A 49,997-nucleotide genomic window follows, 5' to 3' on the forward strand; every position below is an offset into this window, starting at 1 on the left:
TGGTTGCTTTCATTTAAATAACCATGATGACAGCCCACTATCTGTAAATCAGGGTACTGCTGTTTAAGGTTGGTTGCCGCCTCTTCAGTGGTGCCAGCAGTTGCCCCCAGGAAAAACAGTTTTATCCCTTGCTCACTGGCGCGTTGACACAGTAACGGCAGCATATCAGTACCATTCACATTGTCTTTAAGGCCGATACCGTGTAGCTGGCAAGCAATACGAATACCGCTACCATCAGCAAAAACTTGCTGGCATTGATTGAGAATATTTTTATAAGAGCTGTCTGTTGAGGCAATGTTCAAGCAGTCTGCATTTACAAAGGCAAAATGTTGGGTTTCATCGCCCACACAGTGCTGCGCTGCTTTAACCAGTTTTTCAACACTGTCAGCCATTTTATTATTATCAATATTGACCCCAAGTAAGTTGAATTGCTCAGGGTAATTCAGCTCAGTAGAGACAACAATTAAACGGCAAATTAGGCACTTACTTAGGTTAATTAGGTAATGAAATAAGCTGCTAAATTCAGGGGCTGCATTATTGATATGTTCAATCCCCATATTGCGCTGCATTTTTTCAATGGAAAAAACACCAGGGCGGCTATTGGTTGAACTTGGCTCAAACACGCAATACTCAAAGGCACTGCCTAAAAAACCAATATCGCCTTTAATGATCCCCAATAAAAACGGCAGTCTTGAAAAGCGCCCTTGGCTAAATTGATACAGCGCAACTTGGCGATCGTTTACATGAATGTAGATAGCATCAAAAATAGCTTGCTTTGAGCAGGCAAGTATTAAGGTTTTAAACACCATTATTGGTAGCATTAAAACCAGTAATATTATCGCCATAAAGCAATCAAAAGCGCGGACTGACAATAAGGTTGAGTCTGATGCCTGCGACTGGGTTTGAGTGTTTACTGATTGATGAGCGTCCATACCGTACCTCATAAAATGCAATGATTAATCGTTCGATACCTTGTTAAAGCACGAACTATTCCATATTTGTTAAGCATCTAATTAATAGTGTGTTATTGTGTTTTTAACTGTTTTTTTCGGTGGTTTTTTAGCAAGGGGCTTGCAATAAAAAGCTGACTTTGCAGAATGCGAATCGCACTGCAAAGCCAGAACTGGGAAGATGAGATAAGAGCTGCGGGTTACAATTTACTTTGTTGCATAAATTCACTTGAAACGCCGTCACGTGAAATACGTAGTTTTTGTAAAATGCCGATAAATTTTTGCCCAACAGCTTCGATAGCGATATAACCCCAAGCAGGTATTATCCACTGCGCATATGCGGCAATCATGGTGGTGACGGTTTTAAAGGTTTCACTTCTTATAATGCTAGGTGATGCTTTCATCGCGCGGTTAAACAGCTTTACAGCAGCGCTGCCATCACCAATGCGAATAGCTTGTCTCGATAAATAACGTAATTGGAACCCGCGAGCAGACTCTTCATGTTGCTTTAATAATTTAGGAGCAAAACCACGGGCTTTTTCAATCATTTTCTCCCATGAGGCATATTGCTTCTCAAGGTTTGCTGATAAGCCACCATGATTAAGGCGGTAGTAAGTTAATGGCTCTGGTAGCCCTTCAATTTCCCAAGAGGTGGTTGCAGCAATACGTAACCAACATTCAATATCTTCTGATTGGCGGAAGTTCTCATCAAAGTAGCAGCTGTGGCGATTTTTACTGCTTGCTGGCTGAAAGCGTATGTCGTTTAAGGTGCTGCGGCGAATAACCGGCGCTGAGCCATTTCCTACAGGGTTACGGCATAATAAATGGGCAGCATCAATGTCAAAAAGTTTTGGCATTTGATAAAAATCGATAAACTTACCTTGATAATCAATAAAGCTTGAGCGTGAAAAACTTAATCCAACGTTGGGGTTCTTATCTAAATGCACCACATGGCGCTGTAGTTTTTCAGGGTGCCATAAATCATCAGAATCAATAAAGGCCACAAACTCACCTAATGAATGACGGATGCCGGTATTTCTTGCCGCTGCTAAACCTTTGTTGGTTTGATGACGGATGATATGTACTCTTGGATCGCCGATAAATTGTTTACATATTTGCATGCTATTATCATCACCGCGATCATCAACAATCAATAGCTCGAAGTTGTCATAGGTTTGCTTTAATACTGATTCAATAGCCGATTTAACAAACTGTTCAACGTTATAAACTGGCATTACTACTGAGATTCTAGGAGACATAATGTTTTCCTTAACTGTTTGTAACAGTTGGTTGATTAAATGAGATACGGCTGCTGTACCAGCAAAGCCAAGGCATAATAATTAAGTAAGTCACCATCACACTCAGTGCGACTGTGCTTAAGCTGAACTGACTTGCAACACTGATCACCAGGGTTAACAAAGCGGTGATAGCTAAATTGAGTTTGAAATTTAAACGGCTATGGCCGTGGGCAAGTAATAACTGACTGGCGGCTTCTGCCATTGGGCGAACAAGGCCGCTTAAACATAAGAAGATGAACACTGAAATGGCATCGGTTGTTAACCATTGCTCACCGTATACAAATGGCACGTAAAGGGGCGCAAGTGTTGTTTGTAAGATGATGATAGGGGCGGTAATCGCGCTAATGGCCATCACACTGTGACGAAACTTCTGCTTAGCAACTTGTTGGCTATTTGCTACATTGCTCGCGATTTTATCGTCGCTACAAAGGTGCGAGTAAAACGCGGTACCAAAGCTTTGAACTAGCCCTAAACTGATCCCCAAGCTGACGTTGTAAGCAAAGAAGTAAACCCCCAGAGCCTCAACCCCCATGAAGTAACCAATGACCAGATAATCAATGCTTTGTCTTAGGGTGTTAATCAAATCGCTTGAGCTCACCGGAATGCTAAAGCTAAGGATTGATTTAACATTTTTAACGGATGCTTTTTGGGTAAAAGTCGGTAACGGATTGCCATTTTTATGCAGGTAAATCCAGACCAATACCATCACCACTTTAGGGATAATAATGGCCCACAAGCCAAAGCCGCTCAGTGCAAGTATTGCAGTTAAGATGCCATCGCCCACGGTTTGCCAAAGGTTGGCGCTAGCCACTTTACGCATATTGTTGTTACGTAAGTTCACCGTGGCGTACAACATGCCAAATGGCAGTAATAAATAACTACTGGCAACAAACAAGATAGGCAGAACAAGTTGGCTGTCTTGGTAGTAATAAGCCAGTGGTAAGCTGATTAAACTCATTAGTGCAAAGGCAATAAGGCAGGCGCCGAAGTTAATCACATTGGCGCTGGCTAAGTTGTCTTTAAACTCGGTATCATTCATGCGAATAAGTGCTGCTGAAGTAATGCGGCGAGTTGGAGTACAAATTAATTCAAATAGGGTTAAGGTAATGGCCACTTGACCGAAGATTTCTGGTGTCAGTAATCTCGCGGTTATCACGCTAGCTGCTAATCTCACAATACGGCCACTAAACTGAGCACTCGCCAACCACATTAGGTTTTTACCCAATGTACGAATGCCTTGATTCAGCATTTGATTGACGGTCGTTTTAGGACCTAGTGAGTTAGTGGTTGTTTGCATTATTTGTACCCTTGATCTTGTTAGCTAATTTGATCTTGTTTGCACATTCAAATTAGGACTAGCTGACTGCTTACAAGGGGAGTTACACTTATCGTGCCAACTTTTATATGCATGTTTTAATTGGGTTTTATTATTTTATGGGGTAAGTGCTGCTGAGGTGTTTTAGCAAATTGAGATAGGGCCGTTGCAGTTTGCAATACTTTAACTGAGAGCATCAAAGCGCTTTCATTGGTTTGCTTTGATGTATGGCGTTAACCCGTTTAGGATTGATTTAGCTATTCACTTTAGCTATTTACTTTAGCTATTCACTCTAGCTAATAGTGGTGCCAGCGTGTATTGGCAAGTGAGTGAAAGGCAAAACTAACAGGATGGACAAATGAACAAATCGACCTCTTTATTGATGAGCATGGGTTTGCTGCCAGCGAGCTTAACCTTGTTAGCTGGATTAACTTTATCAGGCTGTAGCCAAGATGTGCCAAAGCAGCAAACTGAGCAATCGACTATGCAATCAAGTGCGCAATCAACTGCGCAATCAAGTGCGCAATCAACTGCAGCAGTTGAAAGTAGCTTGTGTACTCAAGCTTGGTTTAAGCAAGTAGATCAACAACTGATTTCAGGCGATGGTCAAGGTCATGGGCCTGACTTAGGCTCAGATGAATGGCAGTCGGTGATTGAATTTAAGTTAGGTGTAAGGGGCGACACTGATGTGCCAAATCGACACTCTAAGGCTTGGTGCGCGTATGTGCAGCAGAAGTTATCTCAGTAACCAGCTGCCATTATCTATGTGAGTGTTATCCATTTTTATCAGCTCTTATCAAGGGCTGACTTCTGCGTCACTTTAGCGGTTAGCGCTTAAAGAGGGGTGATAGCTGTGCATGCTATGGGGTTTAATCATCTATTACCAAAAAATTGTTGATAATGTAACAACTATTAGCCCCTTTAAGCATAGGGACCTAGCGACTATAATCAACGTTCTTATGTCGTTAGGAAGTTATTTTAATTCTGTTTGCTATGGCGGGGTTAAATAAGCTTATAATCATATAAAGTGCTTAATTAATAAAAGTTTTTTACATAAAAAGTTAAAAGTAACTTATTAAATAAGCATTTGTTTTGAGTTTATTTAGCTTAGCTAAGCAAAGTAATGATTTTATTGAATACTTTATAACTTATGGCATTCGGCAGTTGCATTTCCCGTGGATGAAAGCCGGGAATATTAATGAAAGTGGAGACAGTAAATATGACACATCCAATTATTGAAGACTTAAACAATCGCTATACAGCAAAGCGATATGATCCTTCAAAGCGTGTTTCACAAGAAGATTTAGCGGTGATCTGCGAAGCGATGCGACTTTCAGCATCTTCGATTAATTCACAGCCGTGGAAATTTATTGTGCTTGAAAGTGATGCGGCAAAACAAAGAATGCATGACACCTTCGCTAATAAGTTTCAGTTTAATCAGCCCCATGCAAAAGCATGTTCTCATATTATTTTATTTGCCCATAACCCTCACTATACCCGTGACGATTATGCCAAAGTGGTTGATAAGGGCATTGAAGATGGTCGCACAAAACCTGAAAATCGCGAGCAAGCTTTTGGTGGTTACTCTTTTGCTGAATTAAATACCGATGCACAGGGCAATAACGAGGCGTGGACACGCTCTCAAGCTTATCTTGCACTGGGTAACACCTTGCATACTTTAGCCCGTTTAGGTATCGACTCGACCACAATGGAAGGGGTTGATAGTAAACTTATCGGTGATATTTTTGCCGAAGAATTAGATGGTTATGAATGCTATGTTGGTTTAGCTATCGGTTACCATCATAGTGATGAAGATTACAATGCCAGCTTACCTAAGTCGCGTCTTGCATTTGATCAAGTGATAAAAATTATTTAATGGCGTAAGCCATAGCCGCTGTGATGACAGTGTTTTGTTACCACTTAGGTAACAAAACACAATGATTAGTCCTTCAAGGCAGCGGCTTTTTTGAGTACGGCTTCTGGCTCTTCAGCTCGCAGCGTCATACCTAATACAATTAATCCCGGCCAAAATAAATAGGCTAGAATTTCTAAATTCTCGCCGAAGGTATATAAACTTAACATAAGTAAAATTGCCATGCCGACTCTGGCCATAGGCTGACTAAATAATCGGATCAATAATATCAAGAAGGTGACTAACATCGGAATTGCTAACGCTACAGCGCCGACAACGCCTTTAACAAACAATAATCCATACCAAGTATGATGCGAGCCTATGGGCATGTATTCCACCATGTGCGGCCCTCGCTCAACGATACCATGGCCAAAGATCACCGCTTCATTCATCCACCTTTCAACGGCAATATCAGCCAAAGCTTGACGAACGCGAGTTGAATCGGCGCGGGCAGCTTTTATGGCGGCAATACTGATTTGTATTTTGTTGATAGTGGCTTCACCGACAACCCCAATAAGTAACATTAACGGGCTAAGTAAAAAGTACAGTAAAGGTGAGCGCACAAGTTTAAATAGGGTGAAAAAGCCGATTAAGGCGAAATAACACACCAAGCCAAGACGGGATTGCGACATTAATACCATCAGTAAGCTGCCTGCAATGCCCCACTTTTTCCAACGTGAATCCTTTTCTTGTACGGCAAAAATAAAATATAAGTTACCTAGCATGCCTAATGCCGGTGCCCATGGGGTAAACAGACGCCAGCGGGGAACGCCGCTGCCAGGGTCGATTTCATATAAACTGACGCTGAAAAACTCAGGCCCTGGGCCACCAATAATGCTCAGTGGCGACACATATAAGGTGCTGGGCAAGCCAACTTTCCAAGCAATTAAAAACAGCGGGAACAGCAAAATAGTATGTTTGCAGACTCTGCAGCAGGCGCGATAAATAATTTCAGGCCGAATAGATAAGCAGCCAATAAGCGGAAATATTGCCAGTAAGGCCCAGCCTTTGGCCCAGCCAATAGATGATTTAATTAATTTGCCAATACCTAAGCCAAAATCGAGGTGGCCGACCACTAAGGCAATAAGCATGAACAACATGCCAAACACCCATACATAATGGCTGATGCTAATTCTATATGTTTGCTGACCTGAAATTTTTTTATAAAGTAAGCGTGCAAATAGCACCCATGCAATCACAGGTGCAATGACATATAAAGCACCAAACAGCCAAAATAAATAACTATAAACAATGCTGTTGTATATTATTTTTTCGTCAACATTTTGCGCAACAATGGTTTGCGGATCCATAAAATGCTCAACCCTAGCAGTAACATGAAAGAAGCGCTTAACCCACCAAAGATAATTAGTATGCTGGCTAATTTATTGGGAGAATGAGCTAAACTCGGCGGCGAAAATAATTGCAACATGGGGTAAGCCGAGTAGATATCTGATTTACCCACATCCAATTTTGCCATCGCAGAGGTTAATACCGTAGTGGCTAACTGGTGTTCACGTTGTAAATCTGCAAGCTTGGCGGCATCATCGTTACTGTGCTGCAAGCGTAGCTCCCACTGATCAATTTGCGCGATCAGTGAATCTACTTCTGATTGCGTCGCTTGTCGTTTTGAGGCTATGGTAATGAACTCTTGCATCATCACTGCGCGGCCATCAACATCATCCACCGTTAGCATCATTAAAATTTTCTCATCTTGAAATCCAATAATGGTATTAAAGCGCTGCTTCATACTATCGAAGATACTGTCTAACTCTGCTTTTAGGGTGACTAATGTCGGGTGACGACGACCCAAGCGCCCAGCATTTTCAATGTAAGTGGTATTGGCGGTGTTGTGTTTTTCAAGTAACTGCTGAAACAGCTTATCATTGTTGAGTTTGAGTAAAATCGCAGCTTGTGAGTCATTAATGCCAAGGTGTTTTTCATAGAGTTCATAGCTGGCATTTAAACCTTGCAGTGACGCTGAAAGGGTCACTTTACTATGGCGTAAGCGCTCAATGGTGATGGCTAACTCTTTAAACTGATCAAGGGTTATTAGGCCTCGCTTAGATTGAAAATCCAGTAATTGCTTTTGTGTTTGCTTTACTCGGGCGTTATAGCTTTTCAGGCTACGTTGAATACCTCGCTCGCGCAGGCTATTTTCATCAAAACGCAGATCATCAAGAATGTCTTGTAAAGAACGATACATAGCCCAGCCACGTTTTTGAGCTTGTTCTGGCGATGCGCCATTAATACTAAACTCCATTAAGCCCGTTTGACTGGGGAGTTTAAGTTTGGGTTTTGGTATTTCATTGCTAGGCACTTTTAAATAAAACGCAGCGGTTTGCATCAGCAAGCTGCTCATGGAAATCGCTTTAAAATTCTCTCTTGGATCAATGGCCGAGCTCATATAAGGCGAGCTATTGGAGCTACTTGCTTGACCAAGGCTGTCAAGGCTTAGGGAAGACCCCGCTGCGACCCCAGGTAATATGACCACCCATTTACTTTCGTATTTGGTGGGGGTTAGCGCGATAAAAACAGCCACCAACAGCCAGACAATGAGCAGTGATATCAAGGCTGTTTTGATGTACAGGCGTTTACGGGCTTTAGGGGTTAAGTGGCTGCCTTCTAATGTGGCGCGTTTAATCCAATATAAATAGGCAAGTTCTGAAAAGCTGGCGTAATCTTGCTCTGTTTCGATGTCAGTGTTTTGTGCGCTTTGGGTTTCATTTTCAAGCTTAACGTCAGTATCAGCACTGGAGCTTGTGTGCGCCCCTGCCCCAGAGTCTGCTTGTTTCTGGCTCTGTTCGCCTTTGCCGCTTTTGCAGTTTCCTTGGCTCATTATTGTCTCCTTACAACCATCCGATAAGGGTTGTTGGCACGACCAATTCAGTTACTGTTCTGGCTATTTCACGGATATTAGTTACGCGAGAGTCATAACAGGCAAGTCCATCACCGGGGAGTAATACTGGGTTTGATTCATTATTCCAGGCCGTTTGAATTAAGCCATCAATTGAGCGTTCGACAATATCTATTTGATTAGATAATGGATTTTTAGTCACTAGGATAACGTAACGACTGGCATTGGTGGTTTGGGCACCACCGACACAGTTGGCCGCAATGGCGCCATTTAGCAAGCGGGTGCCGTAAGGAAAGCGTGTTGCTTCACGGTCTACTGCTGACTGACTATTTGAACTTGCAGGTTGCGTTAAGTTTGACATAAATACCCTGATCCCTGGTGTTGTCAACTGAGAAGGTCTGGCTAATTGATCATTAAATGAATGCGTCGAAGGAACATGTACATGATCGCCAGCCATTAAAGTCATGTTTGGTACTTTCTCTCCCGTTAGCATACCACGTAAATCCATATTGAAAACCTGACCATTACGGATGACCTTAATTGCTGAAATATCAGCATCTGGGCGCACCCCACCAGAAGACTTCACCGCGGCGGCTACATTACGCTGAATGGCTTGGTCACCAGCAAAGTTACTGCCATCATCTTTAAGTTCAATGGGGAGTTTTTTGTTGATCATGTGCTGACCTGGCTCAAATACTGCGCCAGAGGTGGTGATTTCAATAGGTGCCCAGCTAATAGGTAATATACTGATACGCACCGCATGGGCCAACATCAGATTTTCATCGATTAATATGTTTCTGATTTGATTGTTTAATTGATTAAGAGTCAGTCCTGTAACTGAAATTGGCGGTAAATAAGGCAGATAGATATTGCCGTCGGCATCTACTTCCACATCTTTACTAAATTCATCACCATTGAGTATTTTTACCGAAATTTTATCCCCTACAGATAATGACAACGCTTGCTGGGTATCAACCACCATCGACTTATTACCGAAAATTGGCGCAGTAGGGAAAGTCGTATGGTTTGAGGTCACAGCGCTGACCTTTCTGTTATAAGGCGTTTTTTGGCCAAAGTAATGGCAGCTAGTGAGTTGCTGCTCTAAATCACAAACATCTTGCTCAGCTGGTTGCATAGGGGTCACGCAAGCGGTTAAGCCTGCGATAATAGCGATAGAAAGTAGTGATTTGAATATGTTCATTTCTGTTCCCCTTTACGTCCGTGATTTAGTGGTTCCTGCTTAGCTTGCTAACTCTGAGATGATTTGTTCATCAAAGTCAGAGGGTTCAACAATGCTGCTATGACGCAAAAAATCTAACGCTAACGCCTCAGTTTCAAAAATCTCAAAAATATGGTGTAGGCGCGTTAATTCAATTAATGAACGTACCGCAGGACTAGGTGACAGTAATACGATGTTGCCTTGATAATTAAGCGCTTGATTACGGGCGGAGATAAGCACAGATAAGCCACTTGAATCGATGTACTCTAAATGCTGCATGTCGATAACTAAGCGGGTATGGCCTCTATCAATATAATCAACCAGTGCCGCTCGGTAAGTTGGGGTATGAGCCATAAACATTCTGATAGGTAATGTTACTACACTTGCATGTTGGGCTACTTTGATTTCAAATTTCATAACCTGCTCCTAAACATCTATTGATGCGCTAACTTTGATTAACTAAATCGTGATGAGATAAATGACGTCTAAAATTGAATGGGTGGATTAATCATTTATCCTCTGCTTAATCTATAGTTAGCAGGATGCGTGCCAATTATTTAGTTGTTATTAATCAGTGGTTTGAGGTTTTGTTTTGCTGTCGTCTGGCTGTGTGTTGCTTATTGCTAAGCTTTAATTGCGGTTTAAAACTATGTCGTTGCAGAATGCAAAAGCACTGATTACAACTTCACGACCTAGTATTTGCAATTCGCAGTATTGATTTAGTTTATATTGCAGGGAAGGGTCAGCCTAAGTACAGATAATATGAATTTTCGATAAAACGGCTTTGGTTTGATATAGATTGTTTGATATGGATTGTTTGATATAGAGTGTTTGCTAACTTGTATTTGGGCAAAGACGTATTTCAAGTTGGTTTATGAATGTCTGGACATAACTTTAGCAACTAAATATCTACTAGGTTCTTTCCTAGTAGTGATAAAATATCCGCATTAGAATAACCGAGAAAATCTATGTTTATCCATCATGTTAACGGCATCGACTGGCTGGTGATTACAGCTTTTGAAGAACTTAAAACTTTATTTATTGAAGAAGCTGGTGCGATCCCCTTTTGCTTCTCAACCGCCAGCGAATTGAACCTGATTGATCAAGCCAAGCGCACTTATGGATATTTGCCTGCACTCAGCGGCGTAATCACAGATACTGGCACTTTTCAACGTCAGGATAACGAAGAAGATTTGAACCCACAACTTGCCTGCATAGTTGAGGGGCGTGGTCGGGTATTTATCTATCACGGCGGCTTTGTGGCTTTTGTGGATGACGAGCAAACCTTTATTACCCGAATGGACTGAACATTATTCAGTAAGTTGAAATCGGCGAATTGGCATCCTTAGCCATGCAAAGCTGGATTAACTATGTTGTTATCGCTAATGCTTATCAAAGGTGTGTCGCTATTGGTTTACATTCCGCCCAAAGCATTAGCCCAAGTTTATACTTAATCTCAAGTGAGTGCCTAATACCGTTGCCTGTTGCTGCACCTGATCCATCCATTGATGCATTATCCATAAGCCGCGGCCGTTGGCTTTGTGTTTGTTAGGACAAGTGCTAGGGGGGGCTAGTGGGGTAAAGTTTGAGTTATCTAATATATCAATAATCAACTTGTTATCGTTTTTCTGTAATAACAGCTTAATATCTTCAGCGTCATCAGCGCTGTGCTGTTGCACATTATTGGTGGCTTCGAGTGCACAACTGATGAGTTTGAAGCGTTGTAATGGCTCAACCTTATTGCTGATCAAAAACTGTTCTAGTTCGTCATAAACTTGATCTGCTGTCATTGAATTGATGCTTATGTTCAATTGAGTGTTATTCATATTAACTCCTTAAGCTGTGGGTCACTGTGGGTTAATTCAAAAATATAAGCTGTTAATTTAAGTGCTTATCTTCGTTCTAAATCTAACTCTATAATCAGCAATAATTGGCATACAGTTATCATCACAATGATTGCTATAACTTTTTAATCGGGTGCGGTAAATAGTAGCAGTGACATATCATCTTGGGGTTGCGACTGCTGCCAAAGGTTGAGTAAGTAACTTAAGTGACTCAATAAATTCGCCGCTGGCATGGCTTTAGCTGATAAGCAGCGCTGTTTTAAGCGCTCTAAGCCAAACATGCCAAACTTTGGATGATTAACTTCATACACGCCATCTGAAAACAGCAGTAGTTGCTCACCCGGGTAAAGTTGGTATTGACCACTTTGGTATTGGCAGTGTTTATCAATACCAATTGGCATACCTGTGGGCACATCGATGCTTTGCACATCGAGTTTAGAAATGATTAATGGTAATGGGTGACCTGCATTACACAGTTGTAATTCATGGGTGTTTATATTGATTTTACCTATCATTACAGTGGCAAACTGGCCCAAATTACCAGGATCATCAAAGAGATTGTTTAAGGCATTCATGACCTTTTCTGGCGATTGCTGCCAGTTCATCCTTTGGGGTGATAAGCCTTGGGCGAGGGTAAAACTGAGCATAGCAGCACTGGCACCGTGACCCGATACATCGATAACATAGAAGCCTATCCACTGTTCATCAATTTCAAAGCATTGCAAAATATCGCCTGCAAGTTCCTCTGCGGGTTCAAAATAATGTCGGATAGTCCAATTATTGAAGGCTAAATTATTTTTTGGCAGTAAGGATTGCTGCAAAATCGCAGCTTGGGTCAGTTCAGACTGTTTTTGAGAAAGTAAACTTTGCAGCTGTTGCTTACTTTCAAGTACCGACTTTTTTGCTTGAATGAGCCTTACTGCAGCTTGAATTTTGACTTTTAATACTGAGGCCAAAAAAGGTTTGGTAATGTAATCATCAGCACCTGAGTCCATAGCATAAATCATGTCTTGAGTTTGATCGTTACCGGTTAAAAGCAAGAAGTAACCGGGATCTGTTTTGGTCTTTAGTCTTTTACACAGCTCAACACCGTTCATCCTAGGCATGCGCCAGTCGCTGACAATTAAGTCAAACTGCTGGGTACGGCACTTCTCCAGTGCCGTTAAGCCATCTTCACATTGCACCATCTCAAACTGTACATTTTCCGGCTGAAAACTTTGAATTAAACTGGCAATGTAATAGCGTTCACTGAATGTGTCTTCCACTAACAGGATGGAGATAGTCGACGTTGACGCATTAGCATTTTGCATGGCGATTCTCTATTAAGTTTGTTTAATAACTTATTAAAGCAAAAGCTGTTCCATAATTTTTAAATAATAAAATCAGGTGGTTAAGAAGCTTTCTAGTAAGATTTACTATTTGCATTTTCAGATTGGGAATAATTTTTTGCAAAATGCGAACAGGTAATTCATAGTGAGTAATAATGTAGTAAACATTTGCTTTGGAATAGATTTTTGACAGGGTTAAACAGCGCTGTTTGCAAAATGCATCAGGAGAAGGAATTTGTCATTTAGATTAAAAGCGATAATTGCCATTGGATTAATGCAAGTCGTACTATTACTGATGCTAATTGTTAATAGTTTAGCTGTTATCAAAGAGACCAATCAGCAAGAAGCAAGGCAGCAAGCTCAACTTGCAGCGCAGCTGGTGGCTAATAGTATTAACCCTGATAAGGCCCGCGAGTCCATCTTACTGCTTAAACAATCTTTAGAAGCCCACCACATTAGCCATATTGATTCAATTGAAGTATCCATAGCAGATAAGCTATTGTATTCGGCTCAGCGTAATGGCCAAGGCATGTTTGAGATCATTAAAGCTGTGACCCCAAAAGAGCATACGGTTGAGGTGGTGGCAGTATCTAATAATGGCACTGGCATTCAAATAAGCGTACTTGTTAATACCGATGAATTTGATAATAGCGTTGAAGCAGTGGCGTTGAAATATAGCGCATTAATGATTTTAGTGATCATTTTGATTTCATTTTTATCTTGGTATCAGGGCCTTAAGCTCATCAGACATATTTTTAATATTCAGCATGCCTCAAAGCGGGTGCTTGAAGGGGAATTAGGGGTGCAAGTGCATGAGCCCGGCACCCAAGATATCACCGATACGACTAACGCCTTTAATGCCATGCTTAAAAACTTGGATGAAAAACGCAGTGATTTACAAGGTGCCAATGTTCGCTTAAATACCATATTAGATTCAGCGGCTGATGGCTTTGTCATTATTGATGTTAACGGCGTGATTAATGAAGTGAATAATGCCGTCAGTAAGTTATTTGGCTATGAAAAAGCACAGCTTATTGATGAAAATGTGTCTATTTTAATGCCGATGGCAGATCGCTTTATGCATGATGGCTATATCAAGCATTATCTTACAACGGGTGATGCAAAAATTATTGGTAACAGTCGTGAGTTAAAAGCGCAGCATAAAGATGGCAGCTTATTTCCTATCGAGCTAACCATTTCAAAAATGCAAATTGATGGTGAGATTCTATTTTTAGGCTTTATCAAAGATTTAACCGAACTTAAAAAAGAGCAACAAACCGCTGCCAGAACTCAATCTATTTTGGTGGCAACCATTGAAGCCACCCATGATGCGTTAATCTCTATTGATATTAGCGGCAGAGTGGTTGAGTTTAATGCTGCGGCGGTCAAACTGTTTGGCTATGAGCGCGAAGAGGCATTAGGTGAAAGGCTGGAAGATTTAATTATTCCCGCAGGTTTCCATAGTGCCCATAAAAATGGCATGGAGCATCACCGCCGCACTGGTGAAGGGCCTGTGCTGAATAATCGCATCGAAGTTCCTGCCCATAATAAAGCTGGCGAGGAGTTTCCGGTTGAATTGCGGGTGATCCCCATTCAATTAGGTGATGAAATGTTCTTCACCGCTTTTTTACGCAATATTTCAGAGCAAAAATCCAGAGAAGAAGAATTAAGATTAGCCAAAGAGCAAGCAGAGGCGGGCAGTGAAGCTAAGTCACGATTTTTAGCCACTATGAGCCATGAAATTCGCTCACCACTGAATGCCGTACTTGGCAGTGTTGATTTGCTTTTAGACTCTCAACTTGAAAAGGGCCAGCGCATGTATGCTCGCGCGGCTAAAGAAGCGGGCTCAGTCTTGTTAAGTACCATTAATGATATTTTGGACTTCTCGAAGATTGAAGCTGGGCAAATGCAACTGGAAGCTAAAGAGTTTCAACCTGATAAGTTAGTCGCGCAAGTGTTACAGATTTTGTCCCATAAAGCCCATGATAAAGGAGTGCATCTTGGCAGTGTTATTGACCGAGATGTACCGCAAATTTTAATCGGAGATGCGCAGCGTATTAGGCAAGTGCTGCAAAACCTGGTGGATAATGCGATTAAGTTTTCAACCGATGGGTGTATTGCTGTTGAGATTGAGATTATCAACCGCGATAACGGCAAGGTGCAACTGAGCTGTAAGGTAAAAGATCAAGGCATTGGGATCAGTGAAATATCACAACAGAAGTTATTTAGAGAGTTTTCTCAGGTTCATGACACGCATACCACCAGTTATGCAGGTACAGGCTTAGGCTTAGCCATATGTTCTGAACTGGCTAAAATGATGGGGGGCAACCTCAGCGTTCAAAGCCAACTAGGCCAAGGAAGTGAGTTTACATTAACTGTGGTACTTGATGAACCTGCTGAAATAACAACTGTTGATATTGCTTTATCAACAGCGCCTCGGGTGTTAGTGATTCACCCCGATATGACCCTTTGTGAGTTAATTGAAAAGCAATACCGCCAATATGGCGTCGAGACATGCTTTGCGCATCAGCTCAGCGAGCTTGATAGTCAATCAAGCAACAACGGCCAATTTGATGTCATCATGCTCGATGAAAGCTGTATTTTAGACTGTGAACATCAAAGCGTAGAGGGCTTATCAAATCGCTATTTGACTAAGACAGGCTATATCACGGCTTTGTTATCTGGGGTGAATACACAAGTGCAGGCGCGCAGTACTGACTTAGGCATAGTCGAGTCTGTCAGCAAGCCGTTAAGCCGAGAGATATTACTAAGCTTAATCAGTAATGCCAGTAATGTAGAAAAGAGTGATAAGCAGATCATTGAAAGTAAATTAACCCTGCCTGATGGCTGTAAATTATTACTCGCAGAAGATAGCCCAGTAAACCAAATGGTCGCAGGTACGATATTGACCAATAGCGGCGCAGTCATGACCTATGCTAATAACGGTGTAGAAGCGGTAGAGATAGGGTTAAAGCAAGAGTTTGATTTAATTTTGATGGATATTCGTATGCCTGAAATGGATGGCCTTGAAGCGTGCCGTAAAATTTTAGCCAGTAAGCCTGATCAAATTATCTTGGCCATGTCAGCCAACGTATTCAGTGAAGAGGTTGCAGCATGTAAAGACGCCGGCATGCTTGGGTTTATTGGTAAGCCGGTTAAAAAGCAGGATTTGATCTCTGGGATAAATTACTGGTTAACTCAGGTGAAGGGCAATGCTAATGACGCGATGGAAATAACTCATGAGGTTAGTGACGAGGTTAGTGATATTGCTGCAGAGAAAGAAACTCACATTAAGCCAACAGCTGAGGTAAATGAAATCCTATTAGCTGACACCTCAAATGGCTTAATAGCTGAAACCACACATGAAACTATAACTGATGATGTGTTGTTGGATCAGCAGGTGTTTGATGAGTTACTAAAAGCGGTAGGTGAAGCAAGCTTAGTTAAAATGATGAAGGTATTTCATAATGAAACTAAGATGCGTATCGATATTTTAAAAACCATCACTGCCAATGGAAGCCGAGCAGAGATTGAAGATCAAGTTCATACCATTAAAAGTAGTGCAGGCAGTTTTGGGGCGCAAAAGTTATCTGAAGTAGCCATTTTACTTGAGGCCGCAGCCAGAACCGAAGATGAACCTTTAGCCGCATTATTTGAGCAGATATTTGTGGTTGCTGAGCAAAGCTTGACGTTAATTGAGCAACGATTTGATATCGGTCATAAATAATTAAATAAGGAAGTTACCCATGGGATTTAGTGCCGTTCTTGTAGAAGATAGTATGTCATTAGGCGCATTGTACAGCGAATACCTTTGTGCCGAAGGCGCCGAAGTCACCCTGGTTAATTTTGGTGAAGATGCATTAAAAGAACTTGCCCGTAAACAACCAGACTTATTAGTGTTAGATATTAAATTGCCGGATATGTCGGGAATGGATATTTTGACCAAAGTGCAGCAAGACTACCCGCAGATCACCGTCATTATGATCACTGCTTATGGCACCATTGATTTAGCCGTAGATGCCATGCGCGCCGGTGCGTTTGATTTTCTAGTTAAGCCTTTTGATAGTAAAAGGTTGGCGATTACTGTGCGTAATGCTCTGAAGCAAAAAGACTTATTGGCACTTGTGACCAATTATGAAAATAGCCTCCCAAAAACCAATTTTCATGGCTTTATTGGTGACTCCTTAGCCATGCAAACCGTATATAACACCATTGATTGCGTGGCCAACAGTAAAGCGTCAGTGTTTGTGATGGGCGAAAGTGGCACAGGTAAAGAGGTTTGCGCCCAAGCGATCCATCAAGCAGGAACACGAGCACAAGAAGCTTTTATTGCTTTAAACTGCGCCTCAATTCCGAAAGATTTAATTGAAAGCGAAATTTTTGGTCACACCAAAGGTGCGTTTACTGGCGCTGTGAGTAATCGTGATGGCGCAGCAACTCGTGCTGATGGTGGCACTTTGTTTCTTGATGAACTTTGTGAAATGGATTTAGAGTTGCAAAGTAAATTGCTACGCTTTATTCAAACTGGGGTATTTCAGCGTGTAGGCGGCACTAAAGAAGAAAAAGTTGATGTGCGTTTTATTAGTGCCACCAACCGAGACCCATGGAAAGAAGTGCAAGAAGGACGCTTTCGGGAAGATTTATATTATCGCTTACATGTTATCCCTATAGAACTGCCACCTTTAAGACAAAGGGGCAAAGACGTGATGTCTATTGCTAAAAAGCTGTTGAAGCAATACAGCAAAGAAGAGGGCAAATCTTTTAAACGTTTCTCTACCGAAGTTGAACGTTGCTTTGTCAATTACCCATGGCCAGGTAACGTGCGTCAACTGCAGAATGTGATCAGGCAAATTGTAGTGCTTAACACAGCCGAAGAAGTGTCTTTGGCCATGTTACCTGCGCAAATGACTGCGCAAATGAGCACCGCAGTGTCATTGTCGATGACAGATTTAAACACCTCAGCCGCACCAGTAGAGGCAAAGGCGCATTATGCAAGCGAGTCAGGCTTTGAAAATGCGGCTCAACAGGCCCTACAAAAAACAACAGAAACAGCTCCTAATCAACAAACTCAGGTCGTTGATGATGATATACAGCCATTGTGGTTAATCGAAAAAATGACCATTGAAACCGCTATTGAGCAATGTGACGGTAATATTCCAAAAGCCGCGGGTTTATTAGATGTAAGCCCTTCGACTATCTATCGTAAAAAGCAGCAATGGGAAGATAAAGGTTTGTAGTTTAAAGAGTCTGGTTTAGCTTTAGTTACATAGGAAATACAGAAAAGCCCATCAAATGATGGGCTTTATTATATTTCAGTGTGTTAATTTGCTATTGTGGTTAGCAATTAAAAATCACGTTCCCAGCCAGCGTAAACGGTGGTTTCCCAATCGCTGCTGGTATCAACTTCAGGATACTCACTGTAGCCAACAGTGCCGCCAAGTTTTAACTTACCTTCATAAAATGGTCGGTGGTAACTGGCATCAAGCTGCAACAAACGCTCATAACGGCTAGGGGATACCGGATTTCCACCAGTTGGGTTACCAGTGTCTACCCCATCAAAGTTAAGTTTGGCATAACGAAACTTAGTCGATAAGCTTTGGCCATGTTGTAGTTGAGTAATACCACCTAACACCACAACGCGAGAATCATTATCATAGGTGCTGCCTAAGCTGCGGCCATAGTAACGATAACCACTTTTATAAAAGCCGTGTTCATACATGCAGTTGTAGACGTTAGAGTCTTCGCCACAGGCAGCTGCAGTATCTGAGTATTCAGCAAAAAAACGGGTGTTAAGTGAGGCAATAAAAACATCAACCCCACCCATGTTTGAGGCGTTAATCAGCTTATGTTTCTCATTGTGATAGTCTTCGTGGATGCGCTCGTAGTAAATACCATAAGGTACGCCCCAAGCGGTATCAGACCATCTAAAATCGTAACCTGCGAGCATGTTTTCTTGACCGTTTTCAAGCTCACTTTCAGACATCCCGCCATTAAATAAGCCATCCCACCAATCAGACAAGCTGTTGCCGTAGCCTTCACCGCCCCATTGCATGGTCCAAGAAAAGCCAATTTCTAATTTTGAAATGGGTCTTAGGGTACCACGAGCGCCCCAATGCTGGGTGTCAGGCACATAGCGATCACTTTCCATTTGGCTAAAGCTGGTGGTAAAGGTCCACGGACCAACCCAGTTTAACCAAGGGGTTTCAAAGGCATTACTGTCATTACGAGAAAAGGTAATGCCTGGCATAGGTCTGGCATTGGTGGTTTGGATTAAACCTGAGTCCCAACTTGGGCCCCAATATTTTTGCACTGCGCCGCCAGTGACAATCCAGTTACCCAGTTTGACTGCTGCAAAGCTATTATCTAGGCGAGTTTCATTGCCATCTGCTGAGTCGTAATGGTAACTCGCTGCTAAGCGGCCACTAAACCAGTCTTGGGTGACTTCTGCTGTAAATTCAACTTCAGCTTTGTCGCGATAGTCATTACCGTAACCAATAAAGCGAGCTTTTTCATTGGCGCCACTTAAGCTTGCACCTAAAGTCACAGCTTGGTGATCTTTATTGTAAGCGCGCATCACACGATGATAAGCATCTTTTTGATGCACCGACATTGGGCTGTCAGCAGCATTATCTAAATCTTTTTTTATCCCAGACCACATCAAAGGAAAGGTAGTCACAGGCTGAATAATAACGCCAGTATCAGAAAGTAATTGTATATCTGCTCTAAGCGGCAAGTCTGTAGGTTCCACCCACCAAGCGGCTTGGGTAGAAAAGCTAGTAAATAGTGCTATCCCTGCTAGTATTTTTAACTTCATTGAATGCTCTTTGGGGTGAAATGACTCACCAAATGATAAAAATTAGTTGTTAGCGCTATGATAACAGCCAATTGTGTAATTAACGTATTGAGAAAAGCAATTTTTACTGAATGTTACAAAACACTCAAGCCTCGCGGCACAAAGGTAGCCAGTTAGTTACAAAAATTATTGATGCAGCCTGAGGATTAATTTTTTGTATTAATTGATAATTAGTCAATGATTAGCGCAAGCAGCGAATGGCTGCAGAGCAGTAGGCCTGCAATATGCAATCCTGTAAGCTAGTAAAATTAAGCTGCCAGAACAGTTTGGCAGAGATTCGATATTTTGAAAACTGTGAAACCTTATATATGAAAATAGTGTTATTAACCCATGAGCGAGAGCTAACCAGAGCAACCAATACTGGCCAGTGGGTTACGCAAGTCTTGGCTGATGCTGCGCCGGTGATCACTTGGCAACGTAAATCCCCAAGTGATGAGTTATTGCAAATGATCGCCTCAGGAAAAGTGGCTTTAGTGTTCCCATCTGAAGAGGAGACAAACCCGTTAAAGGTTGATGATGAGGCTTTTTCAGAAAAGTCGTCTAAGGCTGCAGTTATCCCTTCATCTACTACTTCTAAACCGTCAGCTTTAGCTCAGTTTGATGCGCTAGTGATCATCGATGCCACCTGGCAAGAAGCGCGCAAAATGTATAACCGCAGCCCTTATTTACAGGCGCTTGAAAAAGTCAGCTTAACGCCGAAACATGCATCTTTATATCAATTAAGGCGCAATCAAGTAGAAGGGGGGTTATGCACTGCAGAGTGCGCGATTGAAATACTCAATGAGATTGGAGAAAACGAGCTGGCCGCTGAAATTACCGCGCTATTATTGCAGCAGTTGAATCTCAAGGCGTAAACTCAACAATATAATAAAAGGGTGAGCTATTTGCTCACCCTTTATATCTATCAGTTGTCGTTATTTAATTCAGCTTGCTACTGCGTGTAGGTAAACTTTTTACGCAACTTTATATCAGCGACAGACGCGCCAATCATCACTTCAAATTCACCGGTTTCAGCGAGCCAATCATTGGATTTTACATCCCAAAAAGATAAGTCTCGTGTGGTTAAGTTGAAACTCACTTGTTTGCTTTCACCGGCTTTGAGCCACACTTTATTAAAGCCTTTTAACTCTTTGGCAGGTCGCGGGAGACTGGCGTTAAGATCATGCAAATATAACTGAGTCACTTCAGCGCCAGCGATGTTACTGCTATTGGTTATTGTTGCAGTAACAGTAATCGTGTCATCAGCTTTGATATGATCAGTTGAAAGTTGAATGTCTGAGTAGGTGAAATCGCTATAGGATAGACCGTGGCCAAAAGGAAATTGTGGGGTGATATTTTGTTGCTCGAACCAGCGATAACCAATAAATACACCTTCGCTATAACGTGATTCCTTTTCGTTATAATCATTTAGGGCAATTGGCGCGGTATCAGCGAGTTTTTTCGGTAATGTTATCGGCATCTTTCCGCTGGGGTTTTCATCACCAAATAGGATGTCAGCGTAAGCATGTCCAGCTTCCATACCGCCATACCAGCCCCATAACACAGCATTGGCATCATCTGCCCATGGCATTTCTACCGCTGAGCCTCCAATCATAAATACCACGGTATTTGGGTTAGCTGTTAATAGCTTAGCGATAATTTCATCTTGTTGACCTGGCAACTTCATATCAGGGCGATCAATAGATTCACGATCATCAGCATGGCTCAAACCACCAAAATAAACTACTGCATCAGCGTTTTTCGCTGCGGCGAGATATTCTTTTTCTGTGTTATATAAGTTGTTAGGTGTTTCCCAGCCTAAAGTGACGGTTTCATCACCTTGATAAGTTAGGCTAAATGCATAGGTTTCATCTGCGGTTAGCTTGATATCTTGGCTTAACACTTTTGCATCAGTGACCTGAGTACTGCTGACTAAGCGGTTATCATTAATGGTTAACGATACTGTGCCGCTACCTTTAATCTTTAAGGTATGGTTGCCCGTTTCCATTGGCTTAATGTTAGCTTTGATTTCGATGATTTGCGCTTTGCCCTTGGAATCAAACTGTGGGTCTGCAATCCATGATTCACTGCTTAATTGCTCCATCTTGGTATCGGTAAAGTAATTAATCTGCCATGACGGCGTGCCAGTCCAATGTCGTGTGGTGAGGTAATCATTGGGAATGGGCATAAATTGACTACTGGCAGGGCGCATATGTTCAATCTTTACCTTGCTTCCTGCTTGCTCAAACTTAGCTTTAAGACCATCAAGTGGGCTTATTTCATATAGGGCTTTGACTTCTGATGAGCCGCCACCGAAACCATGACGCTTATCGGCATTAGGGCCTAAAACCAGAATGTTTGTTACCTTGTTGCTATCCAGTGGCAATACGCGATTATCATTCTTTAATAGGACAACACCGTTGGTGGCAATGGTTCTTGCATCATCACGATGGGCCTGGGTATTGCGCTCGCCTGATAAACGTTGTTTATCCATCATACCGATACTGAGCTGAACTCTTAGAATACGGCGAACCTTATCGTCTAATTCAGCCTCAGGCACTTTGCCCGCTTTGATCATCTCTAATAGCGGCTTTGCTAAAAAGTATTCATCGTAACTGGCTACGTCAGTACCCATTTCGATATCAAGGCCATTCATGGCGGCGTCATAGGTATTGATATCAACATTCCAATCTGTGAGAAGCACGCCTTCGTAGCCCCATTCACCTTTTAAAATGGTTTTAATGAGATGCTTACTTTGATTAGCATTAGTACCACGAAATTCATTATAAGCGCCCATAATCGCGTGCACATTAGCGAGCTTTACTGCGGCTTCAAATGCCGGTAAATACACTTCTCGTAAGGTACGCTCATCGGGTATGGCGTTAACGCCTGTGCGGTTTAACTCTTGCGTGTTAAGGGCATAATGCTTGGCAGTGGCGCCTACATCATTGGCTTGTATGGCTTTAATTGTCGGTACTACCAGTGCAGCCGCCAAAAATGGGTCTTCACCCATGTATTCAAAGTTACGACCATACAAAGGTAAGCGGGCTAAATTTACCCCAGGGCCGAGGATTAAATCCTTATTACGATGACGGGCTTCAGCGCCTAAAACATTGCCGTGTAAGGTCGCCATTTGCGGGTCCCAGCTGGCAGCAACCGCGGTTAATGGCGGCAAGTAAGTGGAGTAGTCATTGGTCCAGCCAGCAGGCGCCCATGAGTTTCTGTCAATTTCATAACGTACGCCATGGGGGCCATCAGACATCCACATTTCATGAATGTTTAATCGCTCAATTGCTGGGATGTTAAATTTACCGCCAGCATGCACTAGAGAGACTTTTTCTTCTAAAGTCAGTTGCGGCAAAAGGCGCTCAATTTCAGCTTCTACATTGGACAAACGATGTTGTAAGCGTTGTTGTTCACTTATTGATAAAACCGATAAGGCATGAGTTTGTGATGAAGCTTGAGACTGTGATGAGGCATTCACCGAAGACGCAACAACATTTGTTGAAACACTGATAAGGCTTGTTGCAGCCGCAGTAAGTGTTAACGCTAGCTGAACCTTTTTTGTAAGCCCTTTCATAGCTGTTGGTGTTTTCGGTGTCATCACAGGCTCCTTGCTGGATTGGCTTTTGCTATTAATGTTTTAGTCATGTACTCGTTTGTACAATGTTAGTTTGTTAGGTATTAAGGCATACGGCTTGTTCAATCACTGACTTGGCGGATAATTACTGTAGATATTATTCAATATTGATAAAAATATTGGCGGTTAGCCGACCAGTATCAGGATTACTGTCAATGTCAGTATCAAGGTTTACCAAGGTCGAGTGTAATAGGTTACCGGGGTAAATCACCAAACGGTGTTGCTTGTATTCAATTTGATGATGTTGCTGATAATAGGCGTTACTTTCAACAAAATACTTGGCAGGTTTAGGGGCTATTTGCTGTAAATAGGGCTCGGCAGCATTAAAATATTGCTGCATGTTTTGTTGAGTAATACGTTCAAAACCACTGGGTTTATGTTTAAAAAACGCCGTGGCGCCGTGGGGCTGGTCGTTCAAATATTGTAAAATGGCAAAATAGTAGGGCGCAGGGGTATCAAAGTGGGGGATCCGCTGCAAGGTGGTTAAGCTTTCTGGTTGACGGTTAATTAACGAAAAATAGGTCGCTTGAGGCTTAATTCGTAAATTGGTTGGCACCTTGTACACATCATAAATTAGCTGGAATATATGATTAAGCAATTCAATAACATAGTCTTTAGGTAATTTTGCCCGCACACCAGGGTAGTAAGACCCCATATCGAGATTGAAATCGATTTGACTGGCACAGGCCTGAAGCTCAGATACATCAGCAGTAAAGTCATCAATCACAATCACCGGTGTTTTTAACTCACCGATATAAACCACTTGCGGCTTGATGGGCTTTTTGACCAGCACCATAGCATTTAAGTTATTGCTGCCAGCCGGCTTATGTTTATCTGGCATATGTTTATCTGGCATATGTTTATCTGACTTAGGTGCTGCTGATGTTACATCGACCATAATATGCGGATCCGTTATCTATACCTATCAAGCGATTAGAATGAGTTAAAGCATTTTTGATTTGCAGTAATGCTGCACAAACTCATAATGATCAGGCAAATTAGCCACTTTGTGTTTCACTTTTGCTTTGATATTGCCTAAGAAGCTTTCAAGTTCTGCATCTTCCATCATATCCACAATCGGGTGATATTGTTTCGGCGCTAGACCTTGGCCCATCATTACTTGTATCCAAGAGCTTTCACCAAATAACTCATTACCGTGTTTGTAGACTTTACCTGAAGCATCAAACATATCGATACGATGTTGCAATGAGGCAGGTACGTCCATGCTCTTACAATGACGCCAAAAACGTGTATCGACTCTGTCAGTGACTTTATAATGCAAGATAATGAAGTCACGAATATTCTCGGTTTCTGTGCGAGTCTGTTGGTTAAACTCATTGATATCTTCTTCAACAATGCCTTGTGAAGGGAACATTTGCAGTAAACGTACAATACCGCGCTGAATTAAATGAATGCTGGTGGACTCTAGAGGCTCTAAAAAGCCAGAAGAAAGACCAATAGCGACACAGTTTTTATCCCAGGTTTTACGGCGACTACCGGTGCGGAACTTTATCACTCGTGGTTCAGTTAATGGTTCACCTTCAATGTTTTCCATTAAGGTGGCTTTAGCTTCATCATCACTGATGTATTTACTGCAAAACACAATACCGTTGCCAGTGCGGCTTTGTAGCGGGATGCGCCACTGCCAGCCGGATTCTCGGGCAATTGAACGAGTATAGGGAATGGGCTTGCTGGTGGTTTTTGTTTGCACCGCAATGGCGCTATCACAAGGTAACCAATGGCTCCAGTCATCAAAACCTGCATTAAGGGTTTGCTCGATTAATAAGGCCTTAAAGCCGGTACAATCAATAAATAAGTCACCTTCAATCACTTCACCTGACATCAGTGTTAACGCGCTGATATGGCCATTATCATGGTGCTGCTGTACCGCTGATATTTTGCCTTCAATACGCTTAATACCGTGCTGCTCTGCAATAACCCGCAAGAACTTGGCGTATAAGCTGGCATCCATATGATAGGCATGGTTGTAATCTTGATTAGGTAACACGGCAAATCGACCTTCGCGGGCGGCCAAATGTTCGGTGCAATAATCACCAATTTCACTGACTAGCCCACGTTGCTGACCCTTAAGCCAAAAATGTTGAAAGCCACAAGCCCAGCAATCTTTGCCTAAAAAACCAAATGAGTGAATATAATCTTTGCCGACGTCATGCCAGTTTTCAAAAGAAATGCCCAGTTTAAAGGTAGCATTGGTGGCCGCCATGACATCTTGTTCTTTAATGCCTAATAAGCGATGAAAAATATGCAGTGTTGGGATGGTTGCTTCACCGACACCCACAGTACCGATTTCATCAGACTCAACTAATACTACTTCAAGGTTTTTACCTAATAACTTAGTTAATGCCGCAGCTGTCATCCAACCTGCGGTGCCGCCACCGGCGATGACGACCTTTTTAATGGGTTTATTTGGTATGTTCATTGGCATTCCTTAAACTGTATTTGCTTGTAATATCATGATATTAAAGACGTATTTGCTAAAATAAGTTGCTTGGCAAAAGCGGTTAGCGTTTTAATTTATTGATTAAATCAGCTCTTAATTTACGTGCATTGAGCTCATCTAGCGGTTTGGTTTGCATCCCTTGAGCCTCTTTAGGGATGTGCGCTACATCGTCGTCATCATGGTCAAAAACATAATGCTCAAACATGGCTTTCCATGCTTGGCGCTGCGCTTTTGGTAATGAGCGTAAACTCAGCATCGCCAAGGCTAGGGCATTATTGGGTCTACCTAAATAACCTGGACTGTCACGCCACCAGTGGGTAATAAGCACATTAAAGGCTTGATTACCCGCCACATGGTGCCACCACATACTTGGAACATAGAGTACGTCACCAGCTTCTAATTCAGCGGTTTGTGAGGCCGCTAATGCGTGGGTAAATTTAGGGAAACGCTCAAAGTCAGGATTATCGAAGTCCACCATGCTAATTTCTTGTCCGCCGGGGGCAAACTCCATCGGGCCAACATATAAATTGGCCACCTGTTCAGGTGGGAAAAGAGTAAAGGTGCGTTTTCCGACAACATTACAAGCGAGGTTTTGTGGAAAATCAAAGTGGGCAGCGATGCGAGATTGATTACCAAGCCAGACACTGGTGAGTGGTTTTATGGGGTTGATATTAACGCTATTTTCAGCCGCAAGTCCGGGCAAAAAATGGTTTATCTCGGTGGAGCCCATATAAATACTTGGCGGCAATTGATCATCTTGGTGGGCAAATAACTTATCAATCACTTGTCTTAAGTTGAGTTGGCTGGCTTGGTAATTAAAGCCATTGACCTGCTCATTATAAAAAACTCTGCCTTTATGTTCAGGCGCAACATAATAGGCAGTAACCGGCGTTTCTTGATAAAAAGACAACAGGTAGTCAGCGGCTGATTTAGCAGAATCTAAACCTGCCTGAACCAGCGGCCAATGGCGGCAAGCACCTTTAAAGATAACGGGCTGAACGGTGTTTTCAATATTCATTGCCTCAATCACAGCTTGAATATCTTCTAATGGACAATCATCTATGACTTTTACCGTCTGCTTTGCTGTCTGATTTAGTGCCATGCTCATTACCTTACATCCTATCAAGAACTTAATTTTTGTTGTAAATCCAATTTAATGAGATTTAGCTGTTTTGGGCATTTTTGAAATTAAGTAATTGTCTGATATTAGATTGTGATGCCAGCGCCATATAGATGGCATTGAGATAGCCATGTTGATGCAACTCGCCAAGCACTTCTGCTGATAACCCCGCTAAGGTGTCTTCATTAATGGTATAAAAACCAATCATTTGATGTTTTTCACCATTATCTAATTGCACATCTAGGGTGAAAGACTCCAGTAATTCTAATTTGATTAAGGTATCGATGAACTGTTTACTGTCACTTAAACCATGGTGAATCGCCTCAAGCATATCGCCTACTTCATCTAAATAGGGGGTATTACCACCATAAGGGAAAAATAAGGCTTCGCCTTCAGTTTCATTGATCCGAGGGTGGTTAGGGTCGAGGTGGATCACTCGTTGCACCTGCTCAACGCCATCTTCAGTCACTTTTTGTTGACCAATTAGAAATGGCTGACGACGCACGGTTAGTGGGATATATGATGCATTCCATTTACCATCTTGTAAGAACAGGTTTTCTTTGTGTTGGAAGCCAAATAACGCCACCGAATAGAATTGACCCGTTTGGCTGTCTTTTTGAAAAAAGATCGGATAATTAGCCTGCACACTGCGAAATTCTAACGGGAAAGTCACCGTGTACCATAAATTATCACCGTACTTTGCTGAGCGCTCAGTGATGATTTTCAAATCTTTGTGGTCGACGCTATTGAGTAATACTGGTTTGTTCATGCTGACATCCTAATCAAGTACAGTCATTGCTGTTTATGTTGTCGTTATAATTTATCAATGGGTTGGGTGCTAAATACGAGATAACCCATATTGTTGGATTTTATTAAGTAATTCTCGATTACTCGGTAATACTTGCTTTAAACCTTGGGTACGTTTGATATTGTCGGCAAATAATTGCTGAGCTCTATTTTGTAAAGAAGGTTTTAATTGGTTTGGCATTTGTGTTTCAAAGCCCATTCCGTAAAGCACAAATTGAAAGCTCGCAGCCGGAAACAGCACATCAGTATGTTGAATGTCATGACGGCTTGGAGGCTGGGTCTGCCATAGTTGTAACTGCTCTTGCAAGCTATCAGGAATGGTGGATGATTCACGATGATCATGCCAATAGTCACTGTCACTGCGTTTACTCAGCACATAATGCAATTTCAAAAACTCGATAATTTGTTGCCAATGTTGCTGAAAACGCTTATTCACTCTAGCCGATACAATATCCATCACCTGACGGTTAGCAGGGAGTTGCTGCGCAAGGGTATTAGCGCTCCATTCAACTAAGGCTAATGCCGATGCCTCTAAGGGCTCAATAAAGCCTGAAGCCATACCAATAGCCATACAGTTGTTTTTCCAGCACACCTGCCTATGACCTGGGGCGATGGAAAGCGCTCTAATGTTGAGATTATCAACATCTAACCCCGCGGTCGGTTTTAGATAATCGATCAGTTGTTGCTCCGCCTCAGCTTGCGTTGTATGACTCGACGAGTACACATGTCCAACACCGCGGCGTGTGGGTAAGCCGATATCCCAAATCCAGCCATTAGTTTGCGCGGTTGAATGGGTACATGAAGCGATATCTGTTTCAGGCTCAGGGTAGGGGACTTGTACCGCTAGGGCTGAGTCATTAAATAACACTGCCTTTTGGCAAATGAATGGCACTTCAAGTTGCTCGCCCAAAAGTAATGATTTCACCCCAGTGCAATCAACAAATAAGTCAGCTGCAATTTCACCTGAGTGTTTAGTGGCTAAATAGCCAATGTCGCCGTTGTCTTTTTTATGAATAGCCGTGACGTGATCGCGTATATGGCTGACGCCGAGTTTTTCAGTGCAATGCTTTTGTAGCAGTTGACTAAATTTACCGGCGTTTAAATGGTAACCGTAATTATTTTGAAATTGATACTCAGCAGTGGTGATTTGCTTAGGCGCTAAAAATAGCTGACTCAGTTGGTTTTGCTGACCGACAGCATCAGCAAAGCTGACTTGGTCACGGTGGGGTAACCAATAGGGGCATAAATCAATTTCGTTAGTGCCCATCGGCAGGCTAAACGGGTGTAGATAATGATCGCTGCTTTTATTGCTTGGACTATTGCTTGGACTATTGCTTGGGTTATTGCTGTGGTTTTCAGTCAGCGAATGGGTCCAATTAATAAACCGTGAACCTTGCTTGAAGCTGGCATCGCAACTGATTAAAAATTCTGTTTCACTGATACCGATTTTTTTTAAGGTGGTGCGCATTGAAGGCCAAGTGCCTTCGCCAACGCCAATCGTGGCAACATCAGGGGATTCTATCAGGGTAATGTTGAGCTTGGGAGAGGGCGATAGTTTGCCATTATCAGCATTATGTTCAGCAGCCAGAATACCTGCTGTAATCCAACCTGCAGTGCCGCCACCGACAATGACTATATGATTTATCGCTTGTTCCATAAAAGGGCCTATTGTTTTTATTAATATCTTTAAGGCTTAGTTGTTAACTTAAACAGCATCGAATAATTTTCAGTCACTTACAAGGGATAGTTAGTGAAATCTGTATTCAGTAGTTTGATAAAAAAGTGCAACGTCCTTGTTGCTAATGGATGTAGCTTAAAAAAAGAGGTGACCATGGGGTCACCTCAAACGACCTTACTTTTTGATAGATTTACATACACATTAGAATGTGTAACGCGCACCTAAGCTATAACGTGCCCCAGTTTGGGTGTAGTTAAGTACTTCTGTGTACGAACGACCATGGGTACGGGTGTTTTCGTTGGTAATATTAAGACCTTCGAAGAACACGGTTAAGCCTTCTACTGCCGCAATGTCATAACCGATATTAAAATCAAGTTGTGAGTATTCTTCAGTATAAGTGGGGTTAGCACCAGTATCATTGCCGGTAGAGTTTAAGAACTCATCACGCCAGTTCCACGCTAAACGTGCTGAGAAACCATAGTCTTCATACATAGCAACAATGTTGGCAGTATCACTGATATTAGTTAATACTTTTTGTGGCGCATCAGCTGCACGAGAGACACTGTCAGGGCGACCTAAGTTAGTATTATCATAATCATCACCGGCATTAACTAAGGTGTAGTTAGCTTGTAAACCAAAGCCTGACTCACCAAAGAAGTGCTGTACTGCAAATTCCCAACCATCAATTACAGAGCTTTCACTGCTGTTAGTTGGTGATGTCAGAACGAAGTTCACACTTGGGTCACCAGGGTTACCGGTGATTTCAATATTGCCGTTATCAGGATTTATCGTAACGTTTGGATCTGTTGCGCCATAGTTGTCATAAATCCATTGACGTTGTTCAATTGCTGTTGTTGCCCCTGCAGCAATCGCTTCTTGAACGTATACCCCATTTGATGGATCAGGAATATTGTAAATATCAGAGTTAATCGCGTTGTTATCGATGAAGTTAGTCACATCTTTTCTGAAGTAACCAACCGAGACATAACTGGCATTGTCGTAGTACCATTCTGCAGAAAAATCGATATTTTCAGACTCTAACGGTAATAAGCTTGGGTTACCTGTAGAGCCGCTACCACCGCCACGGTTTGCAAGTGTACCAACTGTGGTACCACCTTGAATCGAGGTATAATCAGGGCGACCAATTGTTTCACTGTACGCCGCACGTAACATGACATCTTCTACCACTTCAATATTGAAGTTAAAGCTGGGTAAGAAGTAATCATATTCACCCGTTTGGGTTTGGAATACGCGGCTATCTGCAGCAGTACTTTGTAAAGCAATTTCAGTTTCTGCTATCCAAGTTGCTTCATCATATGATGAAACAGCAGATTTTGATTCAACATCTGTTTGCTCATAACGTACACCCACGTGCACATCAAATGGCATGTCACCGATATCGCCTTCGTAGTTATATTGGATATAAGCTGATTGAGACTCTTCTTGAGTAAAGCGGTCGGTATCGCTGGCGTAATCTGTTGATGGGCAGAAACCATTACCACAATCACCTACAGCAGTAGAACCATATAATTCAGCAGCGCGGGCACGAACTGCTTCAAAGTCCCATAAGAAAATCACATCTTGTGGGTCAATAGATGCTGAACCTTGATAATCTGAGAAGTCACCTTGTGAACCGTCAAATTTATCTTGCACGCTGCCTGCTGGGAACCAAGCTGGGTCAAAGTCACCTTCAGCGCCAACGCCACCCCAGTCATTACGTTGTACGTTTACGGATTGCGAATGGTTGTTTACGTCAGTTGCTGCAATACCAAAGTCAATGCTACCGGCTTCTTCAAAGATGTAAGTACCATTAATTTGTAGTTGCTCGATTTCAGACTTGTTACGAGCATTACCAAATACCGAACCAGTTACGCGCATGTCTTCTGGGCGAACTTGATTACCACCACCAACAGCAAGCACAGGCACATCACCAGTAAAGTCAGTTGCCGCACTAGTACGAATAAATGCTGCTGTACTTAAGTTACTACTACTACCGTTTTTATTGTTCGGTGAACGCTCAGCTTCAGAGCTATGGTAATCAAGTGATAAGAATAAGTTATCAGTTGCATCCCACTCTAAGTTAAAGCCAATTGAACCACTTTCATCACGGGTGCCATAATCGCCCGCCGCCATAGATAAATCAGCGCCGCCATCAGGATAGATTTCAGAATAAACCAGTGGTGAAGATACTGGCCCATCAGACCAAGTACTTTCTTGCGTTGGAACAAAGTTAAACCATGCCGAAACATCATGTGATTGAGTATCGATATCGTTTTGCATGTAAGTGTAATCTAACGTAGCACGAAGAGAATCGATTGGTTCGTACTGCAATACTAACTGACCGTTGGTACGAGCGCGTTGTTGCTCTTCAAAACGGTACACAGTTGTTTGTGGTACCGAGTAAACATCGCCTTCACCAGGTCGGTTTATTTGATTATCATCTTTTGGTACGCCGCCCCACTCAGCATTACTGCCACCCCAATCTTGGTCAACAATACCAGGGAAACTGCGCCAGCCGGTACCCACTTGGGCTTGCTGGTTACCACTTTCACGTTCTTGATAACTGGCTGAAATTGAAATACCAAATTTGCCATCAGCAAAGGTATTTGAGTAAATACCAGAAAGTTCAGGCGTAATAGAGCCTTCATCAGTTGAAGTATCATCTACGGCTTTCACGCCGAAACTGGCTTTTAAACCAGGAGAACTTAAAGGGCGATGAGTTAGAACATTAATTGTTGCGCCAATACCACCAGTTGAGTTTTTAGCTTGGCTAGTTTTTTCAACTTCAACAGCGCTAATGGCTTCTGAGGCAATGTTGGCAAAATCAAATGAACGAGAACCGGTTGTCACAGGCATTTGACGGCCATTGAGCATCACTAAGTTTTGGTCGGCGCCAAAACCACGCACAGAAACACGGCTACCTTCACCGTTTTGTCTGTCAATTGATACACCAGTAATACGTTGTAAAGACTCTGCTAAGTTACTGTCCGGGAACTTACCAATATCTTCTGCGTTAATTGCATCAACAACACCGTTAGAGCTGCGTTTTAAATCCATCGATTTAATTAAGCTACCACGGATACCAGTGACCTTAAGTACTTCGATGTTTTCATCGGCAACAACTTCATCTGCTGCAAATGCTGGCATCATGGTACTTGCGCTCAGTACTACCGACAAGCTAGTGGCAATTCTGGTTTTTCTAAATGTTCTAGGTTTCATCTAAGTCTCCCCTCGACTTCGAATTCAGGCTACTACTCTCTGATTTTTTATTCGGGTTACGATTAATTCGTAACGTTCTTTATTCATCATTTTGTTAGCGCTTGGTTAAGGCTTTGTGTAAAACACTATGTAAGCGCTTACATAAAACTAGATTAATTTGTTAACAGCGTCAACATTATTTAGCATAAAGATTACAACTCATTAACCGTGTTTTTTTGTGAAAATGTTAGGGGTTTCCAGTAAGTTATTGTTATTAATCTGGTAAATTGTGTTTCTATTGCTTTTTTAAAATAGTTAGATAAAAATATTTTTTGTGATAGCGCTTACATAAATTTGTAAAAATATGTGCTTGGGGAGCTGTTTATTGCCATAAATGGAAGCTGATTCTTAAAAACGTACAATTGCAGCTTTAGTGAACAGTGTTTAGCTTGGCTTTAGGGGGGATTTTTATCAGTTAATTAGGCTGTTAGAGAGTAAAAAGAGTAATCTAGATTGATAATTAAAAAGCTCAAAAAATGCCGCAATTGCAGCGATAAAAACGGTATTTGGCAGGCAGCATTAGCGATAGGGCTGACGATTAATGAGCTTACTATTGAGGATTGCTGACTTATAGGTTTAAAAGATTAGCGTGTGCGGGTACTAGGAGGGTTATAACCCAGTTGTATCAGTGGCTAAATCACCACTGATAACAATTAATATGCAGTGCTTTAGTTACCATCTATTTGATTGGCGCTGTCGCAGAGTTTCTAACCACCAGCTGAGGAGTAAAGGTATTTTCTACATTGGCGCTGGTATTATTATAAACATGTTTTAATACCCAAAATGCCGCCATTTTACCCATTTCGTGGATTGGGTTATTAACCGTGGTGAGCTTCGGGGAGATATATTGCGGGAAAGGAATATTATCGTAACCCACAAAAGATAAGTCTTGGGGGATCTTCATGCCGCGTTCAAGACAAACAGCAATAGCACCAGAGGCCATTTGGTCATTGGCACATACCACAGCAGTAAAGGGTTTATTGACGCTAAGTAAGTGTTCCATCGCCAAACTGCCACTGTGCTCTTTAAAGTCACCCTCAAAGCACAATTGCTCATCAAACTTGAGATCAAATTCTGTTAATGCCCGTTGATGGCCACGCAAGCGGTCCTTGGCATCGAGTTTAAATTTAGGGCCTGAGATATAAGCAATAGCTTTATGTCCATGGCTGAGAATGTGTTTAGTGGCTAAATAGCCACCCAGTTCATTATCTAAGTAAACGCAGGCATCACTGATTTCTTCAATGTAGCGGTTAATTAATACAATGGGCGTTGGGCCTTGGCAAAGCTTTATAAGGTAGTCATCGTCTACAGCTTCAACATCAAGAATTAACGCATCACAACCGCGACTCATTAAAAACTCAACGCCTTCTTTTTCTTGGGATTCGACACTATGACCAGCGGCAATAATAACGTGTTTATTGGCCGTTCTGAGGGCTGTTTCAATTTCGGTCATCATAGGGCCGTAATAGGGGCCATCTAATTGAGACACTAACACCCCAATACTGTTTGAGCGGTTAGATGCTAATGACTGCGCGATAGAGTTAGGTCGATAACCCAATTGCTCCATTGCGCTTAATACTTTTTGTTTGGTCTTGTCGCTGACTTTGGTGTTGTTATTCATCACTCGCGACACAGTCGCAAGTGAAACACCCGCCAAGACAGATACATCATATATTGTTGCCATATATCCCTATTTAAGCTTTCCGTATTAGATAATCATTTAAGCGGCGATTAGCCTACCATGAACTATTTAGCATAATCACTAAAAAAACCTTCACTTAGTGCTTAATTCTTTATTTTATGTGGCAATAAAGCCTTAAACCTTCAGCAATACGGATTTTATATTGATATTTGTATTCATCATTATCGAGAAGCAGTTAACGATATTCAATATCTCGAAGTAGCTAATTAGTTAACTACTTCTTATTTAGCTATTTATTTAGTGATGGCTAAATGCACTCTTTCAACTTCCTGATTATCAAGAGTGTACCAGCGCATAACCACAGCCACGATAATTGAGCCAATAGCAGGGTATAAGGTAAATGAAATTAAAATGCCCTGTTTAGTGGTTTCAGTTAACTCAGTATCAGCTTGATAGCCATACATTGCCAGTAACCAACCCGCAGCAGCACCGCCAATTGCCACCCCTAATTTGATGAAGAAAATAACCGATGAATAAATCATCCCGGTAATTCTTACCCCAGTTTTGAATTGGCCATAATCAACCGCATCAGCCATTTTGGCCCATAGTAGCGGGGTACCCATATTAAAGGTAAAGCCCCATAGAATATAAAGCGCAAAGGCGAGTTCCACTTGCTCACTTGAGACAAAATACGCGGCGACGCATAAAATGGCGGCAATGAGTTGAATGGTGATATAGGCTTTTACTTTACACACTCTTTTAGCGAGTGGTTGCGCCAAAATACAGCCGAAAATATTTCCAATCATGCCTAAAGTAATAAACCAGGTGATCATGTCTGGTAAGTTGAGGTAATACTTGACGTAATAAATCGCTAAACTGGTTTTTAAAACCATGCCAGATAATAAGCAAATTGCTGCCACAGAAAGCACGCGCCATTGGTCATTTTTTAATAGGTTTTTGAAATCTGCTTTAAACGTCGAATTTTGATCTTGCGGAGGATGTAAGCGCTCTTTGGTGCCGACAAAACACAGTAAGAACATGATCACGCCAAGAAAACTCATGGCGGCAATGGTCAGCTGATAACCTTTGGCTTGATCGCCTTGGCCGAAAAACTCAACTAATGGTAGCGTCAATCCTGACACCATTAATCCGCCTAGCATGGCAAAAACAAAACGATAAGATTGTACTGACACACGCTCTTTAGGATCGGCAGTTAACACTCCGCCCAAAGCGCAATAGGGAATGTTAATGGCGGTGTAGACCATCATTAACGCAGTGTAAGTGACGAAGGCATAGATCATTTTGCCTTCTTCAGCTAAATCAGGTGTCGTAAAAGCCAGCACACTGATTAATCCAAAGGGTAGCGCAAACCACAGTAAGTAAGGCCTAAACTTACCCCAGCGGGTATTGGTTCTGTCGGTTAAGGCGCCCATCAAAGGATCGGTAATCGCATCAATTACCCTAACTGCTAGGAACATGGTGCCGACAAAGGCCGGTGAAATGCCAAAAATATCAGTATAGAAAAAAGTTAAAAATAGCATTACGGTCTGAAACACAATATTGCTGGCGGTATCACCTAATCCATAGGCTATTTTTTCTTTAACGCTAATCATGCGAACCTCTTCCGGGTCATTATTATGGTTGTGCTGTTTTTAGTTATCGGCTTTAAATATTGTTCTAGTTAACTTAGATGTGGTGCAAAGTTAACCCACAGTCTTTATTGACGTTGACTGATAAAGTCGCGATAAGCTAAGCCACTTCTTTTAATGGTGCGCTGCTGAGTTTGATAATCAACATACACGATTCCAAAACGTTTTAAATAGCCTTCAGCCCATTCAAAGTTATCCATTAAACTCCAAGCGAAATAACCGACGACATTAACGCCTTGGTTAATGGCATCATTTACAGCGTTTAAGTGAGCTTGGTAATACTCAAGACGATCTAAATCATCAACTTGGTTATTAACAATTTTATCGTCCATGGCGGCACCATTTTCAGTGATATAAACAGGCGGTAATGTATATGTACTATTTAAACTAGTCAGTAAGTCAGTAAATGCACTTGGGTAGATTTCCCAACCTATATCGGTTTTAGGGGCATCTTTCATATCAACTTGAACAAATTCATTTTTATCACAAGTGCTATAAACTGCGCGGGTATAAAAGTTAATCCCTAAGAAGTCCAGTGGCTGCTTAATAATCTCCATGTCACCTGCTTGAATGTCAGGTTTATCTGCATCATCAAAATCATGAATAATTGCAGGGTATTCACCGTCCATTATTGGCTTCATATACCACTGGTTAAAATAATCATCGGCGGTTTGAGCGGCTTTTATATCGGCATCAGTGTCAGTTAATGGATAGCAAGGGGTGAAATTAAGCACGATACCGTTTAATGCATTAGGACAATTTTGTTGAATGACCTTTAAAGCCAAGCCATGGGCCAGTAATAAGTGATGGGCTGATTGACGGCCAAATGCTTTGCTGGCAAGCCCTGGGGCATGAACACCCACTTCATAACCTAAGTATGAACTGCAAAAAGGTTCATTTAAGGTGGCGTAAGAATAGACTTTGTCACCTAAAGCTTGGGTGATTTTATCTGCGTAGTCTGCAAATAAGTATGCGGTTTGACGATTGAGCCAGCCACCTTGATCTTCAATATGCTGCGGTAAGTCCCAATGATACAAGGTGGCGTAAACCTTTATACCGCGGCTATTTAACTCATCAATTAAGTTGATATAAAAGTCGACACCTTGTTGATTGAGGCTACCATCTTGCTTAATGACTCGTGGCCAAGAAATTGATAATCGGTAGGCATCAACGCCTAAAGATTCGATTAATTGCACATCATCTTTGAATAATGCCACATGCTCACAAGCGTGTTTCCCGTCTGAACCATCACGAATTTTACCGGCCGTTGCACAGAAGGTATCCCATATGCAAGGGAGGCGGGTATCGGCGGCGCCTTCAATTTGAAAAGAAGCGGTTGCCACCCCAAAAGTGAACTCTTTTGTGTGCATTTTTGAATTTGATGGTAAAGATATTTTCATATTTTTCATTCGCTTAATAAGTTTTTCGCGTGTTTAGGTCAGAGTGACTTAAAAGTGCGAGTCTCAGTGTGCTTAGCAGTTTAAAATCCGATTTTTACTGCGAAAAATCGTTGACATTCGTTATCGGTATGTTAAAAATGAAAGCGCTTACATCGAGGTTAGTGATTAATTAACAAAAGGTCAATAATTGATTTACACAATCTTTGGTGTGCCTATCAATGAAAATGTTAATTTAATTGATAGTCATTTACCCAAAATAAATAACAATAAATGAGGAAATGTTATGGCTAGTGCACCTTCAAATGGGGTTGCTGAACCAATCAATAGTGATATTGGCAATGTTCATCAAACAGGAAGTTTTCGTTTTGCGCTGGTGGCATTAACGTCATTATTTTTTATGTGGGGCTTTTTAACTTGCCTCAATGATATTCTTATTCCTTACCTGAAAGATATGTTCGAACTTAACTACACCCAAGCAATGTTGGTGCAGTTTTGTTTCTTCGGCGCCTATTTTATTGTCTCAATTCCCGCAGGGCATTTGGTGGGAAAAATTGGTTATCAAAAAGGGATTGTTACCGGCTTAGCTATTGCTTGTGTTGGTTGTTTAATGTTCTACCCTTCAGCAAGTTATGCATCTTACTGGATGTTTTTAAGCGCATTTTTTGTGTTAGCGTCAGGCATTACCATTTTACAGGTTGCAGCCAATCCTTATGTCAGTGCTTTAGGTCCTGCAGAAACCGCATCATCACGTTTAACCATGACTCAAGCTTTTAATTCTCTTGGTACCACAGTGGCGCCATTTTTTGGCAGTTGGTTAATTTTAAGTAGCTTAACTCACAACAGCGATCCTGCCATTGAAGCAGTACATCATGCCAGCACCGTTCAGGTGCCTTACTTGATGTTAGCGGGCGCCTTATGTGTGTTAGCGGTTGTCTTTATGATTTTAAAATTACCAGTGTTAGGGATTAAACCAACAAATACCCCAGGGACAAGTAGCGGCAGTGCTTGGAAGTATCCTCATTTAGTCTTAGGGGCTGTGGGTATTTTTGTTTATGTCGGCGCAGAAGTGGGTATTGGCAGCTTTTTAATTAATTTTTTAACTCAGCCAGATATTGGCGGCTTTACTGAAGCTGAAGCGGCTAACTACATTGCCTATTATTTTGGCGGCGCAATGGTGGGGCGCTTTATTGGCGCACTGGTAATGCAAAAAATCTCAGCCGGCAAAGTGCTGGCCTTTAATGCCACTTGTGCCGTGCTATTAGTCGCTGTTGCCATGTTTGCAGAAGGCACCACGGCGATGTGGGCCTTATTATTAGTGGGCTTATGTAACTCGATTATGTTCCCAACCATCTTTAGTTTAGCGCTACAAGATTTAAAGCAATATACCAGCCAAGGTTCAGGGGTGTTGTGCCTGGCTATTGTCGGCGGCGCGATAGTGCCATTACTGCAGGGCATTATGGCTGACAGCTTAGGTATCCAATTAGCTTTTGCATTGCCGTTAATTTGTTATGCATTTATTGCTTATTACGGCTTAGTGGGTAGCAAGGCTACACGACCACAAAGCGTTTGATTTTAGAACTGTATGATTTGTATCAAAAAACTTACATAAACAAATTACATAAAAAAACGATTTTAAAAGGCGTGATTATGAGAACAGTAAACTCAATGAATACATTTAAGCGATTAACGCTGCCCGCGCAGGTTTTGGCGGTGTTGGTTGGCTTAAGTGCGTGTGGTCAAGATGAAGTCAAACCCGTAACGCCAGAGTCTAGTAGCGAAGTTACTAGCGCAGCGGAAACTGTGGCACAAGCTTCTATCACAAAAGCAACAGCGGCAACCAATATTGATATTTGGCCAACACTTGCTATTCCATTTGCTAAAGATGTTGTCCTTGAAACGCGTATCGATAAGCTGATGGCGACCATGACCTTAGAGCAAAAAGTCGCGCAAATGATCCAGCCTGAAATTCGCGACATTACTGTGGAAGATATGCGTAAATACGGTTTCGGCTCTTATTTAAATGGCGGCGGTGCTTATCCAAATGATGATAAACATGCCACGCCATCAGACTGGATTGAACTTGCTGAAAAAATGTATCAAGCGTCGATGGATGACAGTGTAGATGGTATTGCGATACCTACTATGTGGGGCACAGATGCAGTCCATGGCCATAACAATGTGATTGGCGCGACTTTATTCCCGCACAATATCGGTTTAGGCGCAGCCAATAATCCTGAGTTAATTAAGCAAATAGCTGCCATTACCGCCAAAGAAGTCATGGTAACTGGTATTGATTGGGTATTTGCGCCAACAGTGGCCGTTGTAAGGGATGACCGCTGGGGTCGTACTTATGAAGGTTATTCTGAAGACCCACAAATCGTAAAGTCATACTCTCATTCAATTGTTGAAGGCCTGCAGGGCGCCGTTGGCGAAGACTTTTTATCAGACCAGCATGTTATTTCAACCGTAAAGCATTTCCTTGGCGATGGCGGCACTGAAAAAGGTATCGATCAAGGCGATAACCTAGCGACTGAGCAGGAATTATTTGATATTCATGCCCAAGGTTATGTGGGCGGCTTAACTGCAGGAGCACAAACGGTGATGGCATCTTTTAATAGCTGGCATGGCAGTAAAATTCACGGTGATAAATATCTATTAAACGATGTATTAAAAGACAAAATGGGCTTTGATGGTTTTGTGGTTGGTGACTGGAATGGTCACGGACAAGTGGCAGGTTGCACCAATGAGTCTTGCGCACAGGCCGTCAATGCTGGTTTAGATGTGTACATGGTGCCAACCAGTGCTTGGAAGCCTTTGTATGAAAATACCATTGCCCAAGTCAAAAACGGTGTGATTGCCCAGTCTCGTATCGATGATGCGGTGCGCCGTATTTTACGGGTAAAAATCCGCGCTGGGTTATTTGAAAAACCAAGCCCTGCTAATCGTGCCATTTCAGGTAAAACTGAGTTAATTGGTGCCAAAGAGCATCGCGACGTTGCCAGACAAGCTGTACGAGAATCGTTAGTGTTGCTGAAAAACAATAATAACATTTTACCTATTTCGCCTAGTGCCAAAATCTTAGTGGCAGGTGATGCTGCAGATAACATCGGTAAGCAATCGGGTGGCTGGAGTATTACTTGGCAGGGTACTGATAACTTAAATGAAGACTTTCCTGGTGCAACTTCAATTTATGCTGGTATTGAGCAAACGGTTAAAGCTGCAGGTGGTCAAACTTGGTTAAGCGTTGATGGCGCATTTGAGGCTGCGAATAAGCCCGATGTAGCGATTGTGGTATTTGGTGAAGAGCCTTATGCCGAAGGCAATGGTGATATTGATAACCTTGAATATCAGCGTGGTGATAAACGTGATTTAGCTTTACTAAAGTCGCTTAAAGCCCAAGGTATTCCTGTGGTAGCAGTGTTTATCAGTGGCCGTCCTATGTGGGTCAATGCTGAGTTAAATGCATCTGATGCATTTGTGGCTGCTTGGCTTCCTGGTACTGAAGGTGACGGGGTGGCTCAAGTGTTATTGAGCCAAGCTAATGGCGAGGTTAATGAAAACTTTGCAGGTAAATTGTCTTTCTCTTGGCCGACTCGCCCGCAACAAACCAAAGTGAATGTGTTTGATAAAGACTACGCGCCTTTATTTGGCTATGGCTATGGCTTGCATTATGGCGCTGACATCAACACTGAGGTTCCGAGTAATGTGGTCGCTAACACCTTATCTGAAGATAACTTTGCTACCGATGATAAGCTTGAAGCATTACCATTATTTGAACGTGCTGTAAAAGCACCTTGGCGCTTGATGATAGGCACAGAAACGTCAATGGATACAGTCAGTAGTAGTATTCAGTCTAATGATGTGGTTACGCTGCGCACCTTTGATAAGCAAGTTCAAGAAGATGCCCGCTTAATTAGCTTTAACGGCTCAGGATTAGGCTTTGTGGGGTTAATTAGTAACTTCCCGCGGGACTTACGAGCTTACTCGAATAGCAATGCCGCCCTGAGCGTAATGATTAAAACTGCTAAAAAACTTGAGCAGCCATTATTACTGGGTATGGCATGCGATAGAGATTGCCGCGCTGATGTTGATATTACCGAGCAGCTTAATAGCGTCGCCATTGATACATGGCAAACCATCAGTGTTGATTTGCAATGTTTTAAAGAGCAGCAACTGGACTTTGGCAAAATCAATACGCCGTTTTACCTTTCAACGGTAGGCGCAGCAGAAGTGAGTTTTAGTGATTTAGTTATAGTGCCAAATGGCGCTGAACAAGCCACTATTTCATGTGCCACTAACGAGCAGTAATCGTTAGCGGCAGTAGGCATTCTGGTTTAAGTATTTATCAAACCTGAATGAGTTAACCCGCTAAGATCCTCTTAGCGGGCATGTTAATCCACCAATGACGTTGAGCTTACAATTGAGTTTGTAGGGCATTTTGCTGGAATTTTTTAGATATTTTTCGATTGGGGAATCAAGAATGTTCAATAGAAAATTACCGTTAAATTTGGCTCTAAGCCAGGCTTTTTCATCCGCTAAAGTCATTAGCGCTGCGAGTTTAACTGCGCTGCTGCTAATAGGCTGTGGCTCAGATAGTGATCCTGAAACTGAGCCTGAAGTTGAATCAGAGCAAGCGCCAGTAGACTCTGGCTCAGACTCTGATTCAGACACGGGTTCAGGGCAAGAAAACGCAAGCTGGTCATTGGTGTGGAGTGACGAATTTGACGGCGCTGAGATTGATGCCACTAAATGGAATTTAGCCCATAACTGTTATGGCGGCGGCAACGAAGAATTACAATGTTATACCCAGCGCGCTGATAACAGCCAAGTGGTTGATGGTAAGTTAGTGATTACCGCTCTGCGGGAAGATTTTAATGGCCCTGCAGTAGCATTGGGCGATCCTAATTACGATGCCAATGACACTTCAAAACAGCAGCCTTACACTTCGGCGCGTTTAGATTCGACCCATAAAGGCGATTGGAAATATGGCCGCTTTGAAATTAAAGCCAAAATGCCACAAGGTCAGGGCACTTGGCCGGCCATTTGGATGTTGCCCACTGACTGGGTTTATGGTCCTTGGGCAGGCTCTGGCGAAATCGATATTATGGAAGCGGTTAATCTGAAAGTGATCACCAATGGCGATGAGTCCCAGACACCTGAAAGCCGGGTTCATGGCACTTTGCATTATGGTAAAGCTTGGCCTGGCAATGTCTATTCTGGCGCAGAGTACAGTTTGCCACACGGCGCAAATCCTGCCGATGATTTTCATGTTTATGCCCTTGAATGGGAGCAAGATGAAATTCGCTGGTATGTGGATGATGTGCATTTTGCCACTCAGCGCTCAACGGGTTGGTACAGTCAATACACTGATGCTGAGGGGATTTTACAACAAGCCCCTGAAGATGCACCTTACAATCAAGCGTTTCACATGATCCTCAATTTTGCCGTTGGCGGTACTTGGGCGGGTAATGTCAACAACACTGGGGTGGATGAGTCGGTATTTCCACAAACCATGGAGGTGGATTATGTGCGCGTGTATGAATGCAGTGTCGCGCCAACAACAGGCAGTGGTTGTGCCACTATTGATGAGGCCGCAGCAGTGGTAGAAGGCCATCAGCCGCCAGCGATCACGACCCCCAGCACTGACATTGGCGCAGGACCAGAATTTATCATGTTTGACGATGCACTAGCCCAAGGGTTAGCGCTTGATAGCTATAACCCCGATGGCAGTATTACCTTGCAGACGCTGACAGTAGAAGGTCGCGGTGAGGTGCTGCAAATGGATAAAGTGGGCGCGACGGGTAATGCTTATTTCTCTTACCCTCCCACAGCCGATTTGTCTCATTGGGCCAATAATGGCTATTTAGTCTTTGATATTAACCTGTTATCTATCGACGATAATGTCGAGCTGCTGGTTAAAATTGACAGTGGTTGGCCTAATGTCAGTGATATTAACGTCACTCTGCCAGAGCTTAATACTTGGACTGAAGTAAAAATATCTATCGCAGAATTAGTCGCCAATGGCAATCGGTTTTCGCCAGGTAGCGTGGCTGACTTAGCTGCGGTAGTGAATCCGTTTGTGATTGAAGCATTAGGTAACATCAGCCTGCAAATTGATAATGTGCGCTATGAATACCAACTTACTGAAGTTGATGAACTGGTTGTTTATGATGATGAAGTAAAACCGCCATATAGCATAGGACATTACGCCGCTAATGGTTCAGTCGATATCGCTCAAGTTGATGCTGGTGGTGATTATGGCGCTGTAACTCAATTTAGTTTTAATACCGATGAAGCCGTGGTTTATTACCAAAGCACCGGATTAGGTCAAGATGTTAGCCAATTTAGTTTTGTTGAGTTTGATGTCAATGTGCTGACAGATCCTCGAAGCCAGCGCGACTTTAATATCAAGGTCGATTGTGGCCATCCCTGTAGCTCTGGTGACTTTGCTATTACTACGCCCGATATTGCCACTTGGACCCATTATAAGTTAGCGCTTGCAGACCTTGTTAGTCATGCTGGCTCAAGTTTAGATTTAACCCAAGTTGATACCCCATTAGTGATTTTTCCGGCTTGGGGCAATCAAAATGGGGTGGTTATGCAAGTAGATAATGTGCAGCTAACTAAATAACATTGTTTTAAATCAGTTTGAATACGAATGCAGCTAAGCCATTGTGCCTTTTATGCAAGGGGCACTTGGCTTACTATCTGTAAACGATGTTGCATATTAGTAGCAAAAATTAACTCAGAGGCGTGGCAGAGCTACCTTGATATTTATGCTAGTGAAAAGTTAACTAACATTGTTATTTCTAAGACAAACTAAATAGTTATAAATCATCTTGCGAGCAACTGGCATAATAGCGCTAAGTGATTTGAGTTAACCACAGGTTAACGTATTCATAAGGATGAACCTTGAAGGTATTTAGTTTTTCAGAGCAAGATGATGCGCAGCAGCCATTTACGAAACCGCTGTTTACCCAGCAGCATCTCACTAAAGTGGTTGAGATTGCCAAATTGGCTGGTGATGCAATTATGCAAGTGTATTCAGACACCGACTTGCAAGTAACGCAAAAACAAGATGATAGCCCAGTGACCGCTGCGGATATTGCCAGTCATAATGTGATTGTTAACGCATTAGCTCAGCAATTTGCTGACATTAAGATCATGAGCGAAGAAGCCGCTGATATCCCTTGGTCAGAACGTAAAGAATGGCAAACTTATTGGTTAATTGACCCACTAGATGGCACCAAAGAGTTTATTAAGCGCAACGGTGAGTTTACCGTCAATATTGCCTTAGTTCATCAAGGCCGCGCTATGGTAGGAGTGGTATACGCGCCGGTATTACACAAATGTTATTCTGCCATTGTGGGTCAAGGCGCATGGCTTGAGTATCAAGGGCAGCAGCAACAGTTAGATATTAGCCAACAAACAGTCAGCCCTGTACCTGTGGTGGTGGGCAGTCGCTCCCATATCAGCCCTGGGCTTGAAGAGTTCCTTAAGGATGTGGGCGAGCACCAAATGCAAAGTGTTGGTAGCTCATTAAAGTTTTGTATGGTGGCAGAAGGCATTGCTGATGTGTATCCAAGACTGGGGCTAACCAGTGAGTGGGATACCGCTGCAGCGCAAGCTGTCGTTGAAGGCGCTGGTGGTCAGGTAGTGCGTTATCCTGAATTAACGTCCCTTGATTACAACCAAAAAGAAAATATTTTAAATCCGTATTTTATTGCGGCGTCACCAGCATGGTTTGCAAGGTAGTTATATAAACGAGTCATTGCAAAAGTGTCTAACTTGAAACCGTTAGCCTTTTATCAGCTCAATAATAGCTATTGCGGCACACTCATTTTGGTGAATAACAGATTCTAACGATATGGAGAGAGTTACTATGATGCGCATGGGTATTGACCTTGGCGGGACAAAGATTGAAGTGGTGGCGCTAGCCGAAGATAGTTCAGAGCTATTTCGTAAACGTATTCCAACACCTAAAAACTACCCTGAAACCCTTGATGCCATAGTAGGCTTAGTTAATGATGCTGAAGCCGAAACTCAGCAAACTGGCAGTGTGGGTGTGGGGATCCCAGGGGTGGTATCACCGTTAACGGGTTTGGTTAAAAATTCGAATTCAACTTGGATTAATGGTCACCCACTTGATAAAGATTTAAGCGCTCGTCTTGATAGAGAAGTGCGGGTAGCAAACGATGCTAACTGTTTTGCGGTATCTGAAGCTGTTGATGGCGCAGCCGCAGGCAAAGATGTGGTCTTTGGGGTGATTATTGGTACAGGCTGCGGTGGCGGTTTAGCGATAAATGGTAAAGTTCATGGCGGCGGTAATGGCATTGGTGGTGAATGGGGTCATAATCCTTTGCCGTGGATGACTTCGGACGAATTTAATTCTACATCGTGTTTTTGTGGCAACAAAGATTGCATCGAGACCTTTATTTCAGGCACTGGCTTTGTTCGTGATTTCCGCCGTGCTGGTGGTGAAGCTGACAGTGGCATTCAAATTTCGCAAATGATGGCTGATGGTCATCCGTTAGCGACCCAAGCATTTGTGCGCTTTATCGATCGTTTAGCACGCTCATTGGCACACCTGATTAATATGCTCGACCCTGATGTGATTGTATTAGGTGGCGGCGTATCTAATATTGATGCGATATACACTGAATTGCCAAAAGTATTACCTAAGTATGTGGTTGGCCGCGAGTGCGACACCTTAGTGGTTAAAAACGAATATGGCGCATCATCTGGGGTGCGTGGTGCAGCATGGCTGTGGGGTAAAAACGACCACTAGGTCGATGAGTTAACTCTTGAGTATTAAAACGGCGCTATCAGCGCCGTTTTTATTTACAGTCGAAATTAAGTGTGAGGGCGTTAAAGCTCTTCAGGCTCACTAATGCGTTCGCGGCGCTCTAGTTCTTCTTCAAAGGCTGCTTGAATTTCTTCTAGCACTGAATTGACATCAGCAGCGCTGGTATCCTCTTCAAATTCACCGCTAAGCTGGGTATCAGGCAGTAAGTCGCCTTTCTCATATAAGCTCCACATTTCCTTGGCATACTTTGTTAAAGCAAGCTCAGGTGCAAACTGCGAGTAATAGCGGGTCATATTATTAACGTCACGTTCTAGCATGACCTTGGCATTATTATTGGCTGAAGCATCGACGGCTTGGGGCAGATCGATAATCACAGGTCCATGGTCATCTTGCAGTACGTTAAATTCCGATAAGTCACCATGGACGATGCCGGCACACAACATACGAGTGACATACCCCATCATGGTGGCGTGATCTTGTAACGCTTGTTCTGCGCTTAACACAATATCATTTAAACGCGGGGCCACATCACCTTGACCATCAGTGATCAGTTCCATTATCAGCACACCTTCAAAGCAGCCATAGGGGACAGGCACTCGAATATTGGCGTCAGCACATTTATACAAGGCATCTACTTCGGCATTTTGCCAGGCATTTTCTTGCTGCTCACGGCCGTAGCTGGAACCTTTTTCCATTGCACGGCTGCGACGGCTATTGCGACTTTTTCTACCTTCTTGATATTGCGCTGCTTTTTTGAAGCTCCGTTTAATGGCTTCTTTATACACTTTGGCGCAGCGGATTTCATTTCCACAGCGAACCATATAAACGGTGGCTTCTTTACCGCTCATTAATTGGCTTACGACTTCGTCAATAAGGCCATCATCAACCAGTGGTTGTATACGTTTAGGAGTTTTCATGGCGCCGTTATACCTTACTTAGGCTGAGGATGGTAGTGATTGGCTGAGTTAATGCCATATTATTGCAGCTTAATGATGGCTAGATGTCACTTTGGTACTAACCAAAGCAAATTTTAATAGCGCTAAATGATAAGATAGCCTGCAGTTACTCCGTATTATTAATGGGGTTTGCTTTGTTAATGGCCATAAATAGGAGCCATCAGGTGAAGATAAATTTGCAAACAGCGAGGCTGCTAATAAGGGAAATATCTTCTGATATGACATCGTCAGAGTCTGCATCAGAGTTAACATCGCAGTTATCCGCACTCTTGATACAGCTTATGGCGTTGTTGACACCTGCAGTGGTTAATCATCTTCCTGCTAATTTTCAGCAGCTAAACTCACTACCAGCCGCCGAGTACTGGCTTGATGAAATGCTAGCACAAAGCCGTTTATGTCGGGTTGATGCGACTGATACAGGCTTAATGATGGGATTAGTCTTTATGTATCTTGCTGATGAAGAAACAGCCCATATCGGTTATTTACTGGGTGAGCATTATTGGAAAAAAGGCTATGGAAGCGAGTTACTCACAGGAGTGATTGAATTTTCCCGGGATCAACTTCAATGGCGTAAATTAATCGCTGGGGTAGACAAAAGTAACCAAGCATCAGCTAAATTACTTTTAAAGCTGGGCTTTACCCAGCAAGCCATTACAGAGCAGAGCGTGATTTTTTATGAGTATATACTAGACTGCTAAGCGAAATTTAACTGCACTAGCTCTCTCTTGAAAAGCGCAAAATATGGCCTTTGAATTGTTGTGTTAAATAATCAGTGTGAATGGGTTTGATATGATTATGGCTAAAGCCGTATTCATCCATCTTGGTGGTGAGTTTGTTTTTTCGGCCACGACCGGGATCGACAATAACAATTTCACATTGGCGTTTGGCATGGGCTTGAATGAAGTAAGCCAGCAAGGCAATATGCTCATCTTCGTACAATAAATCACTGCCGATGATTAAATCGAACTGACCTAAATCACTGTTGTCATCAGCCCAATCGACTCGTTCAAAGTTTATCGATTTGTCGTTATTGAGTTGGGTATTTCTTAATAGAAAACCTTCAACCTCAGGGTGATAATCGGTGGCGGTAATATCATCGGCTCTTTGGTTTAACAGTAAGCTTGAAAGGCCGATACCACAACCAATCTCTAAAATGCGTTTACCTTGAGTTTGATAATCAAGCATGTGATTTGCCAGTACCATACTGGAAGGCCAGACTACCCCAAAAATGGGCCATAGCGCCGAAGAAATACCTAAGTCTTTAGCTGTGTTGTTATCGTCACTAAATTGCTGTTTATCTCGAAGGGTACATAAGTGAATATCGTTGTCACCAATTTCAATGGTGTGATAGCGAACGCGTACAGGGGTCGTCATTATTTGTCCTAGTTGGGTAGCTAAAGCTAAGCCAAATATCTAGAAAAATATAAATGACGAAACAATTGAATAACCACACTATAGTAATTTTCGATTAGCGCAAAGGATATAATCAACTAATTCGAATAAAACCTTGCTGTGCAGTGGCTACAATGGCTATCGTATAATTGATTTAATTATATTGGAGTTAATATGAAAGGACTCATCACTGCCGCGTTACTCTCTTTAGCGTCGTCTGATTGCGTTATTGCGCCGCAGGATTCATTAGCTATTCCCCTTGTGCAGCGGCAACAACTTAACAATATGGTATTAAGTAACGAGTACTTATCTGGCTGTGTTACTGAGCAATTAGCTGATATCACTGAAAAGGTGTGCCCAAAGGGTGACGCTTACTGTTGTGACAGTGAAGCGAGTATTGAGCTCACTTACCTGCAATGGGAGAACATTTACCAACATTGTATGGTGAAGTAGAGACACAGCGGATAAACCCTTACTAAGGCACTTATTTGCTTAAGCGCGCTTGGTGTTATTCATTTTCCTGTCGATGTACATTAAAGTCTGAAACTAGACAATAAAGATTGAAACTAAGACAACAAAGTTCGAAACGTCATGAGTTGTTTAAGTTGGCAGAACTCACCACGGCAAACTTCCCTAACGATTTAGTGACCCAAATCTAGTTTGCCAGTTTGAACAAAAAAGTCGTGGTGCTTCACTTATACGAGTTATAAATCGCAAGTTTTCTTTAAGTCTTTCCAAACTTTGTTTGGATTAACGTCGTGGCGCTTCGCCCCTTCTTTTGCAAAGAGCAGAGTCAAGGGGGAAAGCGCTCACATTTTACAAAATAAGCCCTTAACAAACCCTCAGGCCCCAACGAAAAATGCTGAAAATCGCATGTTTTCAACGGGGATTGATCCAGCTTTTGACTTCGCTTGTAGTGTTCTTCGGTCATATTTGAAAATGCTAACGCCTCAGATGCGCCATCCATGGCTTAACTGAGGCTATATTGGCATCCATGCCAATCTCACGCTATTTTCTTCAAAGTCCTCAATTCAAATTGAGTCGGAGGCAAATAGATTTTCTGCTTTTTAGCCTTTTTATTCCCACTAATAAAGTCAAATCGAAGAGATAATAATCCCGGTGTAGATGCAGCAGCGAGCTTCTGACCGCCAAGGATGGTGGGAATGTCATTATTTGTCTGGAACAAATTTGACCAAAACATGGCGAAGTTTCACAGTGTGAAGCGCTCTGAGCGAGAGGCATGGATGCCGAACTGGCCGTTTAACATGGATGTTATTTGTTTTGGCAGAGCTTACAGGGACCTTTTGATTTATATAAAGAATGCAGCGTCTCGCAGTTGTATCTGCACATAAGGTCGCTCTTTCACATCTGACCCATAGGGATTTGGGAAATGTCATGATGATGTCGGGAACATCTTGACCATGTGATCGCGACATTTGTATATCCTATACATTACCTGCGGCAGGCAATGGATTAGATTGAAGTGATGATCTAGCATAACTGAGCCAATTAAAATGAAGTATAAATTTGGTGCCAGTAACACGTCCATGCCTCAAAACGAGTTGGTGCTAGCAATGGGATAATCAGCATAACCTTACTTTTTCTAATCGATTATGACCGCCTTACTTGTCGTCCA

General features: G+C 42.4%; 35 protein-coding genes (1 of these 35 only partly in view). 13 read left to right on the top strand and 22 right to left on the bottom strand.

The features are described from left to right. The 3 genes from Q4591_RS10865 to Q4591_RS10875 form a co-directional block, all read right to left on the bottom strand. Nucleotides 1-932, bottom strand: the 5' end (the start) of a protein-coding gene (locus tag Q4591_RS10865; protein ID WP_303461035.1) for a WecB/TagA/CpsF family glycosyltransferase. It extends 997 nt beyond the left edge of the window; the window shows 932 of its 1,929 coding nt (coding positions 1-932); its start codon is at nt 930-932; the stop codon falls past the left edge of the window. A 218-nt stretch (nt 933-1,150) separates the two neighbouring features. Next, a complete protein-coding gene (locus Q4591_RS10870) occupies nt 1,151-2,209 on the bottom strand; it encodes a glycosyltransferase family A protein (protein WP_102439634.1) in 1,059 nt (352 codons plus the stop codon). 10 nt (nt 2,210-2,219) lie between these two features. Then, the gene (locus Q4591_RS10875) at nt 2,220-3,545 is read right to left on the bottom strand and encodes an oligosaccharide flippase family protein (RefSeq protein ID WP_102439633.1); all 1,326 of its coding nucleotides are present in this window, start codon (nt 3,543-3,545) and stop codon (nt 2,220-2,222) included. Between the two features lie 376 nt (nt 3,546-3,921). Here Q4591_RS10875 and Q4591_RS10880 point away from each other — a divergent pair, with 376 nt between their 5' ends. Both Q4591_RS10880 and Q4591_RS10885 read left to right on the top strand, forming a co-directional pair. After that, nucleotides 3,922-4,311, top strand: coding sequence for a hypothetical protein (locus tag Q4591_RS10880; protein WP_303446389.1), 390 nt, complete (start codon nt 3,922-3,924; stop codon nt 4,309-4,311). Nucleotides 4,312-4,782: 471 nt separating this feature from the next. Next, on the top strand, nt 4,783-5,439 hold the full coding sequence (locus tag Q4591_RS10885; protein WP_303461038.1) for an NAD(P)H-dependent oxidoreductase: 657 nt from the start codon (nt 4,783-4,785) through the stop codon (nt 5,437-5,439). Between the two features lie 65 nt (nt 5,440-5,504). Here the strand turns inward: Q4591_RS10885 and Q4591_RS10890 are convergent, their stop codons facing one another. The 4 genes from Q4591_RS10890 to Q4591_RS10905 are packed head-to-tail and all read right to left on the bottom strand — an operon-like array spanning nt 5,505 to nt 9,965. Beyond that, nucleotides 5,505-6,785 carry a capsular biosynthesis protein gene (locus tag Q4591_RS10890; protein ID WP_102519059.1) on the bottom strand — a complete coding sequence of 427 codons (1,281 nt, stop codon included), beginning with the start codon at nt 6,783-6,785 and terminating at the stop codon, nt 5,505-5,507. Then, a complete protein-coding gene (locus Q4591_RS10895) occupies nt 6,740-8,311 on the bottom strand; it encodes an exopolysaccharide biosynthesis protein (protein ID WP_303461040.1) in 1,572 nt (523 codons plus the stop codon). The genes Q4591_RS10890 and Q4591_RS10895 overlap by 46 nt, the downstream gene beginning before the upstream one ends. Nucleotides 8,312-8,321: 10 nt before the next feature. After that, the gene (locus Q4591_RS10900; RefSeq protein WP_102439629.1) at nt 8,322-9,530 is read right to left on the bottom strand and encodes a polysaccharide biosynthesis/export family protein; all 1,209 of its coding nucleotides are present in this window, start codon (nt 9,528-9,530) and stop codon (nt 8,322-8,324) included. A 39-nt stretch (nt 9,531-9,569) separates the two neighbouring features. Then, nucleotides 9,570-9,965, bottom strand: coding sequence for an STAS domain-containing protein (locus Q4591_RS10905; protein WP_076542877.1), 396 nt, complete (start codon nt 9,963-9,965; stop codon nt 9,570-9,572). A 551-nt stretch (nt 9,966-10,516) separates the two neighbouring features. Between Q4591_RS10905 and Q4591_RS10910 the strand changes: the two genes are divergently transcribed. Beyond that, complete coding sequence (locus Q4591_RS10910) at nt 10,517-10,855, top strand: cytosolic protein (protein ID WP_102439628.1); 339 nt, start codon at nt 10,517-10,519, stop codon at nt 10,853-10,855. A gap of 126 nt (nt 10,856-10,981) precedes the next feature. Here Q4591_RS10910 and Q4591_RS10915 read toward each other — a convergent pair whose 3' ends face one another. Both Q4591_RS10915 and Q4591_RS10920 read right to left on the bottom strand, forming a co-directional pair. Then, nucleotides 10,982-11,374, bottom strand: coding sequence for an ATP-binding protein (locus Q4591_RS10915; RefSeq protein ID WP_102439627.1), 393 nt, complete (start codon nt 11,372-11,374; stop codon nt 10,982-10,984). A gap of 143 nt (nt 11,375-11,517) precedes the next feature. Next, nucleotides 11,518-12,702, bottom strand: coding sequence for a SpoIIE family protein phosphatase (locus tag Q4591_RS10920; RefSeq protein WP_102439626.1), 1,185 nt, complete (start codon nt 12,700-12,702; stop codon nt 11,518-11,520). 253 nt (nt 12,703-12,955) lie between these two features. Between Q4591_RS10920 and Q4591_RS10925 the strand changes: the two genes are divergently transcribed. Together Q4591_RS10925 and Q4591_RS10930 are read left to right on the top strand one after the other, a co-directional pair. Further along, the gene (locus Q4591_RS10925; RefSeq protein ID WP_303461042.1) at nt 12,956-16,447 is read left to right on the top strand and encodes a PAS domain S-box protein; all 3,492 of its coding nucleotides are present in this window, start codon (nt 12,956-12,958) and stop codon (nt 16,445-16,447) included. Nucleotides 16,448-16,466: 19 nt separating this feature from the next. Continuing rightward, a complete protein-coding gene (locus Q4591_RS10930; protein ID WP_303461044.1) occupies nt 16,467-17,957 on the top strand; it encodes a sigma-54 dependent transcriptional regulator in 1,491 nt (496 codons plus the stop codon). Nucleotides 17,958-18,064: 107 nt separating this feature from the next. Here the strand turns inward: Q4591_RS10930 and Q4591_RS10935 are convergent, their stop codons facing one another. Next, the gene (locus tag Q4591_RS10935; protein ID WP_303461046.1) at nt 18,065-19,534 is read right to left on the bottom strand and encodes a capsule assembly Wzi family protein; all 1,470 of its coding nucleotides are present in this window, start codon (nt 19,532-19,534) and stop codon (nt 18,065-18,067) included. 263 nt (nt 19,535-19,797) lie between these two features. On the opposite strand from Q4591_RS10935, the gene Q4591_RS10940 reads away from it, so the two are divergent. Beyond that, nucleotides 19,798-20,427 carry a tRNA-uridine aminocarboxypropyltransferase gene (locus tag Q4591_RS10940; RefSeq protein WP_303461049.1) on the top strand — a complete coding sequence of 210 codons (630 nt, stop codon included), beginning with the start codon at nt 19,798-19,800 and terminating at the stop codon, nt 20,425-20,427. A gap of 77 nt (nt 20,428-20,504) precedes the next feature. Here Q4591_RS10940 and Q4591_RS10945 read toward each other — a convergent pair whose 3' ends face one another. From Q4591_RS10945 to Q4591_RS10990, 10 genes are all read right to left on the bottom strand, one after another. Beyond that, entirely contained in the window at nt 20,505-23,156 is a 2,652-nt protein-coding gene (locus tag Q4591_RS10945) for a glycoside hydrolase family 3 C-terminal domain-containing protein (RefSeq protein ID WP_303461051.1), read from the bottom strand. Nucleotides 23,157-23,289: 133 nt separating this feature from the next. Next, nucleotides 23,290-24,090, bottom strand: a complete 801-nt coding sequence (locus tag Q4591_RS10950) for a DUF6445 family protein (RefSeq protein WP_303461053.1) — start codon at nt 24,088-24,090, stop codon at nt 23,290-23,292. 45 nt (nt 24,091-24,135) lie between these two features. Beyond that, nucleotides 24,136-25,632, bottom strand: a complete 1,497-nt coding sequence (locus Q4591_RS10955) for a tryptophan halogenase family protein (RefSeq protein ID WP_102439778.1) — start codon at nt 25,630-25,632, stop codon at nt 24,136-24,138. An 82-nt stretch (nt 25,633-25,714) separates the two neighbouring features. Further along, nucleotides 25,715-26,761, bottom strand: a complete 1,047-nt coding sequence (locus Q4591_RS10960; protein WP_303461055.1) for a cupin-like domain-containing protein — start codon at nt 26,759-26,761, stop codon at nt 25,715-25,717. A 55-nt stretch (nt 26,762-26,816) separates the two neighbouring features. After that, nucleotides 26,817-27,542, bottom strand: a complete 726-nt coding sequence (locus Q4591_RS10965) for a SapC family protein (protein ID WP_102439780.1) — start codon at nt 27,540-27,542, stop codon at nt 26,817-26,819. Between the two features lie 69 nt (nt 27,543-27,611). Next, complete coding sequence (locus Q4591_RS10970) at nt 27,612-29,237, bottom strand: tryptophan halogenase family protein (RefSeq protein ID WP_303461057.1); 1,626 nt, start codon at nt 29,235-29,237, stop codon at nt 27,612-27,614. Nucleotides 29,238-29,459: 222 nt separating this feature from the next. Then, on the bottom strand, nt 29,460-32,477 hold the full coding sequence (locus tag Q4591_RS10975) for a TonB-dependent receptor (RefSeq protein ID WP_303461059.1): 3,018 nt from the start codon (nt 32,475-32,477) through the stop codon (nt 29,460-29,462). A 718-nt stretch (nt 32,478-33,195) separates the two neighbouring features. Next, nucleotides 33,196-34,200, bottom strand: a complete 1,005-nt coding sequence (locus Q4591_RS10980) for a LacI family DNA-binding transcriptional regulator (RefSeq protein WP_102439783.1) — start codon at nt 34,198-34,200, stop codon at nt 33,196-33,198. A gap of 251 nt (nt 34,201-34,451) precedes the next feature. Beyond that, nucleotides 34,452-35,771 carry a glycoside-pentoside-hexuronide (GPH):cation symporter gene (locus Q4591_RS10985; protein ID WP_102439784.1) on the bottom strand — a complete coding sequence of 440 codons (1,320 nt, stop codon included), beginning with the start codon at nt 35,769-35,771 and terminating at the stop codon, nt 34,452-34,454. Between the two features lie 104 nt (nt 35,772-35,875). Then, entirely contained in the window at nt 35,876-37,207 is a 1,332-nt protein-coding gene (locus tag Q4591_RS10990) for a GH1 family beta-glucosidase (RefSeq protein WP_102439785.1), read from the bottom strand. Nucleotides 37,208-37,490: 283 nt separating this feature from the next. On the opposite strand from Q4591_RS10990, the gene Q4591_RS10995 reads away from it, so the two are divergent. The 5 genes from Q4591_RS10995 (at nt 37,491) to mak (ending at nt 45,995) form a co-directional block, all read left to right on the top strand. Beyond that, the gene (locus tag Q4591_RS10995) at nt 37,491-38,777 is read left to right on the top strand and encodes a sugar MFS transporter (protein ID WP_303461061.1); all 1,287 of its coding nucleotides are present in this window, start codon (nt 37,491-37,493) and stop codon (nt 38,775-38,777) included. A 77-nt stretch (nt 38,778-38,854) separates the two neighbouring features. Further along, nucleotides 38,855-41,515, top strand: coding sequence for an exo 1,3/1,4-beta-D-glucan glucohydrolase (locus Q4591_RS11000; protein WP_303461063.1), 2,661 nt, complete (start codon nt 38,855-38,857; stop codon nt 41,513-41,515). Nucleotides 41,516-41,687: 172 nt separating this feature from the next. Next, a complete protein-coding gene (locus tag Q4591_RS11005) occupies nt 41,688-43,838 on the top strand; it encodes a glycoside hydrolase family 16 protein (RefSeq protein ID WP_303461065.1) in 2,151 nt (716 codons plus the stop codon). 338 nt (nt 43,839-44,176) lie between these two features. After that, nucleotides 44,177-44,962: a 3'(2'),5'-bisphosphate nucleotidase CysQ gene (gene cysQ, locus Q4591_RS11010; RefSeq protein WP_102439796.1), complete on the top strand. Its 786-nt coding sequence runs from the start codon at nt 44,177-44,179 to the stop codon at nt 44,960-44,962. A gap of 127 nt (nt 44,963-45,089) precedes the next feature. After that, nucleotides 45,090-45,995: a fructokinase gene (gene mak, locus Q4591_RS11015; protein WP_102439789.1), complete on the top strand. Its 906-nt coding sequence runs from the start codon at nt 45,090-45,092 to the stop codon at nt 45,993-45,995. A gap of 80 nt (nt 45,996-46,075) precedes the next feature. Here the strand turns inward: mak and Q4591_RS11020 are convergent, their stop codons facing one another. Further along, nucleotides 46,076-46,930 carry a PA4780 family RIO1-like protein kinase gene (locus tag Q4591_RS11020; RefSeq protein WP_102476196.1) on the bottom strand — a complete coding sequence of 285 codons (855 nt, stop codon included), beginning with the start codon at nt 46,928-46,930 and terminating at the stop codon, nt 46,076-46,078. A gap of 257 nt (nt 46,931-47,187) precedes the next feature. On the opposite strand from Q4591_RS11020, the gene Q4591_RS11025 reads away from it, so the two are divergent. Then, on the top strand, nt 47,188-47,667 hold the full coding sequence (locus Q4591_RS11025) for a GNAT family N-acetyltransferase (protein WP_157936449.1): 480 nt from the start codon (nt 47,188-47,190) through the stop codon (nt 47,665-47,667). Nucleotides 47,668-47,683: 16 nt separating this feature from the next. Here the strand turns inward: Q4591_RS11025 and Q4591_RS11030 are convergent, their stop codons facing one another. Next, a complete protein-coding gene (locus Q4591_RS11030) occupies nt 47,684-48,343 on the bottom strand; it encodes a methyltransferase (protein ID WP_102439792.1) in 660 nt (219 codons plus the stop codon). A gap of 192 nt (nt 48,344-48,535) precedes the next feature. Here Q4591_RS11030 and Q4591_RS11035 point away from each other — a divergent pair, with 192 nt between their 5' ends. After that, on the top strand, nt 48,536-48,814 hold the full coding sequence (locus Q4591_RS11035; RefSeq protein WP_102476198.1) for a hypothetical protein: 279 nt from the start codon (nt 48,536-48,538) through the stop codon (nt 48,812-48,814). Nucleotides 48,815-49,997 lie beyond the last annotated feature (1,183 nt).

This window comes from Shewanella sp. 3_MG-2023, from assembly GCF_030548765.1.
GTDB lineage: Bacteria > Pseudomonadota > Gammaproteobacteria > Enterobacterales > Shewanellaceae > Shewanella.

Excerpts from the sequence above, each read along its gene's own strand:
- mak (WP_102439789.1), top strand. The coding sequence starts at position 45,090 with ATGATGCGCATGGGTATTGACCTTGGCGGGACAAAGATTGAAGTGGTG.
- Q4591_RS10975 (WP_303461059.1), bottom strand. The coding sequence starts at position 32,477 with ATGAAACCTAGAACATTTAGAAAAACCAGAATTGCCACTAGCTTGTCG.
- Q4591_RS11020 (WP_102476196.1), bottom strand. The coding sequence starts at position 46,930 with ATGAAAACTCCTAAACGTATACAACCACTGGTTGATGATGGCCTTATT.
- Q4591_RS11025 (WP_157936449.1), top strand. The coding sequence starts at position 47,188 with ATGACATCGTCAGAGTCTGCATCAGAGTTAACATCGCAGTTATCCGCA.
- Q4591_RS10915 (WP_102439627.1), bottom strand. The coding sequence starts at position 11,374 with ATGAATAACACTCAATTGAACATAAGCATCAATTCAATGACAGCAGAT.
- Q4591_RS10980 (WP_102439783.1), bottom strand. The coding sequence starts at position 34,200 with ATGGCAACAATATATGATGTATCTGTCTTGGCGGGTGTTTCACTTGCG.
- Q4591_RS10900 (WP_102439629.1), bottom strand. The coding sequence starts at position 9,530 with ATGAACATATTCAAATCACTACTTTCTATCGCTATTATCGCAGGCTTA.
- Q4591_RS11035 (WP_102476198.1), top strand. The coding sequence starts at position 48,536 with ATGAAAGGACTCATCACTGCCGCGTTACTCTCTTTAGCGTCGTCTGAT.
- Q4591_RS10890 (WP_102519059.1), bottom strand. The coding sequence starts at position 6,785 with ATGGATCCGCAAACCATTGTTGCGCAAAATGTTGACGAAAAAATAATA.
- Q4591_RS10995 (WP_303461061.1), top strand. The coding sequence starts at position 37,491 with ATGGCTAGTGCACCTTCAAATGGGGTTGCTGAACCAATCAATAGTGAT.
- Q4591_RS10920 (WP_102439626.1), bottom strand. The coding sequence starts at position 12,702 with ATGCAAAATGCTAATGCGTCAACGTCGACTATCTCCATCCTGTTAGTG.
- Q4591_RS10965 (WP_102439780.1), bottom strand. The coding sequence starts at position 27,542 with ATGAACAAACCAGTATTACTCAATAGCGTCGACCACAAAGATTTGAAA.
- Q4591_RS10870 (WP_102439634.1), bottom strand. The coding sequence starts at position 2,209 with ATGTCTCCTAGAATCTCAGTAGTAATGCCAGTTTATAACGTTGAACAG.
- Q4591_RS10905 (WP_076542877.1), bottom strand. The coding sequence starts at position 9,965 with ATGAAATTTGAAATCAAAGTAGCCCAACATGCAAGTGTAGTAACATTA.
- Q4591_RS10885 (WP_303461038.1), top strand. The coding sequence starts at position 4,783 with ATGACACATCCAATTATTGAAGACTTAAACAATCGCTATACAGCAAAG.
- Q4591_RS10985 (WP_102439784.1), bottom strand. The coding sequence starts at position 35,771 with ATGATTAGCGTTAAAGAAAAAATAGCCTATGGATTAGGTGATACCGCC.
- Q4591_RS11005 (WP_303461065.1), top strand. The coding sequence starts at position 41,688 with ATGTTCAATAGAAAATTACCGTTAAATTTGGCTCTAAGCCAGGCTTTT.
- Q4591_RS10960 (WP_303461055.1), bottom strand. The coding sequence starts at position 26,761 with ATGAGCATGGCACTAAATCAGACAGCAAAGCAGACGGTAAAAGTCATA.
- Q4591_RS10930 (WP_303461044.1), top strand. The coding sequence starts at position 16,467 with ATGGGATTTAGTGCCGTTCTTGTAGAAGATAGTATGTCATTAGGCGCA.
- Q4591_RS10945 (WP_303461051.1), bottom strand. The coding sequence starts at position 23,156 with ATGACACCGAAAACACCAACAGCTATGAAAGGGCTTACAAAAAAGGTT.
- Q4591_RS10895 (WP_303461040.1), bottom strand. The coding sequence starts at position 8,311 with ATGAGCCAAGGAAACTGCAAAAGCGGCAAAGGCGAACAGAGCCAGAAA.
- Q4591_RS10950 (WP_303461053.1), bottom strand. The coding sequence starts at position 24,090 with ATGGTCGATGTAACATCAGCAGCACCTAAGTCAGATAAACATATGCCA.
- Q4591_RS10935 (WP_303461046.1), bottom strand. The coding sequence starts at position 19,534 with ATGAAGTTAAAAATACTAGCAGGGATAGCACTATTTACTAGCTTTTCT.
- Q4591_RS10990 (WP_102439785.1), bottom strand. The coding sequence starts at position 37,207 with ATGAAAATATCTTTACCATCAAATTCAAAAATGCACACAAAAGAGTTC.
- Q4591_RS10955 (WP_102439778.1), bottom strand. The coding sequence starts at position 25,632 with ATGAACATACCAAATAAACCCATTAAAAAGGTCGTCATCGCCGGTGGC.
- Q4591_RS11000 (WP_303461063.1), top strand. The coding sequence starts at position 38,855 with ATGAGAACAGTAAACTCAATGAATACATTTAAGCGATTAACGCTGCCC.
- Q4591_RS10970 (WP_303461057.1), bottom strand. The coding sequence starts at position 29,237 with ATGGAACAAGCGATAAATCATATAGTCATTGTCGGTGGCGGCACTGCA.
- Q4591_RS10940 (WP_303461049.1), top strand. The coding sequence starts at position 19,798 with ATGCAATCCTGTAAGCTAGTAAAATTAAGCTGCCAGAACAGTTTGGCA.
- Q4591_RS10910 (WP_102439628.1), top strand. The coding sequence starts at position 10,517 with ATGTTTATCCATCATGTTAACGGCATCGACTGGCTGGTGATTACAGCT.
- Q4591_RS11030 (WP_102439792.1), bottom strand. The coding sequence starts at position 48,343 with ATGACGACCCCTGTACGCGTTCGCTATCACACCATTGAAATTGGTGAC.
- Q4591_RS10875 (WP_102439633.1), bottom strand. The coding sequence starts at position 3,545 with ATGCAAACAACCACTAACTCACTAGGTCCTAAAACGACCGTCAATCAA.
- Q4591_RS10880 (WP_303446389.1), top strand. The coding sequence starts at position 3,922 with ATGAACAAATCGACCTCTTTATTGATGAGCATGGGTTTGCTGCCAGCG.